The 55,406-nt window shown below is 67.5% G+C and carries 53 protein-coding genes (1 of these 53 running past the window's edge); 20 read left to right on the top strand and 33 right to left on the bottom strand.

Annotated features, from left to right (window positions below; all coding sequences use genetic code 11):
• Positions 1-877 carry the 3' portion of a flagellar biosynthesis protein FlgL gene (locus AC07O0_RS29050; RefSeq protein WP_494628155.1) on the top strand. It extends 638 nt beyond the left edge of the window, so 877 of the gene's 1,515 nt are visible here — the last part of the coding sequence; the start codon falls outside the window, past its left edge; the stop codon is at positions 875-877.
• 86 nt (positions 878-963) lie between these two features.
• On the opposite strand, the gene flaF is transcribed toward AC07O0_RS29050, so the two are convergent.
• The 8 genes from flaF to AC07O0_RS29010 all read right to left on the bottom strand — a co-directional run bounded on the left by flaF (position 964) and on the right by AC07O0_RS29010 (position 7,870).
• Positions 964-1,335: a flagellar biosynthesis regulator FlaF gene (flaF, locus tag AC07O0_RS29045; RefSeq protein WP_494628153.1), complete on the bottom strand. Its 372-nt coding sequence runs from the start codon at positions 1,333-1,335 to the stop codon at positions 964-966.
• Complete coding sequence (gene flbT, locus AC07O0_RS29040; protein WP_152012853.1) at positions 1,319-1,711, bottom strand: flagellar biosynthesis repressor FlbT; 393 nt, start codon at positions 1,709-1,711, stop codon at positions 1,319-1,321. The genes flaF and flbT overlap by 17 nt, the downstream gene beginning before the upstream one ends.
• 35 nt (positions 1,712-1,746) lie before the next feature.
• Positions 1,747-3,180 carry a flagellin N-terminal helical domain-containing protein gene (locus AC07O0_RS29035; protein ID WP_494628151.1) on the bottom strand — a complete coding sequence of 478 codons (1,434 nt, stop codon included), beginning with the start codon at positions 3,178-3,180 and terminating at the stop codon, positions 1,747-1,749.
• Between the two features lie 189 nt (positions 3,181-3,369).
• Positions 3,370-4,809 (bottom strand): flagellin N-terminal helical domain-containing protein, encoded by a 1,440-nt coding sequence (locus tag AC07O0_RS29030; RefSeq protein ID WP_494628149.1) that lies wholly within the window; start codon positions 4,807-4,809, stop codon positions 3,370-3,372.
• A 263-nt stretch (positions 4,810-5,072) separates the two neighbouring features.
• Complete coding sequence (locus AC07O0_RS29025) at positions 5,073-5,543, bottom strand: hypothetical protein (protein WP_494628147.1); 471 nt, start codon at positions 5,541-5,543, stop codon at positions 5,073-5,075.
• 242 nt (positions 5,544-5,785) lie between these two features.
• A complete protein-coding gene (locus AC07O0_RS29020; RefSeq protein WP_494628146.1) occupies positions 5,786-6,274 on the bottom strand; it encodes a hypothetical protein in 489 nt (162 codons plus the stop codon).
• On the bottom strand, positions 6,267-6,617 hold the full coding sequence (locus AC07O0_RS29015; RefSeq protein WP_494628144.1) for a rod-binding protein: 351 nt from the start codon (positions 6,615-6,617) through the stop codon (positions 6,267-6,269). The genes AC07O0_RS29020 and AC07O0_RS29015 overlap by 8 nt, the downstream gene beginning before the upstream one ends.
• Positions 6,617-7,870 (bottom strand): flagellar basal body P-ring protein FlgI, encoded by a 1,254-nt coding sequence (locus tag AC07O0_RS29010; RefSeq protein ID WP_494628142.1) that lies wholly within the window; start codon positions 7,868-7,870, stop codon positions 6,617-6,619. The genes AC07O0_RS29015 and AC07O0_RS29010 overlap by 1 nt, the downstream gene beginning before the upstream one ends.
• 256 nt (positions 7,871-8,126) lie before the next feature.
• Between AC07O0_RS29010 and AC07O0_RS29005 the strand changes: the two genes are divergently transcribed.
• Positions 8,127-8,534 (top strand): flagellar assembly protein FliX, encoded by a 408-nt coding sequence (locus AC07O0_RS29005; protein ID WP_494628140.1) that lies wholly within the window; start codon positions 8,127-8,129, stop codon positions 8,532-8,534.
• Positions 8,535-8,624: 90 nt separating this feature from the next.
• Entirely contained in the window at positions 8,625-9,536 is a 912-nt protein-coding gene (locus AC07O0_RS29000; protein WP_494628138.1) for an alpha/beta hydrolase, read from the top strand.
• A 22-nt stretch (positions 9,537-9,558) separates the two neighbouring features.
• On the opposite strand, the gene AC07O0_RS28995 is transcribed toward AC07O0_RS29000, so the two are convergent.
• The gene (locus AC07O0_RS28995) at positions 9,559-10,104 is read right to left on the bottom strand and encodes a 2,4'-dihydroxyacetophenone dioxygenase family protein (RefSeq protein WP_436148046.1); all 546 of its coding nucleotides are present in this window, start codon (positions 10,102-10,104) and stop codon (positions 9,559-9,561) included.
• A gap of 87 nt (positions 10,105-10,191) precedes the next feature.
• Positions 10,192-10,911: an SDR family NAD(P)-dependent oxidoreductase gene (locus tag AC07O0_RS28990; protein WP_494628135.1), complete on the bottom strand. Its 720-nt coding sequence runs from the start codon at positions 10,909-10,911 to the stop codon at positions 10,192-10,194.
• Between the two features lie 216 nt (positions 10,912-11,127).
• Here AC07O0_RS28990 and AC07O0_RS28985 point away from each other — a divergent pair, with 216 nt between their 5' ends.
• Positions 11,128-12,342, top strand: a complete 1,215-nt coding sequence (locus AC07O0_RS28985) for an NADP-dependent isocitrate dehydrogenase (RefSeq protein ID WP_494628133.1) — start codon at positions 11,128-11,130, stop codon at positions 12,340-12,342.
• 114 nt (positions 12,343-12,456) lie between these two features.
• On the opposite strand, the gene AC07O0_RS28980 is transcribed toward AC07O0_RS28985, so the two are convergent.
• On the bottom strand, positions 12,457-16,722 hold the full coding sequence (locus tag AC07O0_RS28980) for an autotransporter domain-containing protein (protein ID WP_494628131.1): 4,266 nt from the start codon (positions 16,720-16,722) through the stop codon (positions 12,457-12,459).
• Between the two features lie 148 nt (positions 16,723-16,870).
• Here AC07O0_RS28980 and AC07O0_RS28975 point away from each other — a divergent pair, with 148 nt between their 5' ends.
• The gene (locus AC07O0_RS28975) at positions 16,871-17,332 is read left to right on the top strand and encodes a GFA family protein (protein WP_494628129.1); all 462 of its coding nucleotides are present in this window, start codon (positions 16,871-16,873) and stop codon (positions 17,330-17,332) included.
• 3 nt (positions 17,333-17,335) lie between these two features.
• Here the strand turns inward: AC07O0_RS28975 and AC07O0_RS28970 are convergent, their stop codons facing one another.
• The 4 genes from AC07O0_RS28970 to recA form a co-directional block, all read right to left on the bottom strand.
• Positions 17,336-17,965 (bottom strand): hypothetical protein, encoded by a 630-nt coding sequence (locus tag AC07O0_RS28970; protein WP_494628127.1) that lies wholly within the window; start codon positions 17,963-17,965, stop codon positions 17,336-17,338.
• Positions 17,965-19,122, bottom strand: a complete 1,158-nt coding sequence (locus AC07O0_RS28965; protein WP_494628125.1) for a cyclic nucleotide-gated ion channel — start codon at positions 19,120-19,122, stop codon at positions 17,965-17,967. The genes AC07O0_RS28970 and AC07O0_RS28965 overlap by 1 nt, the downstream gene beginning before the upstream one ends.
• A 7-nt stretch (positions 19,123-19,129) precedes the next feature.
• Positions 19,130-21,781 (bottom strand): alanine--tRNA ligase, encoded by a 2,652-nt coding sequence (gene alaS / locus AC07O0_RS28960; RefSeq protein WP_494628123.1) that lies wholly within the window; start codon positions 21,779-21,781, stop codon positions 19,130-19,132.
• A 195-nt stretch (positions 21,782-21,976) separates the two neighbouring features.
• Positions 21,977-23,062 (bottom strand): recombinase RecA, encoded by a 1,086-nt coding sequence (gene recA, locus AC07O0_RS28955; RefSeq protein WP_454024207.1) that lies wholly within the window; start codon positions 23,060-23,062, stop codon positions 21,977-21,979.
• 170 nt (positions 23,063-23,232) lie between these two features.
• Between recA and AC07O0_RS28950 the strand changes: the two genes are divergently transcribed.
• From AC07O0_RS28950 to AC07O0_RS28930, 5 genes are all read left to right on the top strand, one after another.
• Positions 23,233-23,763: a hypothetical protein gene (locus tag AC07O0_RS28950; protein WP_494628121.1), complete on the top strand. Its 531-nt coding sequence runs from the start codon at positions 23,233-23,235 to the stop codon at positions 23,761-23,763.
• Positions 23,764-23,992: 229 nt separating this feature from the next.
• Positions 23,993-24,322: a PadR family transcriptional regulator gene (locus AC07O0_RS28945; protein WP_494628119.1), complete on the top strand. Its 330-nt coding sequence runs from the start codon at positions 23,993-23,995 to the stop codon at positions 24,320-24,322.
• Positions 24,323-24,324: 2 nt separating this feature from the next.
• A complete protein-coding gene (locus AC07O0_RS28940; RefSeq protein WP_494628117.1) occupies positions 24,325-24,708 on the top strand; it encodes a DUF1048 domain-containing protein in 384 nt (127 codons plus the stop codon).
• Positions 24,705-25,502 carry an ABC transporter ATP-binding protein gene (locus tag AC07O0_RS28935; protein WP_494628115.1) on the top strand — a complete coding sequence of 266 codons (798 nt, stop codon included), beginning with the start codon at positions 24,705-24,707 and terminating at the stop codon, positions 25,500-25,502. Before AC07O0_RS28940 ends, AC07O0_RS28935 begins: the two co-directional genes overlap by 4 nt.
• Before the next feature lie 9 nt (positions 25,503-25,511).
• The gene (locus tag AC07O0_RS28930; RefSeq protein WP_494628114.1) at positions 25,512-26,273 is read left to right on the top strand and encodes an ABC transporter permease; all 762 of its coding nucleotides are present in this window, start codon (positions 25,512-25,514) and stop codon (positions 26,271-26,273) included.
• A 27-nt stretch (positions 26,274-26,300) separates the two neighbouring features.
• On the opposite strand, the gene AC07O0_RS28925 is transcribed toward AC07O0_RS28930, so the two are convergent.
• On the bottom strand, positions 26,301-26,765 hold the full coding sequence (locus AC07O0_RS28925; RefSeq protein WP_494628112.1) for a hypothetical protein: 465 nt from the start codon (positions 26,763-26,765) through the stop codon (positions 26,301-26,303).
• Between the two features lie 31 nt (positions 26,766-26,796).
• Positions 26,797-27,384: a TetR/AcrR family transcriptional regulator gene (locus AC07O0_RS28920; protein WP_494628111.1), complete on the bottom strand. Its 588-nt coding sequence runs from the start codon at positions 27,382-27,384 to the stop codon at positions 26,797-26,799.
• A gap of 86 nt (positions 27,385-27,470) precedes the next feature.
• Between AC07O0_RS28920 and AC07O0_RS28915 the strand changes: the two genes are divergently transcribed.
• Entirely contained in the window at positions 27,471-28,292 is an 822-nt protein-coding gene (locus AC07O0_RS28915; RefSeq protein WP_494628109.1) for a crotonase/enoyl-CoA hydratase family protein, read from the top strand.
• Between the two features lie 12 nt (positions 28,293-28,304).
• On the top strand, positions 28,305-28,724 hold the full coding sequence (locus AC07O0_RS28910) for a DUF1330 domain-containing protein (RefSeq protein WP_494628107.1): 420 nt from the start codon (positions 28,305-28,307) through the stop codon (positions 28,722-28,724).
• A 1-nt stretch (position 28,725) separates the two neighbouring features.
• On the opposite strand, the gene AC07O0_RS28905 is transcribed toward AC07O0_RS28910, so the two are convergent.
• The 10 genes from AC07O0_RS28905 to flgB all read right to left on the bottom strand — a co-directional run bounded on the left by AC07O0_RS28905 (position 28,726) and on the right by flgB (position 39,702).
• Positions 28,726-29,199 carry an ester cyclase gene (locus AC07O0_RS28905; RefSeq protein ID WP_494628105.1) on the bottom strand — a complete coding sequence of 158 codons (474 nt, stop codon included), beginning with the start codon at positions 29,197-29,199 and terminating at the stop codon, positions 28,726-28,728.
• A 128-nt stretch (positions 29,200-29,327) separates the two neighbouring features.
• On the bottom strand, positions 29,328-32,450 hold the full coding sequence (locus AC07O0_RS28900; protein WP_494628103.1) for an efflux RND transporter permease subunit: 3,123 nt from the start codon (positions 32,448-32,450) through the stop codon (positions 29,328-29,330).
• A gap of 9 nt (positions 32,451-32,459) precedes the next feature.
• On the bottom strand, positions 32,460-33,605 hold the full coding sequence (locus AC07O0_RS28895) for an efflux RND transporter periplasmic adaptor subunit (protein ID WP_494628101.1): 1,146 nt from the start codon (positions 33,603-33,605) through the stop codon (positions 32,460-32,462).
• A 118-nt stretch (positions 33,606-33,723) separates the two neighbouring features.
• Positions 33,724-36,228 carry a cell cycle histidine kinase CckA gene (gene cckA, locus AC07O0_RS28890; RefSeq protein WP_494628099.1) on the bottom strand — a complete coding sequence of 835 codons (2,505 nt, stop codon included), beginning with the start codon at positions 36,226-36,228 and terminating at the stop codon, positions 33,724-33,726.
• Between the two features lie 85 nt (positions 36,229-36,313).
• A complete protein-coding gene (gene flhB, locus AC07O0_RS28885; protein ID WP_494628097.1) occupies positions 36,314-37,381 on the bottom strand; it encodes a flagellar biosynthesis protein FlhB in 1,068 nt (355 codons plus the stop codon).
• A 12-nt stretch (positions 37,382-37,393) separates the two neighbouring features.
• Entirely contained in the window at positions 37,394-38,152 is a 759-nt protein-coding gene (fliR, locus tag AC07O0_RS28880) for a flagellar biosynthetic protein FliR (protein WP_494628095.1), read from the bottom strand.
• Between the two features lie 77 nt (positions 38,153-38,229).
• Entirely contained in the window at positions 38,230-38,496 is a 267-nt protein-coding gene (gene fliQ, locus AC07O0_RS28875; RefSeq protein WP_057188754.1) for a flagellar biosynthesis protein FliQ, read from the bottom strand.
• A 39-nt stretch (positions 38,497-38,535) separates the two neighbouring features.
• Positions 38,536-38,868, bottom strand: a complete 333-nt coding sequence (gene fliE, locus AC07O0_RS28870; RefSeq protein ID WP_494628092.1) for a flagellar hook-basal body complex protein FliE — start codon at positions 38,866-38,868, stop codon at positions 38,536-38,538.
• Between the two features lie 28 nt (positions 38,869-38,896).
• Complete coding sequence (flgC, locus tag AC07O0_RS28865) at positions 38,897-39,307, bottom strand: flagellar basal body rod protein FlgC (RefSeq protein ID WP_494628090.1); 411 nt, start codon at positions 39,305-39,307, stop codon at positions 38,897-38,899.
• 11 nt (positions 39,308-39,318) lie between these two features.
• On the bottom strand, positions 39,319-39,702 hold the full coding sequence (gene flgB / locus AC07O0_RS28860; RefSeq protein WP_454024191.1) for a flagellar basal body rod protein FlgB: 384 nt from the start codon (positions 39,700-39,702) through the stop codon (positions 39,319-39,321).
• Positions 39,703-39,922: 220 nt separating this feature from the next.
• Here flgB and AC07O0_RS28855 point away from each other — a divergent pair, with 220 nt between their 5' ends.
• Together AC07O0_RS28855 and fliP are read left to right on the top strand one after the other, a co-directional pair.
• Entirely contained in the window at positions 39,923-41,224 is a 1,302-nt protein-coding gene (locus AC07O0_RS28855; protein ID WP_494628088.1) for a hypothetical protein, read from the top strand.
• Between the two features lie 113 nt (positions 41,225-41,337).
• Complete coding sequence (gene fliP, locus AC07O0_RS28850; RefSeq protein WP_494628086.1) at positions 41,338-42,099, top strand: flagellar type III secretion system pore protein FliP; 762 nt, start codon at positions 41,338-41,340, stop codon at positions 42,097-42,099.
• A 9-nt stretch (positions 42,100-42,108) separates the two neighbouring features.
• On the opposite strand, the gene AC07O0_RS28845 is transcribed toward fliP, so the two are convergent.
• Together AC07O0_RS28845 and AC07O0_RS28840 are read right to left on the bottom strand one after the other, a co-directional pair.
• Positions 42,109-45,513, bottom strand: coding sequence for a tetratricopeptide repeat protein (locus AC07O0_RS28845; RefSeq protein WP_494628084.1), 3,405 nt, complete (start codon positions 45,511-45,513; stop codon positions 42,109-42,111).
• Positions 45,514-45,618: 105 nt separating this feature from the next.
• Positions 45,619-46,527, bottom strand: a complete 909-nt coding sequence (locus AC07O0_RS28840; protein ID WP_494628082.1) for a LysR family transcriptional regulator — start codon at positions 46,525-46,527, stop codon at positions 45,619-45,621.
• A 143-nt stretch (positions 46,528-46,670) separates the two neighbouring features.
• On the opposite strand from AC07O0_RS28840, the gene cnbZ reads away from it, so the two are divergent.
• Both cnbZ and AC07O0_RS28830 read left to right on the top strand, forming a co-directional pair.
• Complete coding sequence (gene cnbZ / locus AC07O0_RS28835) at positions 46,671-47,420, top strand: 2-amino-5-chloromuconate deaminase CnbZ (protein WP_494628080.1); 750 nt, start codon at positions 46,671-46,673, stop codon at positions 47,418-47,420.
• A 72-nt stretch (positions 47,421-47,492) separates the two neighbouring features.
• Positions 47,493-48,458, top strand: coding sequence for a Bug family tripartite tricarboxylate transporter substrate binding protein (locus tag AC07O0_RS28830; protein ID WP_494628078.1), 966 nt, complete (start codon positions 47,493-47,495; stop codon positions 48,456-48,458).
• Positions 48,459-48,479: 21 nt separating this feature from the next.
• Here the strand turns inward: AC07O0_RS28830 and AC07O0_RS28825 are convergent, their stop codons facing one another.
• The 4 genes from AC07O0_RS28825 to fliL are packed head-to-tail and all read right to left on the bottom strand — an operon-like array spanning position 48,480 to position 51,414.
• Positions 48,480-49,277, bottom strand: coding sequence for a MotE family protein (locus tag AC07O0_RS28825; RefSeq protein ID WP_494628076.1), 798 nt, complete (start codon positions 49,275-49,277; stop codon positions 48,480-48,482).
• Positions 49,274-49,720 carry a DUF6468 domain-containing protein gene (locus tag AC07O0_RS28820; protein ID WP_494628074.1) on the bottom strand — a complete coding sequence of 149 codons (447 nt, stop codon included), beginning with the start codon at positions 49,718-49,720 and terminating at the stop codon, positions 49,274-49,276. The genes AC07O0_RS28825 and AC07O0_RS28820 overlap by 4 nt, the downstream gene beginning before the upstream one ends.
• A gap of 17 nt (positions 49,721-49,737) precedes the next feature.
• Positions 49,738-50,868 (bottom strand): flagellar motor switch protein FliM, encoded by a 1,131-nt coding sequence (gene fliM, locus AC07O0_RS28815; protein ID WP_494628072.1) that lies wholly within the window; start codon positions 50,866-50,868, stop codon positions 49,738-49,740.
• Positions 50,869-50,898: 30 nt separating this feature from the next.
• Positions 50,899-51,414, bottom strand: coding sequence for a flagellar basal body-associated protein FliL (gene fliL, locus AC07O0_RS28810; protein ID WP_494628070.1), 516 nt, complete (start codon positions 51,412-51,414; stop codon positions 50,899-50,901).
• Between the two features lie 287 nt (positions 51,415-51,701).
• Here fliL and flgF point away from each other — a divergent pair, with 287 nt between their 5' ends.
• Genes flgF through flgH form a run of 4 tightly spaced genes read left to right on the top strand, consistent with a single transcriptional unit; the run spans position 51,702 to position 55,073 of the window.
• The gene (flgF, locus tag AC07O0_RS28805; RefSeq protein ID WP_494628068.1) at positions 51,702-52,445 is read left to right on the top strand and encodes a flagellar basal-body rod protein FlgF; all 744 of its coding nucleotides are present in this window, start codon (positions 51,702-51,704) and stop codon (positions 52,443-52,445) included.
• A gap of 20 nt (positions 52,446-52,465) precedes the next feature.
• Positions 52,466-53,254: a flagellar basal-body rod protein FlgG gene (gene flgG / locus AC07O0_RS28800; RefSeq protein WP_494628066.1), complete on the top strand. Its 789-nt coding sequence runs from the start codon at positions 52,466-52,468 to the stop codon at positions 53,252-53,254.
• 14 nt (positions 53,255-53,268) lie between these two features.
• The gene (gene flgA / locus AC07O0_RS28795; RefSeq protein ID WP_494628064.1) at positions 53,269-54,300 is read left to right on the top strand and encodes a flagellar basal body P-ring formation chaperone FlgA; all 1,032 of its coding nucleotides are present in this window, start codon (positions 53,269-53,271) and stop codon (positions 54,298-54,300) included.
• A gap of 32 nt (positions 54,301-54,332) precedes the next feature.
• Positions 54,333-55,073 (top strand): flagellar basal body L-ring protein FlgH, encoded by a 741-nt coding sequence (gene flgH, locus AC07O0_RS28790; RefSeq protein WP_494628062.1) that lies wholly within the window; start codon positions 54,333-54,335, stop codon positions 55,071-55,073.
• Positions 55,074-55,406 lie beyond the last annotated feature (333 nt).

The raw sequence follows: 55,406 nt of genomic DNA, 5'->3' as shown, positions 1-55,406 counted from the left end.
CACGGCAGCGATGACCACGGCCTACAATGCCGGGCCGCCCGCCGATATCGCCGTCAACGTCGCTGCGCAGCCGCAGCCGGGAGACACGCTGAAGATCGCACTGAAGCTGCCCGACGGCACGACGGAGGAGATCACCCTGACGGCGCGTGCGGCGGGCACGACCGGCGATCCCGCCGAAGGCTTCGTCATCGGGGTCGACGCCAACGCGACCGCCGCGAACCTGCGCACGGCGATCGGCGCGGCGCTGTCGCGCGAGGCGAAGACGTCATTGTCGGGTGCTTCGGCTCAGGTGGCCGCCAAGGACTTCTTTGCCGGCAGCCCGAGCAACCCGCCGCTCCGGGTGCCTGGGCCGCCTTTCGACACCGCGACCGCCGCGCCCGCGCCCGGGACCGCCGCCAATACCGTCATCTGGTATCAGGGCGACGATGCCGCCGGCTCGGCCCGGGCGACGGCCAGCGTCCAGGTTGACCAGGGCCAGCAGGTGGCAGCCGGCGCCCGCGCCAACGAGGAGGCGTTCCGCACCGGCCTGGCGCAGTTCGCGATCATGGCGGCCGAGACCTTTCCGGCGAGCGATGCGAACTCGAAACTGCGCTACGAGGCGATGACCGAGCGGGTGCGCAGCAATATCGGTTTCCCGCCCGGTACGCAGAACCCGTCGGAGATCATTGTCGAGCTCGGCTCGGCCCAGACCGCGATGGCCCAGGCCAAGGAGCGGCACACCGCGACCAAGGACTATCTGAGCACGACGCTCGCCGGTGTGGAGGACATCACCAAGGAGGAGGTGGCGATGCAGATCCTGGCGCTGCAGACCACCTTGCAGGCGAGCTACCAGACGACCTCGATGCTGTCGCAGCTGCGCCTGACGAACTATCTCTGACGTTGCCGCTCCCGGCGGCCTCAAACGAAAACGGCCCGGAGCGATCCGGGCCGTTTCTTTTGTCCGAGATGTCGTCTGCGTCGCGCTCAGCGGCCGCGCAGGCCGGCGGCGATGTCGCGATTGATGTTGACGAGGATGCCGATCGCGGCCGGCTCCGGCGCCGCGGCGATCTGGAACGTCCGGTTGAATATGAAGTTGGCCAGGCCGAGGATGTTGCGCTTGATCTCGACCGGCAGCGGATTGTCCTCGGCGATCACCGCCGAGACCAGCAGAGTCCAGAGCTTGCGGTTATAGGCCAGGGCTGCGTCGAGATCGCCGGAACGGACGGCCCAGTCATCGACGATCATCTGGAGACGGGCGCCCGCCTTGAGCAGGAGGCCGGCTTCGAGTTCGCGCGGTGACTGGACGTTCTGTGCCGTCTTCGACGCCGCGGCGTAGGCATTAAACCCGCTTTGCATGCTCGAGCAGTTCCGCCTCGTAAGAGATCAGCTTCTTGGCAGCCTTGAGAGCTTTGTAGAGCTCACCACTTAAGATGCAGTTATTGATTTCGGACATATGCGGCAAAGCGCTCGGCGCGGCCTGCATGAAATCGCGCACGAGCTGGAAGTAGACTTCGTGCTCCGCCGTCGGGTCGCCGGCGAGGTACATCAGCTGGATCGCGAGATAGATCTTCTTGGCCGGCGTGTCGGCGCTGGCCGCTGTGAGGATGTCCTTCTCGCGCAGGATCGGCGCCTCACCCTCGATGAAGAAGCGGGTGCGCTGCTCGTCGTTGCGGATGACGACCGAGCCGATGATGATGCGCTCGTTCGGCTTGAGCTCGACCTTGAGGGCCATGTCGGTCCCGCCTTCTGGCTATAGGGGAGGGGGCGTCAGCCGAACAGGCGCAGCACGCCCTGGTCGGCCTGGTTGGCGAGCGAGAGCGCGGTCTGCGAGAGCTGCTGGCGCGTGTTGAGCGCGAGCAGGCTGGCGCCTTCCTCGTTCGGATCGGCCAGGACGAGGTTGCCGGCGCCGGTGGTCAGCACGTTGGCGAGCTCCTTGGTGAAATCCTGCCGGGTCTGAGCGACCGAGAGATTCGAACCGAAGGTCGAGGCCAGCGACTTCAGCGAAGTCAGCGCGCTGGTCAGGGAGGCGGTCGCCTTCTCCAGGTCGGCGTCGTTCTGGAAGTTGATGAAGCCGGCGAGCTGCGTGTTGACCGCCTGCGAAATGCCGAGATTGTCGGCGCTGATGGTCGAGCCCTGGATATCGAGCTTGGTCTGGTTGCGGCCAGTCTTCTCGTTGAAGACGATCGAGAGCCGATCGCCCGCCAGCAGGTTGATGCCGTTGAAGCTCGAATCCTTGGCGAGATCGTCGATCTTGTTGCGCAGGTCGTTGAACTGGTCGATCAGGTTCGAACGCACCGCCGAGGTGATGCCGGACGAAACCGCGCCGGTGGTGCGATCGGCTCCTGCAAGACCGAACAGGGTGTTCTGCGCGCCGGTGCTGGCAGCCGTCCTGGCAGCGGCGAGGGCAACCTCGGCATCGGTTTGAGGAGGGGCCGCGACGCCGCCGGCGATGCCGATGCCGACGCTCAGCGTATCCGAGCCATTGCCCTTGACATTGAGCTGGCCCTTTTCATCGACGAAGGCGCTGGCGAAGCCGGAGCTGTTGATCGCGTTGACGACGTCGCGAACGGTGGTGTTCGTGGTGACGTCGAGCGTGACCTCCGACATGTTGGCAGGAACGGTCGGATCACCCTTGCCGATCTGGATGACCATCTTGTTGGAGGTGTTGGCAGTCGCTCCGCCGCGGGTGTCGAAGCCGAGGTCACCAGCCGAGCCGGCCGTTGCCGCGGTAGCGGTGTTGGCGGTGTAGGTAACCGGAGGACCGGCATTGACGATGCCGTCTTCGCCGATCCGCTTGTCGAGCGCGATGTCCTTCAGGCTCTTGCTGGTGACGACGGCTTCACCGGCCGAGGAGAGCTTGGTCCCTGTGCTGGTGATGGTCGGGCGGTTCTGCGCGGCGTCGGCCTGGGCCTGTTTCACCGTCGACTGCAGCGAGCCGACCAGCTTGGTGATGCCGTCGATGCCCTTGGAGGCAGCCTGGATGGTCTGGATGCCGTTCGAGATGCCGTCGAGCAGATTGGTGAGCTGGCTCGAACGATCGGTCAGAGAAGCGGCGGTGAAGAAGTTCACCGGATTGTCGATCGCGGAGTTGACCTTGCGGCCGGTGGCGAGACGGTTCTGGATCACGCCCTGCTGGGCTGTGGTCTGCTGGAGGGTCAGCAGGTTGTTGCGGACGCCGTTCGACAGGATCGTGTTGGCCATTTCAGGTCCCTCTGACAGCGCGATTCGGCGCTCAACCAGCTTGCTCTGGGCCGACAATCCTTTGTTAAGGCTAATAAACGGTTAATCGCGCCGCCGGGCGCAAACGAAAAGCGGCGGAGCCTTTCGGCTCCGCCGCTCTTTTGCTTCGTCCCGCGTTCTGCGGGGTGATCCGCTCCTGCGGACCGAAGATCAGCCGAGGAGACGCAGGACGCCCTGGTCGGCCTGGTTGGCGAGGGAGAGCGCCTGCTGCGAGAGCTGCTGACGGGTCTGCAGCGCGAGCAGGGAGGCGGCTTCCTGGTTGAGGTCGGCGTTGACGAGGCTGTCGGCGCCGGTGGTCAGGACGTTCGCCATGTCCTTGGTGAAGTCCTGGCGGGTCTGGACGACCGAGAGGTTGGCGCCGAGGCTCGAGGAGAGCGACTTCAACGAGGTCAGGGCGCCGGTGAGCGACTTGGTGGCGTCTTCCAGATCGGCATCGTTCTGGAAGTTGATCGAGCCGGTGAGCTGGGTGTTGCCAGCCTTGGTGATGCCGAGGTTGTCCGAGGTCAGGTTGGTGCCCTGAACCTCGACCTTGGTCTGGTTCTTGCCGGTCTTCTCGTTGAAGACGACCGACAGACGGTCACCGCCGAGCAGGTTGAGGCCGTTGAAGCCGGAATCCTTGGCGAGATCGTCGATCTTGCCACGCAGATCGTTGTACTGGTCGATCAGGTTCGAACGCACCGAAGAGGTGATGCCGGACGAAACCGTGCCGGTGGTGCGATCAGCCGCTACAAGACCGAACAGGGTGTTCTGTGCGCCGGTGCCGGCAGCGGTCCTAGCGGCGGCGAGGGCGACATCGGCAGCCGTTTGGCCCGCAGGAGGCGCGACCCCGCCGTCGCCGGCGATGCCGATGCCGACGCTCAGCGTCTCCGAGCCGTTGCCCTTGACGTTGAGCTGGCCCTTTTCATCGACGAAGGCGCTGGCGAAGCCGGAGCTGTTGATCGCGTTGACGACATCGCGAACGGTGGTGTTCGTGGTGACGTCGAGCGTGATCTCCGACATGTTGGCAGGAACGGTGGGATCACCCTTGCCGATCTGGATGACCATCTTGTTGGCGGTGTTGGCAGTCGCTTGGCCGCGGGTGTCGTAGCCGAGGTCACCAGACGAGCCGGCCGTGGCCGCGGTGGCGGCGTTGGGGGTGTAGACAGCAGGAGGACCGACATCGTTGACGCCGTCTTCGCCGATCTTCTTGTCGAGCGCGATATCCTTCAGGCTCTTGCTGGTGGCGACGGCTTCACCGGCCGAGGCAAGCTTGGTGCCCGTGCTGGCGATGGCCGGCCTGTTCTGGGCCGCGTCGGCCTGGGCCTGCTTGATCGTCGACTGCAGCGAACCGACGAGCTTGGTGATGCCGTCGATGCCCTTGGAGGCAGCCTGAATGGTCTGGATGCCGTTCGAGATGCCGTCGAGCAGGCCGGTGAGCTGGCTCGAACGATCATTCAGCGAAGCGGCGGTGAAGAAGTTGACCGGGCTATCGATCGCGCTGTTGACCTTCTTGCCGGTGGCAAGACGGTTCTGGATCTGAGCGGATTGAGCGGCGGTCGACTGCAGCGTCGAGAGGTTGTTCCGGACGCCGGCAGAGAGAGAAACGGCCATGATAAAATACCCTTCTGGTATGGTGCCTTCTGGCATCGTGACCGTTCTGGCCGCGACCCGAGGACCATCGGGCCCGATCTCGTAACAAGGCGTAAATTCGGCCTCGCGAATTGCTCGCGAATTGGGCAAAGCCGCGGCGTGGTTAACGAGTGTAAAATGCTCGCATCTGGCCGAGGCCACTGCGTTTTGAGGATCGGCCTACGAACGAAAAACGCCGCCGGCGGATGCCGGCGGCGTCGAAGGTGGGGGAAGCTGGCGCTCTCTCAGGCGAGGCGCTCGACCTCATGGCTGCGGGGCGCGTCCGCCTCGCGGCTGCGTTCGAGGATCTCGCGCGACCAGATGCGCAGTTTCAACAGCGTCTCGTCGGGGAGTTGCTCGACCACCTCGCCGGTGTCGCGGTTGGTCTTGCGCAGGATGACGCTGCGCGTCTTCGGGTCGATGTCGAGGCGCCGCTCGATCACGTCGCGCAATTCCTGCTGGCGGCGCTGCTCGTCGAAGCGACGCTGTTGGGCAGTGTCGTCCTGTGCGCTCTGCTGGCGCTGCGCATCGGAACGGCGCTCCTCAGCACGGGCGCGGATGTCGAGCTGAACCGGCTCGCCAGCCGCGATCGAGCGCACGGTCTTCTCCGGAGGGAGCTCGACCGGCGTGGCGCCGTTCTGGACGGAAATATCGGTGCGAATCGTCGCCTGGACGGCACCGGTCGCGAACGTCTTGGGTGTCGCGCCGAAATCCATTCTGGACTCCTCTCGCAAAGGCGGACTTCTTCCAAGCATGAGACGATGGGGCAGAGAGTTGAATCCGCCGTTACGGAAATTGGTAAATTGCAGTGCATTCGGCGGATTTTCCGTATCCGCAAAGCGTTAATGCGCGATCTGCCGCGTCGCCGCGCAGATTAACCATGGTGTTGTCTGTTCTCGACAAGCCTTGAGTTGGCTATGCCGTAGCTGCCGCGATGCCGTTCTTGGCTGTGTGATTCCTACAGGCTCTTCGAAATCACCAGTGGCCCGGCATTCGGTCGAGCGAAGACTCCGGCGCCGACCGTTGCGGTCGGGCCGTAGCCCGGCGCCTTGTTCTGACGGTTCGCGTCGGCAGCCAGGTCGCGCATGATCGATTCCGAGATCGCACGCGCCGTCGCCAGCACGGTCTGGTTGAGATCGATCAGATCCTGGAAGGCGAGATGAGCGCTCTTCAGGCGCTTGACCTTCTCCGGAGCAAAGCGGGCGAGCGCCACGGCGTTCAGCTTGATCTGCTCGACGCCCTTCATATAGGTGCCGGCGAGCTCGGCCTTGCGCGCCTCGCGCTCCATCGCGTCCTTGAGGCGCCCGGCCTTGACCAGCCCGGTCTCCTCGCCGACGACATGGGAGAGGGCGCCGAGCGTCTCCATCACGGTCTCGATCAGGGTTTCGGCCTCCGCCGCGCTCGAGACGCGCGGACGCTCGTCGACGACGCGCATCGGCTCAAACATTGCCGACCCCCGCAGAGGCCTTCGCCTGGACCTGGATCAGGTCGCGCATGATCTGATCGGAGAGGCCCACGCCACCGGACTTCTGAATCTGCTTGGCGTATTCCTGCGTCAGCATCGAGCGCCAGACGTCGCCGCCGACACCGTTCTCGCCGAGCGGCCCTTCGGTCCCGTTCGAGCTCATCACGCTCTGGGTGAAGTTCTCGAGGAAAACGGCCTCGAAATCGTCGGCGGTCTTCTTCGCCTTGTTCTGCGAGGAGCTGAGCGCGTCGGCGACGCCGCCGGCCAGATTGACGGCGGCGCCGATGGCGAGCTTGGCGGCGGGGGCGGCGAGGATGGCACTCATTACATCACCTCGATGTCGGCTTGCAGCGCGCCGGCTGCCTTGATGGCTTGCAGGATGGAGAGCAGGTCGCGTGGGCCAAGGCCGAGTGCGTTGAGTCCGTCGACCAGCTCACGCAGCGTCACGCTCTCCTTGACCAGAGCGAGCTTGTTGGTGCCCTCGGTGTCGACCTTGACGTTGCTGCGCGGGACGACGACCGTCCGGCCCTGGCCGAATTCGTTCGGCTGGCTGACCTGCGGCTCCTCGGAGATCGTCACCGTCAGGTTGCCCTGGGCGACGGCGACGGTGGAGACGCGCACGTCCTTGCCCATCACGATGATGCCGGAGCGTTCGTCGATGACGACGCGGGCGCCCTGATCGGGCTCGACCCGGAGCTGCTCGATATCGGTGAGCAGGCGGATCATGTTGCCCTGGAAACGCGGCGGGATCTGCAGCACCACGGTCGACGGATCGGTCGGCTCGGCCGAGTCGCCGCCGATGAAGTCGTTGATCGCGGCGGCGATGCGGCGGGCGGTGGTGAGATCGGGGTTGCGCAGCGACAGGCGCAGCGTCTTCAGCTTGTTGAGGGCGAAATCGATCTCGCGTTCGACCAGGCCGCCATTGGCGATGCGCCCGACGGTCGGCACGCCGCGAGTGATCTTGGCGGCCTCGGCCTCGGCCGAGAAGCCGGCGATCGCGACCGGGCCTTGAGAGACCGCATAGACCTCGCCATCGGCGCCGAGCAGCGGGGTGGCGAGCAAGGTGCCGCCCTGCAGCGACTTGGCATCGCCCAGCGCCGAGACGGTGACGTCGAGCCGCGTGCCCTGGACGGCGAAGGGCGGCAGGTTGGCGGTGATCATCACCGCGGCGACGTTGGCCGTACGCATGCTGGCGCCGCGGGTGTTGACGCCGAGGCGCTCCAGCATCGCCTGCAGGGACTGCTTGGTGAAGGGTGCGTTGTTGAGCGTGTCGCCGGTGCCATTGAGGCCGACGACGATGCCGTAGCCGAGGATCTGGTTGCTGCGCACGCCCTCGACCGAGGCGAGGTCCTTGATGCGTGAGAGCGCGGTTCCCATGCCGCCGCTGCCGGCGAAGGCGGTGCGGGAGACGCCGGCCTCGGCCGCGCCGCTGCGCGCCGGGCCGTTGTTGGCACCGTTGTTGCCGCCAACCCGACCCGGACCGGGCGCCGGGGCGAGGTCGGCCGCCATGGCGGCGCCGGCCAGCAGCAAGGCTGCGAGCGGCGTCAGCAGATGGCGGAGACGAAAGAGGCGGGGCATGGCACACCGGTGAATCTGATCTCGCCAGCCTGTTGCGAAGACCGTGCCAGTTCGGGAGAAAGCGAAAACGCTTTTTAATCAGGATTTTAGAGATCTCTGGCCTGATCGGGGAGGGCTGGCCGGTCGGCATAAAGCTGCCGCCCCCGGCAAATCCTGCCGAGCGATTTACCGCTCGTTAACCACGTTGCCGGCACAAGGAAGCTAAGTCGGGCAGCGTCTATGCAGCGCCTTTTCAGGCCGACCTTGCGAGAGCGTGATGATCCGCATCGACCAGCGCAGCCCGATCGCCTCGACGACCTCGACCAGTCGTAGCGGCTCGACGACCGGCTCCTCCTTCCGCCTGCCGGCGCGCGAGAGCGCGGGGGCGGCGCAGGGCGCGGCCGTCAGCCATGCCGGCTCGCTCGATGGTTTGCTCGCGGTCCAGGTCGAGGAGGACGGGCAGGAGCGCAAGCGGCGCCAGGCCCGGCGCGGCCATGACCTGCTCGATGGACTCGACAGGCTCAAGGCCGCCCTGCTCACCGGACGTGTCGCACCGGCCGAGCTCGAGCGGCTGAAGGCGATGCTGTCGGCACGGCGCGAGGCGACCGACGATCCGCGCCTCGACGAAGTGCTGGCCCATATCGAATTGCGAGCCGCAGTCGAGCTGGCGAAGCTCGGGCGCTGAAGTCGGCCCGCTCCGCCTTCAAAAAAGCCGAAACGCAGTCATGCATCTCCGCGTTTGCCGGGGCGTTCCAGCACGTCGGAGTTGCAGCCTATGGATATCGTCTGGATCGGCCCGCGCGCGGCCCGCCTCGTATTGATGGCGTGGCCGGGACTGCTTCTGGCTGCCTTGGTGCTCAGCCCTGCTCAGGCGCAGGGCAGAGGGGCCGAGCGCTTCGAAAACGCCGGCCCCTATGAGGCTACCACGCTCGAAAAGCCGCTGTGCTGCGACAGCAAGGGCAATTCCGTCGAGGTCTACCTGCCGCGCGCGAAACGTGCCGGCGAGATCTTCCCGGTCGTGACCTGGGGCAACGGGACCTGGGCGAAGCCGGACAAGTACACCTTTCTGCTGCGGCATCTGGCGTCCTGGGGGATGATCGTCGTCGCGACGCGGGATTCCAGCGTCGGCACCGGCGAAACGTTGCTCGATGCCGTCGCACTGCTGGAACGGAGCGAGCTGGCTGCGCAGGCGGATCGCAGGCGCGTCGCTGCGATCGGGCATTCACAGGGCGCCTCGGGCGCTTTCAACGCGGCGGCGGCCCGCTCCTCCGGGATCGGCACCGCTGTCCTGATCGACCTGCCCGGACGCCGCCTGTGCAACCGGGAGCATTGTGCGGCGATCCCCACGGGGCTGCGGGAGAAGCAGTCGGTCCTGTTCCTCTCCGGCGAGCGCGATCCGCTGTCGTCGCCCGAGATGATCGACGGCTATTTCAGCGAGGTACCGGCCGGGCGCCTGCGCGCCAAGGCTGCGGTGGCCGGCGCCGATCACAACGATATCCAGGGGCAGCCGGGTTGCCAGCCCTTCGCCATCGGCTGCCGGACCGGCATCGGCGCCTTCCTGCCCTATGTCACCGCCTGGCTGCGTTGGCAGCTCGCCGGCGACAAGGCCGCAGCGGGCGCCTTTGCCGGAAAAGGCGCGCCGTTCATGCGCGATCCGCAGCTGATCAACGCAGTCATCGACCGCTAGTGCAGCCTCGTGTCTACGCTAATCAGCGGATGAACTGATCGGCGTACTCTGCGCCGAGCCCGTTCGTCGCGTAGTGCGCCCGGCATTTGTCGAGCCGGGTGAAGACGTCGTCATAGCCGAGGCATTTGCCGTCGGGGTCGACATAGATCATCGCGCCGTTGACCTGGAACATCGTGATCATCTCCTCGACATCGGGATCGACCACCAGCGTATGGGTCTCGCCGGGCGCCTCGTAGACATAGGATCCTTCCGTCGCGACCCAGTCATGTTCGAGATAGCGCCATTTGCCCTTCAGCACATAGCCGTGCACCGGCTGGGGGTGGCGATGGCGCGAGAGCACGCCGGCGCGGCGCACGCGCAGGAGGTTCATCCAGTAGCCGCGCGTCACCGAGAGGCACAAAGGCCGGAACCAGACATTGTCGTCGACCGGCACCCAGACGCGCTCATCCTCCGGGATGACGTTGGGCACGATCAGCTCGGGCGGGGAGTCCTTCGGCTGCGGATGCCGATAAGGGGTCCAGCGCTCTTCGGTGCTGACCTGGACGGGGACAGGGCTGACCTTGTTCATCGCATTTCCTCCGCTTGAGCTTTTGATTCAGCTGGCTTGGTGGCCGATTCAGGAAACGCCGCCATATCGCTGATGTTTCGAGGTCTTTCAGACAGCGAGGTAGCCGCCGTCGACCGGCAGGATCGCGCCGGTGATGAAGCGGGCCGCATCCGAGAGCAGGAACAGGACCGCGCCGCCGACATCGCCCGGCTCGCCCCAGCGGTTCATCGGCGTGCGCGACAGGATTGGGGCGGAGCGGGCCGTATCCTCGACGAGGGGCCTGGTCAATTCGGTCGCGATCCAGCCCGGTGCGACCGCGTTGACGCGGATGCCGTCCGGCGCCCAGGCGGCGGCGAGCGACTTGGTCAATTGCCCGACGCCGCCCTTCGAGGCGGAGTACCCCGGCGCATAGGCCGAGCCGTGGAACGTCAGCATCGAGGCGGTGTTGACGATCGCGCCCTTGGCTTGGGCGAGCTTCTCCTTGGCGGCGAGGCACATGCGCATCGAGCCGGTGAGATTGACCTCGATCGTGAGCCGGAAGGCCTCGATCTCGAATTCCTTGCCACCGCGCTGGATCATGCCGGCGCAGTTGACGAGGGCGTCGATGCGCTCGCAAGCAGCGATGATTGCCGCGACCCCGGCATCGCTGGTGACGTCGAGCCTGGCATGACGGATCGCGGCATGGGCCGGCTTGGCGGCGACCTCGTCGTCGGTGAGGCCGGTGGCGAGGACCTGGTAACCGGCCTGAGCCAACGCGAGCGCGGCACCGGCGCCGATGCCGCGGGTGCCACCGGTGACGAGGGCGAGGGGGGAGAAGGAGCTTGTCATGGCTCCAATCTAAATCGGTTCGCAGCGTTGCCAACTGCGTTGGCCGGCGGGGCGCCCTGCATTGACACGCTCACCGCTGCGGCAGCCACCAGCCCGTTGCCCAAAAGGCCGGCTTCCCCCTGGCTGCGTAACCCGCTAGGAAGCGCGCGGGCGGCTGCGGCGAAGTCGTTGCAGCCCGGAAACGTTCCAGACTGGCCAGAGCAGGGGTCGCATCACATGAGCAAGATCAAGGTCGCCAACCCGATCGTCGACATGGACGGCGACGAGATGACCCGCATCATCTGGCAGCACATCAAGGACAAGCTGATCTTCCCCTATCTCGACCTCGAGCTCGACTATTTCGACCTCTCGGTCCAGAACCGCGACGCGACCGACGATCAGGTCACGATCGACGCCGCCAACGCCACCAAGAAGCACGGCGTCGCGGTCAAGTGCGCCACCATCACGCCGGATGAGGCGCGCGTGAAGGAGTTCAACCTCAAGTCGATGTGGAAGAGCCCGAACGGCACGATCCGCAACATCCTCGGCGGCGTGATCTTCCGCGAGCCGATCATCTGCAAGAACGTGCCGCGCCTGGTTCCCGGCTGGACCCAGCCGATCGTCATCGGCCGCCATGCCTATGGCGACCAGTACCGCGCCACCGACTTCAAGTTCCCCGGCAAGGGCACGCTCTCGATCAAGTTCGTCGGCGAGGACGGCAACGTCATCGAGAAGGAGGTCTTCAAGGCCCCCGAGGCCGGCGTCGCCATGGCGATGTACAATCTCGACGACTCGATCCGCGATTTCGCCCGCGCTTCGCTGAACTACGGCCTGATGCGCAAGTATCCGGTCTATCTCTCGACCAAGAACACCATTCTCAAGACCTATGACGGGCGCTTCAAGGACATCTTCCAGGAGATCTTCGACGCCGAGTTCAAGGCGGAGTTCGACAAGCTCGGCATCACCTATGAGCACCGCCTGATCGACGACATGGTCGCTTCGGCTATGAAGTGGTCGGGCGGCTATGTCTGGGCCTGCAAGAACTACGACGGCGACGTGCAGTCGGACACGGTGGCGCAGGGCTTCGGCTCGCTCGGCCTGATGACCTCGGTGCTGATGACGCCGGACGGCAAGACCGTCGAGGCCGAGGCCGCTCACGGCACGGTGACCCGCCATTACCGCGAACACCAGAAGGGTAAGGAGACCTCGACCAACTCGATCGCCTCGATCTTCGCCTGGACCCGCGGCCTGTCGCATCGCGCCAAGCTCGACAACAATGCCGAACTCGCCAAGTTCGCGCAGCTGCTGGAGAAGGTCACGGTCGACACCGTCGAGGCCGGCGACATGACCAAGGACCTGGCGCTGCTGGTCGGCCCCGACCAGAAGTTCCTCTCGACCACCGGCTTCCTCGACAAGGTCAGCGACAACCTTCGCAAGGCGATGGCCGCGTAAGCGGCCCGAAGCCTCGTTCGGAAAACAGAAGCCCGGCCAGATTGGCCGGGCTTTTTTCTTGCGTTGCAGGTGCAGGGAGCCGGGGCTGCTCCCCGAGTCCGGCCGGCCTCCTCCTCAGAACCTCATCTCGACCCTGCCCTTGAGGGCGTGGTCTCTGGAGCGCTCGCCTATTGCCGCGGAGTAGGTCAAGCCGAGCGCGGTGGCCTGCGAGACGCGCCAGTCGAGCCCGGCCTCGGCGGTGAGGGCGTTGCGGTCGATCGGGGCGGCGAAGACCACCGCGGGGCTGGCGCCGAGGGCGAAGGCGGTGCGGGCCTGCGGGGTGAGCTCGCCAAAACCATGGCGCCAGCCGAGCATGGCCCGGGCGAACAGCGGCATCGTCCCGATTTGCGCCTCGGCGCGCAGGCCGAGCGTGGTGAAGCCGAGCGTCTGGTCGGAGGAGAGGACACGCAGTGCCGCGGCCCCGCCCTGCTCGCTGCCGGCATCGGTGCTGACGCGGATGAGCGCGAGCTGGGCGAAGGGCTCGAGTGCAAAGCCGCTGAAGGCAAAGCCATAGCCGAGCTCGGCGAAACCCTGCAAAACCTGCCCCGGACGCTGCAGGCGGAGCAGATCGCCGAAGCCGCGGATCGCGACCTGGCGGCGGATGTCGCTCTCCGACCAGGAATAGGCGGCGCCGGCGTCGAAGCGCAGGCTGCCGAAGCGGGCGCCGGCATAGAGCGCGGCATGGCCGCTTTCGAGCTTGCCCGAGGACAGGCGCGCATCGAGATCGAAGCGCGACTGGCTGTAGCCACCGGCGACGCCGACCTTCAGCGACGAGCTCGGCGCATCGTAGAGCATCAGGTCGGCGCCGAGCAGGGCGCCGCCGCTGCGGCGGCTCAGGCTCGCGGCATTGCCGTCGGCATCGCTGGTGCCGGCGCTGCCGAAAGCCTCGCCCCAGAAGGCATAGCGCGGCTGCGGCAGCGGAGCGGACATCGTGATCGCACCCTTCCTGCCCGGCAGGTCGGCGCTGAACGAGGCGGCGACCTGCCCCGTAGCCTGTGTCAGCAGCGGGCCGCGCAGATGGCCGAGAATGGTGTCGCGCACCAGCCGGCTCTCGTCGATCATCACGCTGACCGCCTGGGCATGGGCCTCGCCCGAGAGCAGGTCGAAGCCGGCTCTAGCCTCGGCCGCCGTCGCCGAGATCAGTGCGTCATAGACCGGGTTGCCAGCGCCGAGCGCCTCGGCCGCATTGGCGATGAAGCCCTGGTTGCGGGTCTGGGCGATGTAGTTGCCGCCCGTGCTGCCACCCGGGGTCGTGCCGCCGCCGCCCGGGGTCGTGCCGCCGCCGGTGTCCCCACCGCCCGGGCCGAAGCCGGTGTTGTTGCGCGTCATGGTCAGCGTCACGCTGGTGCCGCCATAGCTCAGCGACGGCGTCAGGAAGGCGAGATTCGAGCTGACGCTGGTGAAGGTGCCGGTGACGCCGCCCGAGGCGGTGAGGATGGTATAGCTGGTCGCGGCCGCGTAGTTGCCGGTCTCGGCCAGGACTTGCACCGTGCCGCCGGTGATGCTGGCGTTGCCGGACGCCACGATCCTGTCGCTCTGCCCGGCGGCGTTGACCTCGACCTGATAGGTCGAGCCGCTGGCGAAGGCGACGTTGCCCGAGACATTCAGGGTCCCGATCGAGTTGCCGGGCGCGATGGTAGCTCCGGCGCCGGCAGTCACGCCGCCAATCGTCCCGGAGCCGCCGAGCGTGCCGCCGTCCAGCGTCACCGTGCTCGCCAGCGAGCCGTTCACGACGAGCTTGCCGCCGGAGACTTTGGTGCTGCCCGTGTAGGTGTTGCTGCCCGTGAGCGTCAGCGTGCCCGTGCCGGTCTTGGTGACGCCGCCGGTGCCGGTGATCTTGCCGGAGAAGGTGGTCGAGCTGTTGTTCGCGCCAGCCGTCAGCGTGCCCGAGCCGAGTGTGACCGTGCCGACGCCGGCGAGCGAGCCGATCGTCTGATTGAGGTTGGCGAGATCGAGCGTCGTGCCACTCGCGACCGTGAAGGTCGAATTGGCGGAGAATGCGTTGGTCGCGCCCGCCCGCAGCGTTCCCTCGGACACCGTGGTCGCGCCGGAATAGCTGCTGGCGCCCTTGAGCACCAATGTGCCGGCGCCGGTTTTCGCGAGCGAGCCCGTCCCCGAGAGGGACTGGCTGACGATGAAGCTGTTGCCAGCCTCGACGATCTCGAAGCCGCCGCCATTGCTGCCGAGGATGATGTTGCGGGTGAGCCCGTTCAGCGCCGTCCCGGTCACCTGCAGCACGCCGCCGTCCAGCGTCAGAGCCCCCGAGCTGCTGCCGAGATTGCTGTCCTTGGAGATGCTGATCGCGCCGCCGGCGATCGTCGTGCCGCCGCTATAGGTGTTCTCCTGCGTCAGGGTGAGTGTCCCCGTGCCGACCTTCCGCAGGCTGCCGGCGTCATAGATCATGCCGGAGAATGTGGTCGAGGCATTGGTCGCGCCGGTCTCCAGCGTCGAGCCGCTCTCGATCCGCAGCTGCCCGTCGCCCGCGATCGAACCCGCCGTCACCGTCCCGAGCGTGTCGTTCACGTGGAGCAGCGCGCCAATGCCGACCGTGTAGTCGGATGCCGCCGACATCGCGCCGGAACCGCCGATGTAGAGCGTCCCGGCCGACACCGTGGTCGCGCCCGAATAGGTGTTCGTGCCGGCCAGCGTCAGCGTGCCGCTGCCGGTCTTGGTCAGCCCGCCCGTCCCCGAGATCGTGCCCAAGAACGTCGTCGAGGTATTGTTGCCGCCCGCGGTCAGCGTAGCGGAGCCGAGCGTGACCGCGCCGGCACCGGCGAGCGAGCCGATCGTCTGGTCGAAGCCGGCGAGGTCGAGCGTCGCGCCCGACATGATCGTGACCGCGGAGCCCGCCGAGAACGCATTCGTCTGCCCGGCGCGCAGGATGCCGTTCGAGACCGTCGTCGTGCCGGTATAGGTGTTGGTGCCGGACAGGACGAGCGTGCCCGCGCCAGCCTTGGTAAACTTGCCCGAGCCGGAGAAGGACTGCGTCACGGTGAAAGTATTGGCGGCCTCGACGATATTGAAGCCGCCGCCATTGCTGCCGAGGACGATATTGCGTGTCAGCCCGGTCAGCGTCGTGCCGGTCACCTCCAGCATGCCGCCGTCCAGCGTCAGCGTGCCGGAGGTCGCGCCGAGATTGCCCTCCGCGCTGATGCTGATCGCCCCGTTCGAGATCGTCGTCCCGCCGGTATAGGTGTTTTCGCCGGTCAGCGTCAGCACGCCCTCGCCGGTCTTGACCACGCTGCCGCCGCCGCTGACGACGCTGCTGATCGTCGCGTCGATCCACTGCTCGAAGGTCAGCGTGCCGGTATCGATGACGATGCCGCCATTGATCGTGGCCGAGGCGGATCCGATGGTCAGTTTGTTGCTGCCGCCGGTGAAGTGGATCGCCGCGGCGCGCGTCGTGCCATCGCCGGAGAGGCCGCCCTCGATCGTGCCGTTATTGGTGATGATCAGGTCGGCGCCGACGATGGCCTCGCCGCCCGCAGCGCCGACGCCCATGGCTTCCGCGCCGGGGGCAGGGGTACAACAATAGGAAGACGGCAAATTCGAGCCGCCGCGCCCGCCATCGCCACCACGGATCGTGCCGTTGACGGTCAGCGTCGTCGTCGCGCCGCCATTGGTGAAGACCAGGCCGGCGCCGCCGACGCCGGCGGCGCCGGCGGAGCCAGTTCCGTCCGACACATATGAGCCGCCGTTGCCGCCCTTGCCGCCCTGGATCGTGCCGTCGATGGTCAGGTTCTGCGCGGCGCTGCCATCGGTGAAGAGCAGGCCGGTGCCGCCCGAGCCGCCCGAGCCGCCGTAATCATAGAAAGAGCCGCCACCATGGCCGCCGTTGCCAGCGGTGATCGTTCCGGAAATCGTTCCCGTCGCGCCCGCGCCCGTGACCACAGCGCCGTAGCCGCCGGCGCCGCCGCCGCCGCCGGAGAAAAGATAGCCGGAATTGCCGTCGCCGCCATTGCTGCCGGTGCTGGCGCCGACCGGCAGCGTAGCGCCGACGCTACCATGCACGCCGCCATCACCGCCCCGGCCTTCGCCGGCGCTGCCGTTGCCGGCGACCCCCCCGGCTCCACCAAGGCCTGCGCCGGCACCGCCGCCGCCGCCGCCGGCGGTGGCGTGTCCTGTCTGGCCCCTGGTGCCCGCGCCACCGGCGCCCGTCGGGTTGTCGATGCCCCCCGCGCCGCCGGTGCCGGGATAACCGCTTCGGTCGCCGCCACGGCCGCCTTCGGCGAGCGCAGGGCCGGCGGACAGGAGCAGCACGAGCGCCGTGCCCGCGAGCAGGTGCGAGGCGAGCCGCGTACGAGATGTCCCGCTGTTCGCAGGAGTGATGACCGATATCATGAGAGTGCCCAGCCCAACCGCTGCGGCAGGCTTATGCGGGTGCGGGCAGGAGGCAATGAACAGCCGTTCACAACCCGCCAAATTGTATCTGTGTGGCAGATTTGCTGCGGTTTGGCAGAATCAACGCAGCCATGGGGCGGGAGCCGATATGAGCGAGACGGCAACAACTCTCACCGGCGGCTGCCAATGCGGCGCGGTGCGCTACCGCCTGCTGAAGCCGCCGCGCAAGGTCTCGGTCTGCTTCTGCCGGATGTGCCAGAAGGCGGTCGGCAACTATTTCGGCGCCTTCGCCTCCTCGCGCGTCGCCGACGTGGTCTGGACACGCGGGACGCCTGCCGTCTTCCGCTCGTCGGAGGTCGCCGAGCGCGGCTTCTGCCGCGATTGCGGCACGCCGCTGAGCTTCAGCTATCCCGGCATGGGCACACTCTCGCTCACCGCCGGCAGCCTCGACGATGCGGCCGCCTTCCCGCCGAGCCATGCCTATGGCGTCGAGGGCAGGGCGCCCTGGTTCGACGAACTCTGCCGGCTCGAGGGCACGCGCACCGAGGACGACATCCCGGCGGACGAACTATCGGCCTATCGCTCGCGCCAGCATCCCGATCATGACTGAGTGCTACTCCACCACGACCTCGCGTCGCGCCAGCACGCGCGGACCGGTGAGGGGAGCGTCCATCACATAGCGCAGTTCGTAGGTGCCGGGCTCGGCCGGGGCCTCCAGCGTGCTCTCGACATTCTCGGCCGGAAAGAAGTTCGGTCCCTGCGCCTCTGGCGGCGCCTCCGGCTTGACCAGGACGACGCGGTCGCGATCGCCATTGGGGCCGATGCCGCGCACGGGGAGGGGATTGCCGCGCGCGACGCGGGCGGGGGCGGCGAGCGTTGCAGCTGGCGCCGTCGTCGCCAGGGGCTGGCGCAGCAGGACGACCGGCTTGCCGTCGACCTCGCCGAGCAGGCGCCATTCATAGGTACCGACCTCTCCCGGCGCCGGCAGCGACAGAACCGTCGCCTGGCCGAGCGGTGAGGCGACGATCGCCGCTTCCGGCGGGTCGGCCGAGCGGCTGATGGCGAGGCGGGCATTGGCCGGGGCGCGGCTGATGAAGGCGGTCGCCATCGCACCGGCCATCAGGGTGCGCGGCGCAGACAGGCTCGGGCCCTGTGGCGGGCGCTGCTGTGGCCGCGGCTGCTGTGCCACGACGGGGCTGCCTGCGCCAAGGAGCAGGGTGAGGGTGGTGCGACGGGTCGGCATCATACTGCGGCTAGTCGATGAAGATGGGAGGCCAGCTCCGGGTGGCGCAGCATGAGCAGGCGAAAATCGGCAGGATCAAGGACGAGGAGCTTGGTCGCGACAGTGGCGCGCGCCGCGATGCCGCCCTCGGCCGCCGCAAGCTCAGTCAGGCAGAGCTCGCCGAAATAGCAGCCTTCGTCGAGCCGCCGGCTGCCATCGGGCTCGATGAGCTCGACTTCGCCGCTGGCGACGAAATAGAGCGAGTGGGCCGGCTCGTGCGGGCGCAGCACGACGCCGCCGCCACGCACGGTCTTGGCCCGCAGGGCATGCATGATCTCGGCGATTTCGGCGGCGTTGAGTCCGCTGAACAGCGGCACGCGCGCCAGCATGCTCCAGGTGACGACGAATTCGCGGCGGTGGATCTCCTGGGAGAAGGCGGTGGCGATGATGCCGACCGGCAGCGCCAGCATGACGAGCCCCATCACCGCGGTCAGCGACGCCACGACCTTGCCGAGCGGGCTGACGGGATAAGCATCGCCATAGCCGACCGTGGTCAGCGTCACGATCGCCCACCACATCGCATCGGGGATGGTGCCGAACTTGTCGGGCTGGACATCGTGCTCGACGAAATGCATCGCCGTCGCCGAGAGCAGCATGACGCCGATCAGGATGACGACGCAGGCGGCGAGCGCCTTGCGTTCGGCATGCAGCGCTGCGCCGAGCGAGGCCATGCCCGGCGAATAGCGGCCGAGCTTGAAGAAGCGCAGCAGCCTGAAGAGCAGCAGGATCTTGAGATCGCTGTAGCCGAGCAGGGCTGCATAGAGCGGCACGGTGGCGAGAAAGTCGAGCAGTGCCGGCGGCGACAGCGCATAGGCGCGCCGCGCCGCCCAATCGCTCATGCCGCGATAGCGCGCATGCTCGGGCGCGGTCCAGAGCCGGACGGCGTATTCGAGCGTGAACAGAACCGTCGAGACGAGCTCGATCCAGTGGAAGAGCCGGCCATAGGACGCCGCGAGGCTGGGCACCGATTCCAGCACCAGCGCGGTGACGTTGATCAGGATCAGCGCCACCAGCCCGCCATGGACGAGCCTGGCCGAGAGATCATCGCCCGCGCCACGATCGATGATCAGATGCGCCCGCCGCCGCCAGCTCAAGCCAGGCTGCGGGGCGGGCGTCATGTGAGCGTCAGCCCATCGCTGCGGCGACGGCTGCGAGCGCGGCTTCAGCCTGCGCGCCGTCCGGGCCGCCGGCCTGGGCCATGTCGCGGCGGCCGCCGCCGCCCTTGCCGCCGAGGCTTTCGGACGCCGCTCGTACCAGCGCGACCGCATCGAAGCGCTCGGTCAGATCGGGCGTGACGCCGACGACGACGCCGGCTTTGCCGTCCTCGGCGACGCCGACGATGGCGACGACGCCCGAGCCGACGCGACCTTTCGCCTCGTCGGCCAGGCTCTTCAGATCCTTCATCTCGACGCCGGTGACGGCGCGGGCCAGCAGCTTGACGCCGGCGACCTCGCGGATCGGATCGCTGGCCTCGCCGCCGCCGCCCATGGCGAGCTTCTTGCGCGCTTCGCTGAGCTCGCGCTCGAGCTTGCGACGTTCCTCGACAAGCGTCGCGACGCGGGCCGGCAATTCGGCGATCGGCGCCTTCAGCACGCCCGCCATCTCGTCAAGCGCGAGGCTCTCCTCGCGCAGATGACGGCGCGCCGCCTCGCCGGTGAGGGCCTCGAGCCGACGCACGCCGGCCGCAACTCCGGCCTCGGAGAGGACGGCGACGAGGCCGATATCGCCGGTGCGGCTGGCATGGGTGCCGCCGCAAAGCTCGACCGAGAAGGTCTTCGGCGTGTCGGAATCCCGGTCGGTGCCCATCGAGACCACGCGGACCTCGTCGCCGTATTTCTCGCCGAACAGCGCGCGCGCGCCGGAGGCGATCGCGTCATCGACCGACATCAGCTTGGTGGTGATCGGCTCGTTCTGCAGGACCAGCCGGTTCGCCATCTCCTCGACCCTGGCCAGCTCCTCGCGCGAGATCGGCTTGGGATGGCTGAAGTCGAAGCGCAGGCGTTCGGGTGCGACCTGCGAGCCTTTTTGCGCGACATGGTCGCCGAGCACGCGGCGCAGCGCCTCGTGCAGGAGATGGGTGGCCGAATGGTTGCCGCGGATCGCGCGGCGCCGGGCATGGTCGACCGTGAGCTCGGCCGGCTTGCCGAGCTCGATCGCGCCGGAGACGACCGTGACTTGATGGGCGAAGACGTCGCCGAGCTTCTTCTGGACGTCGGTGACCTCGGCCTTGAAGCCGTTGCCGACCAGCGTGCCGGTGTCGCCGACCTGGCCGCCGGATTCGCCGTAGAACGGCGTCTGGTTGAGGATGACGATGCCGCTCTCGCCTTCCTTCAGCGTCGCGACCTCGGCATTGTCTTTGACCAGCGCGGTGACCACGCCCTCGGCGCTCTCGGTGTCGTAGCCGAGGAACTCGGTCGCACCGAGCCGCTCGCGCAGCGGGAACCAGAGCGTCTCGGTCGCGGCCTCGCCGGTGCCGGCCCAGGCGGCGCGCGCCTTGGCCTTCTGTTGCGCCATCGCCGCGTCGAAGCCCTCGATGTCGACGCCGACGCCGCGGGCGCGCAGCGCGTCCTGGGTCAGGTCGAGCGGGAAGCCATAGGTGTCGTAGAGCGTGAAGGCGACATCGCCCTTCAGCTTGTCGCCGGAGTTCAGGCCCAGCGATTCCTGGTCGAGGATGGAGAGCCCGCGCGCCAGCGTGGTGCGGAAGCGGGTCTCCTCCAGCTTCAGCGTCTCGCTGATCAGTGCCTCGGCCCGGATCAGCTCGGGATAGGCCTGGCCCATCTCGCGCACCAGCGCCGGCACGAGCTTGTGCATCAGCGGATCCTTGGCGCCGAGCAGCTGCGCATGGCGCATGCCGCGGCGCATGATCCGGCGCAGCACATAGCCGCGGCCCTCGTTCGAGGGCAGCACACCATCGGCGATCAGGAAGGCGGAGCAGCGCAGATGATCGGCGATGACGCGGTGGCTCGCGCTCATCGGCCCGTCGGAGGGGACATTGGTCAGATCGGCGATGGCGCGGATCAGGGTCGCGAACAGGTCGATCGAATAATTGTCATGCGTGCCCTGGAGCACGGCGGCGATGCGCTCGAGGCCCATGCCGGTATCGATCGAGGGGCGGGGCAGGTTGGTGCGAATGCCGCCAGCCGCTTCCTCATACTGCATGAAGACGAGGTTCCAGATCTCGATGAAGCGGTCGCCATCCTCGTCGGGCGAGCCCGGAGGGCCGCCGGGGATGTGATCGCCATGGTCGTAGAAGATCTCGGAGCAGGGGCCGCAGGGGCCGACATCGCCCATGCGCCAGAAATTGTCGGAGGTCGCGATCCGGATGATGCGCGAATCCGGCAAGCCGGCGATCTTCTTCCAGAGGGCATGCGCCTCGTCATCCTCGGAATAGACCGTGACGGTCAGCTTCTCCTTGGGCAGGCCGAATTCGCGCGTGACCAGGGTCCAAGCGTGATGGATCGCCTGCTCCTTGAAATAGTCGCCGAAGGAGAAATTCCCCAACATCTCGAAGAAGGTGTGGTGGCGGGCGGTGTAGCCGACATTGTCGAGGTCGTTGTGCTTGCCGCCGGCGCGCACGCATTTCTGCGCGGTGGTGGCGCGGGCGTAAGGCCGCTTCTCCTGGCCGGTGAAGACGTTCTTGAACTGCACCATGCCGGAATTGGCGAACATCAAGGTCGGGTCGTTGCGCGGCACGAGCGGGCTCGACGGCACCACCTCGTGGCCGTTCGCCTTGAAGTAATCGAGGAAGGTCGACCTGATCTCGTTGACGCCGCTCATCGCAATCTTGGCTCTGGTTCAAGCATGGGCCAGCAAGCGCCGGCAGGGCTGAAAGGGTTCTAGTCAGCGCACTTATGCCTGTCCAGAAAGGGCCTGCATAGTTCGCAGGCGCGGCAAGCTGCTGACCGCAAAACGGAAACGGGCGACCCGAAGGCCGCCCGTCGATCTAGTGGCTGAATGCCAGCGTTTGAAGGCTCAGGCCTCGCCCTCGTCGAGGTCCTCGGCGGTCGGGTCGGCGTTCTCCAGGATGCGCTCGGCGACCAGGCCGGAATTCTGGCGGATGGTCGTCTCGATCTTCGCGGCGACGTCGGGATTGGCCTTGAGGAAGGTCTTGGCGTTCTCGCGGCCCTGGCCGAGGCGCTGGCTGTCGAAGGAGAACCAGGCGCCGGACTTCTCGACGATGCCGGCCTTGACGCCGAGATCGACCAGCTCGCCGGCTTTCGAGATGCCTTCGCCGAACATGATGTCGAACTCGACCTGCTTGAAGGGCGGGGCGACCTTGTTCTTGACGACCTTGACGCGGACCTGGTTGCCGGTCGCCTCGTCGCGTTCCTTCAGCGTCGAGACGCGGCGGATGTCGAGGCGGACCGAGGCATAGAACTTCAGCGCATTGCCGCCGGTGGTGGTCTCGGGGCTGCCGTACATCACGCCGATCTTCATGCGGATCTGGTTGATGAAGATCACCATGCAGTTCGAGCGCGAGATCGAGGCGGTGAGCTTGCGCAGCGCCTGGCTCATCAGGCGCGCCTGCAGGCCAGGCTGGTTGTCGCCCATCTCGCCCTCGATCTCGGCACGAGGCGTCAGCGCGGCGACGGAGTCGATGACCAGCACGTCGATGGCGCCGGAGCGGACCAGCGTGTCGGTGATCTCGAGCGCCTGCTCACCGGTGTCGGGCTGCGAGATCAGGAGGTCGTCGAGATTGACGCCGAGCTTGCGGGCATAGACTGGATCGAGCGCGTGCTCGGCGTCGACGAAGGCGCAGACGCCGCCCTTCTTCTGCGATTCCGCAATGGTATGGAGCGCGAGCGTGGTCTTGCCGGAGGATTCAGGTCCATAGATCTCGATGACACGCCCCCTCGGCAAGCCGCCGACGCCGAGCGCGATGTCGAGGCCGAGCGAACCGGTCGAGACCGTCTCGATCTCGATCGCCTGCTGGTTCTTGCCCAGGCGCATGATCGAGCCCTTGCCGAAAGCCCGTTCGATCTGCGAGAGCGCCGCATCGAGCGCCTTGGCCTTGTCCATCGAAGAGCCTTCCACGAGCCTGAGATTTGCCTGATTCACGACGTGCGCTCCTTATGGCAGGGGCGCGACCACATCTCAATCCGCGCCATGGAAATGACTATGATCATGGTTTGTTCTCTCTCGCAAGTTCTTTTTTTGTTCTTGTTCCGGCGCGCGCCGGTTGTGCTAGGACAGCGTGAAAGCAGCCTGCTGCCGGAGACTGCGGCGTGATGCGCAAACCCCTGATCAACCTCCTCCTCATCCCACTCGATCTCGTCGTCGGGCTCGCCATCCTGCTCGACGAAATGCTGCGGCCGCTCTACCGGCCGCTGATCGCGTGGTTCTCCTCGCTCAGACTGGTGGCGCGGCTCGAAGCGGCGATTGGGCGGCTGCCGCCCTATGGTGCGCTGGTCGTGCTTGCGATCCCCTTCGCCATCGTCGAGCCGCTGAAGCTGCTCGGCCTGCTGTTCCTGGCGCGCGGAGCGCTCACCGCCGGCATCGTCGCGACGGCGATCGGCCACCTCGCCGGCTTCCTCTTGGTCGAGCGCGTCTATCATGCCGGGCGCGCACAACTCCTCACCATTCCCTGGTTCGCACGGATCATGGGCTGGATCGATGCGATCCGGCAGGTTGTGATCGGGCGGATCAAGGCGAGTGCGGCCTGGCAGAGAGCGGTCACGCTCGGGCAGGCGGGGCGAGAGCGTTTGCGTGGCATACGGCTCTGGTGGCGCCGTGTGCGGCAGGGCTCGGGCGGAGCCTGACTCCGGTCGACCCCGCTGTTTCGGGGGCGCGAAACGCAACGCGCTTAGAGATCTTCGATGGGCCAGGGCCGTTTTGGAGCCGTTGCTGGCCCGGCGCTTCTCTATCGTTTGAGCTGTCGGGTGGCAGGGGGCTGGCAACTCCCGCCGCGCGATGCCGCTTGCATCGCCTGCTATTCACTGTTACTAAGTACTGGTAGTCAGTGACAATGAGTAGCTTGAAGGGCGCTCCATGGGCAAGCAGATGACGGAAATGCTCAAGGGCACGCTGGAGGGCATCGTTCTCGCGATCCTCTCGATGCGTGCCGCCTATGGCTACGAGATCACGGCGTGGCTGCGCGACCAGGGCTTCTCCGACATCGCAGAAGGCACTGTCTACGCGCTGCTCGTCAGGGTCGAGCAGCGCGGTCTCGTCGACGTCGTGAAGATCCCGTCCGAGAAAGGGCCACCGCGCAAGGTGTACTCCCTCAATGATCAGGGACGGGAATATCTCGAAGAGTTCTGGAGGACTTGGGGTTTCCTCTCGGAGCGGCTCAGCCGGCTCAACGAAGGAGAAAGATAATCATGTCCATTGCAAAGCTCGCCGCCAAGGTGATCGGCGAAAAACGGCGCTGGCGCGAATACAAGGCGCGCGTCCGCAAGCTTCCCGAGCCGTATCGCGGGGCAGTCGAAGCGTTCGAGCGGTATCTGATGTACGCTGGGGGCGTGGTGGACGGCGACAGTGCGGCTTCGCTGTTCGAGAACCTCGCCGACCTCTTCGAACAGAGTGCGGCGGATGGAACGCCAATACGTGACATTGTCGGGGAAGACCCCCTGGAGTTCATCGAGGCGTTCATCCGCAACTACCCGGAGGGGGACTGGCGAAATCGCGAACGGCAGCGGTTGATCCGCGCCATCGATGTCACTGCGGCGACAAATCGGAACGATACCAAACAGGTATCCAGATGAGGGCCAATCAGGGTCGAAGCCCCGCAATTCATGTGCAGGGCCTGCAGAAGTCTTACAAGCAGCTGAGCGTGCTGCGCAGCGTGGACTTCGAGGTGGAGCGCGGCAGTATATTCGCACTGCTCGGCTCGAACGGGGCCGGCAAGACTACGATCGTGAAGATTCTGTCCACGCTGCTCAAGGCCGACGCAGGGACCGCCAGCGTCAACGGCTTCGACGTTGCCGTGCAGCCGGCGAACGTAAGGGAGTCCATCAGCCTCACCGGACAGTTCGCAGCTGTCGACGAGATGCTCAGCGGGCGGGAGAACCTCGTGCTGGTCGCCAGATTGCGGCATCTCAAGGCTCCGGGCGTAACCGCGGACGGCCTGCTCGAGCGCTTCTCGCTGACCGACGCGGCCGCTCGGAAGGTGTCGACCTATTCGGGCGGCATGCGGCGGCGCCTCGACATCGCCATGAGCCTCATCGGGAATCCGCCGGTCATCTTCCTGGACGAGCCGACGACCGGGCTCGACCCCCAAGCGCGCATCGAGGTGTGGCAGGCCGTCAAAGAGCTGGCCGAGCACGGCACGACGGTGCTGCTCACGACGCAATATCTGGACGAGGCCGAACAGCTCGCCGACCGGATCGCGATCCTCCACGAGGGGCGGATCGTCGTGAACGGCACCCTTGCCGAGCTCAGGCAGCTGCTCCCGCCCGCCAGGGTCGAATATGTCGAGAAGCAGCCGACCCTCGAGGATGTCTTCCTCGCCATGGTCGGCGGGGCGGGGAACGACCGCAGCGTCGGCATGGATCGGTAAGGACTAATCATGACCACGTATTTCTTTAGCGATACCGCCGTCCTGCTGGGACGATCGCTGCGCCACATCACGCGCAGCGTCGACACCATCATCACGACAGCGATCATGCCGATCGGGATCATGCTGCTGTTCGTCTACGTGCTCGGCGGCGCGATCAATTCCGGGGCGAATTCGTATATGAGCTACATGCTGCCCGGCATTCTGCTCATCACGATTGGCTCGGGCATCGCCTATACTGCGTTCCGGCTCTTCCTGGACATGAACAGCGGCATCTTCGAGCGGTTTCAGTCCATGCCGATCGCACGATCATCCGTGCTGTGGGCGCATGTGCTGACCTCGCTGGTCGCCAATCTGAGCTCACTCGCGGTCGTCGTGCTCTTCGCCCTCCTGATGGGATTCCGCTCAGGGGCGGGTGTGCCAGCTTGGCTCGCGATCGTCGGTATCCTGACCCTGTTCATCCTCGCTCTGACGTGGATCGCCGTCATCGCCGGCCTCTCCGCGAAGTCCGTGGAGGGTGCGAGCGCGTTCTCCTACCCACTCATCTTCCTGCCGTTCATCAGCTCGGCGTTCGTGCCCACCGATACCATGCCCGGACCGGTGCGCGCCTTCGCCGAGCACCAGCCGGTGACGTCCATCGTCAACGCCATCCGCAACCTGTTCGCACAGCAGCCGGTCGGCGCCGACATCTGGATCGCGCTTGCCTGGTGTGTCGGCATCCTCATCGTCGCTTACATCTTCGCCATGGTCACCTATCGCCGCAGGATCTCCTAGGTCTCGCATCGGAAGACAGCGCGATTTTCAATCCTCCGGGTCGGCTTGCCAGGCGGCGGCAAGCCGCTCCAGCTCCAGCGTGTAGCAATACAGCGCGAAGACGATCGCAAGAAGCAGGCCGGAGCGCCAGATCAGGGTGAAGCCGTCGCCGAGCTTCGTCATTTCCGGCAGATGGCGCAGGAAATAGATCGAGGCCAGCGCGCCGCCGACGATCGCGCCGAGGCGGGCGGCGAACGCCAGGAGATGCCCGAGAGGCAGGCTGCGGAAGCCCTGCGGCACGGGCAGGCGGTAGAGCCGCGTCCAGTAGCAGATCTGACCGAGCAGCGCCGCCCCGCAGATCTGCGCCATGATCTCAGTCGGCAAGGTCTGCTGCTGGCCGATCCGCTCGACCAGAACGCGGAAGGCGACATGGATGTGAAAGAGGATCACCAGCGCGCAGATGGTCTGCACGAGCAGCAGCAGCGTGTAGGCGAGAACCGGCCGTTGCGTCATGGGCGCAGGATAGAAGGGCGCCCGGCGCCGATCAAACGCGGGGGCCTGGGCACGCTCCGGCGGCCAGGGTGGCGGCGGCGCGGCCGGCGGCCTCGACATAGGCCGGGTCGCGGTGGACGAGCATAACCGAGAAGGCGCCGTCCATCAGCAGCACGATTTGGCGGGCGAGCTCGTCCGGTGCCGCGACGCCATGGCTGGCGCATTCGCCGGCGAGCCAGCGCTCGAAGCCGGCCTTGTGGCGCGCGCCGATCCTGATGGCGGGGTGGCCGGGCAGGTTGGCGAGTTCGGCGGCAGTGCGCAGGAAACCGCAGCCCTTCCAGCGCGGATGCCGGGCCGAGCGGGCGAGGTTCTGGAAAATCGCCTCGATCTTCTGCGGCAGCCCGCCCTCGGCCTTGTCGAACCAGCCGGCCATCAGCTTGAGATTGGGCTGGTCACGCGCCTCGAGATAGGCGGCGACAAGCTCGTCCTTGCTCTCGAAATGATAATAGAGCGTGCGCTTGGTGACGCCCGCCTTCTCGGCCACGGCATCGACGCTGACGGCGCGGATGCCCTCGCCATAGAAGAGCTTGCTGGCGGCCTCGATAATGCGCTTGCGGGTCGGGCTGTCGGGTTCGGCCATGGCTCATGTATACCGTATAGGTAGTATACATCGTCAAGCCTCGAGCCCAGCCTTCCGCCACCTGAAACCGGAAGGACGCCAAGGCGATGCCCGACAATGATCCGATCCTGATTCAACAGCGCGAGGCGGTCGCGACGCTGACGCTGAACAGGCCCGATAAGCTCAATGCGCTGAGCTATGGGCTGATCGACCGCCTGCTCGAAGTTCTCGACGCGATCGAGGTCGACACGTCGATCCGGGCGGTCATCCTGACCGGCGCGGGCGAGCGCGCCTTTTCGGCTGGCGGCGACATCCATGAGTTCTCGCGGAGCGTCGCGGCCGGGCCGGAACAGGCGGTGCGCGATTTCGTCCGCCGCGGCCAAAAGCTGACGGCGCGGCTGGAAGCCTTCGGCAAGCCGGTGATCGCGGCGGTGAACGGGCTCGCCTATGGCGGCGGCTGCGAGGTGACAGAGGCGGTGCCGCTCGCCATCGCCAGCGAGCGGGCGATGTTCGCCAAGCCGGAGATCCATCTCGGCATGCCGCCGACCTTCGGCGGGACGCAGCGCCTGCCGCGCCTCGCCGGCCGCAAGCGCGCCATGGAGCTGCTGCTGACCGGCGACCCCTTCACGCCGCAGCGGGCGCTGGAGATGGGGCTGATCAACGCGGTGGTGCCGCATGAGGAATTGCTGCCGGCGGCGAACGCGCTGGCGGCGCGCATCCTGCGGCATTCGCCTCTGGCGGCGGCGAGCATCCTCACGGCTGTGACGCGCGGCATCAACGCCAGCATCGCCGAGGGATTGCTGATCGAAAGCGAGCAGTTCGCCCGCGTCGTGCCCACGGCCGATCTGCGCGAGGGACTGGATGCCTGGATGGCGCGGCGGCAGCCGGCGTATTCCGGCGACTGGTCGCTGGTCGCCAAGGCTGGTTGAGGGGAGCGGGGGATGAGCGACCATGCGAGCTTTAGCCGCGAGGCTTTCGCCGCCTTCCGCGCCGATGACCGGCCGGGGCCGGTGCAGATGCTGAACCTGATCAGGCTCAATGCCGAGGCGCAGTATCCGGACGGACCGCGTGGCGGCGGCCGCGAGGCGTTTGCGGCCTATGGCCGGATCAGCGCGCCGGTGCTGGCGCGGCTCGGCGGGCGGATCCTCTGGCGCGGCGGCTTCGAGCAGATGCTGATCGGCCCGAGGGGCGAGCGCTGGGACATCTGCTTCATCGCCGAATACCCCAGCGTCGAGGCCTTCGCCGCGATGTTTCGCGATCCGATCTATCGCGAGGCGATGGTGCACCGGCAGGCGGCGGTGAAGGATTGCCGCCTGATCCGGCTGACGGCGCAGGAAGCGGGGGCGCCGTTCGCGGGGTAGTTCAGCCCTGTTTCAGGCGCCCGATCAGGCCATGGATGTCGCCGAGCACGAAAAGGTCGCGCACGAGGCCGTCCTCGAAGGTGAAGGCCGGTGCGCCATGCCACCAGACATGGCAGCCGCTCGGCGGCACCCCGAACATCTCTCGACGATGGAAACCGTGGAAGCGCAGGCGCCCGAATACGCGGTTGCCTTCCTCGACCAGCGCCAGGATGTCGGAGGTGTAGTCGCCGAGCGAGCCGGTGACCCAGTCGACATAACCGGCGAACTCGCGGTGGCCGCGCAGGACCGGGCCGAGCGAGCCGCGAAAGGTGAAGTCCTCGTGGAAGATCCGCGGAATCAGCGACTTGTCGGCGTGATCCCACATCTCCTTGTAGAAGACCCTGACGATCTCCTTCTGCGGCGAGAGCGTGACGCCGTCGAAGGCGAGTGCGGGTTCGTCCTGTGGCGCGTCTCGCCCTTGCGGCATTTCCGTCATGCTCGCCCTCCCACGCGGCTGCAGGCCATCAAAGCCAAGCTTACGCAAACTCCGCCGAAGACGCGTCGGAGGGGACAGCAAATCTCGCAAAGCGCCAGTGGGAAACTGCCCATGCCGGGCAGGGCTGATCATCCCGCCGCGTGGGGCGATTCCATCGGTGCGGCCGCAGCCGCCCCCTTGCGGCCCAGCCGCCGCGAGAGCCCTTCCATGAAGAGGAAGATCACCGGGGTTATGAACAGGGTCAGCACCTGCGAGACGATCAGCCCGCCGACCACGGCGAGGCCGAGCGGCTGGCGCAGTTCCGCGCTGGCGCCGGCGCCGATCGCGATCGGCAGGGCGCCAAGGATCGCCGCCAGCGTCGTCATGATGATCGGCCGGAAACGGCGAAGGCACGCTTCGCGGATCGCCGTGTCGGGCGGTTCGCCGGCGCGCTGCAGTTCGAGCGCGACGTCGATCATCATGATTGCGTTCTTCTTGACGATACCGATCAGCATCAAAAGCCCGATCACGGCGATGACCGAGAGGTCGAGCCCGAAGAGCTTCAGCGTCAGCAGCGCGCCGAGCGCTGCCGCCGGCAGGCCGGTCAGGATGGTCAGCGGGTGGATGAAGCTCTCATAGAGGATGCCGAGCACGATATAGATCGTCAGCACCGCGCCGGCGATCAGCAGGCCCTGGTTGCCGAGCGACTGCTCGAAGGTCTTGGCGACGCCGGCGAAGCTGGTGCCGATCTGCGGGGGCAGGCCGAGCTCGGCCTTGATCGCGTCGATGCGCTGCACCGCTTCGCCGAGCGCCTTGCCGGCCGGCAGGTTGAAGGAGAGCGTGACCGCCGGGAGCTGGCCGAGCTGGTTGACGGTGAGCGGGCCGGCCTTGCGCTCGATCCGGGCGAAGGTGCCGAGCGGGACGAGCGCACCCGAGGAGGAGCGGAAGCGGACCTGGTCGAGCCGGTCGTTCGACCATTGGATGTCGGGATTGAACTCGATGATGACCTGGTAGCTGTCGCTGGTGGTGTAGATCGTCGAGATCTGGCGCACGCCGAAGCCGGAATAGAGGCTGGAGCGCAGCACGTCGGCGCTAATGCCGAGCGACTGCGCCTTGGCCCGGTCGACGACGAGATTGGCGAGCAGGGCCTTGTTCTGCAGGTCGGTGGTGACGTCGACGAAGAGCGGGTCGTGCTGCAGCGCGTCGAGCATCTTGCCGGACCAGTCGGACAAGGCGGCCTGGTCGATCGACTGCATCACGAACTGGTACTGGCTCTTCGAGGAGCGCGCACCGATGTTGAGGTTCTGCACCGGCGACATGTAGGTCGCGATGCCCGGAATGGCGGCGAGCTCACGGCGCAGCTCCGCCAGCATCTCCTGCAGAGGCGGGCGCTGGTCCTTCGGCTTCAGCTCGACGAAGAGCCGCCCGGCATTGAGGCTGCTCGACTGGCCGCCGGAGCCGATGGTCGAGGCGACATGGGTGACATAGGGCGAGCGCCGGAAGACCTCCTCGACCTTCTGCTGCAGCGCTGACATGGCGTCGAAAGAGATGTCCTGGCGCGCCTCGGTCGCGACCTGGAGCTGGCCGATATCCTCCTGCGGGAAGAAGCCCTTGGGGATGGTCACAACCAGCCAGGCGCTGGCGGCGACGCTGGCGACGAAGATCATCAGCACGGTGCGGCGGTATTTCAGGCTGAGGTCGAGCCCGAAGCGATAGGCGCCGAGCACGGCGTCGAAGCCGCGTTCGAGGAAGGCGAGCCGGTCCTTCTTTCCGGGCTCCGCATGACCTGCGGCACTGGCGCCGAGTCGCGCGCACATCATCGGCGTCAGCGTCAGCGAGACGAAGGCCGAGGCGAGGATGGCGACGGTGACGACGACCGCGAACTCGTTGAAGACGCGCCCGATCACGCCGCCCATCAGCAGCACGGGGATGAACACCGCAACCAGCGAGAGCGAGATCGAGATGATGGTGAAGCCGATCTCGCTCGAGCCCTTCAGCGCCGCGTCGAAGGCGGAAAGCCCATCCTCCTCCATATGGCGGACGATGTTCTCGAGCATCACGATCGCATCGTCGACGACGAGGCCGACCGCGAGCGTCAGGCCGAGCAGCGAGATATTGTCGATCGAGAAGTCGAGCAGATACATCGCGCCCAGCGTGGCGATCAGCGAGATCGGCACCGCCACCGCCGGGATCAGTGTCGCGGTGAAGCGGCGCAGGAACAGGAATATCACCGCGACGACCAGCACGATGGTTAGCCCGAGGGTGAACTGCACATCCTCGACCGCCTGGCGGATCGAGGCGGAGCGATCGTTGAGCAGGCCGAGCGTCGTCGCCGGCGGCAGCAGCGACTGCATCTGGCCGATCGCCGTCTTGACGCGGTCGACGACCTCGACGGTGTTGGCGTCGGGCTGGCGGAAGACCGCGACGACGAGGGCACGCGAGCCGTCATACCAGCTGGCGAGCTGCAGATTTTCGACGGAGTCGATCACCTTGGCGACATCGCCGAGCCGGACCGGCCGGCCGTCGCGGGTGGCGATGATGATATCGGCGAAATGGCCGGCATCGGCGAGCTGGGTCTGCGCTTCAAGAGTCAATTGCTGGGGGCCGGACTGCATGGTGCCGACCGGCGTGTTGACGTTGGCAGCGGTGATCGCCAGCTGCAGTTCGTTGATGCCGATGCCGCGGGCGGCGAGCGCAGTCGGATCGACCTGGATGCGCACCGCATATTTCTGGCTGCCGAAGATCTGGACCTGCGCCACGCCTTCCACAGTGGAGAGCGTCGGCGAGAGCACCTGCTGGACGAAGGCGTCGATCTTGGAGAGCGGGGTGACCTCGCTCTTTAGCGCCAGCAGCAGGATCGGGGCGTCGGCGGGATTGAACTTGCGGTAGCTCGGCGGTGTCGTCATGTCGACCGGGAGCTGGCGCTGGGTGCGGGCGATCGCGGCCTGGACGTCGGCCGCCGCCGCATCGATGTCGCGGTCGAGCGCGAACTGGATCGCGATCGAGGTCGAGCCGAGCGCGTTGGTGGTCGCGATCGAATCGATGCCTGCGATGGTGGCGAACTGCTTGATCAGCGGCGTCGCCACCGAGGTCGCCATGATCTCGGGGGAGGCGCCCGGCAATTGCGCGGAGACGTTGACGACCGGAAATTCGGCCCGGGGCAGCGCCGCGACCGGCAAGGAGCGCCAGGCGAACAGGCCGCCGAGGATGAGCGCGCACGACATCAGGATCGTCGCGACGGGATGACGGATGCAGAAGGCCGAGACCGACATGGCGCGCCCTCACGGCTTGGCGGGTTGCGGGGCGGTCAGCCTGATCCGGGCGCCTGGCGCGAGCCGTGACTGGCCCTCGGTCACGACCTTCTCGTCCTGCGCCAGGCCCGACGCGATCGCCACGACGCCGTTCTCATTGGAGGCGACCTTGACCGGCCGCGCCTCGACGGTGTCGTCGGCTTTGGCGACATAGACGAACGGGCCCTTCTGGCCCTCCTGCAAGGCGACCGAGGGCACCGTGACGCTGCCGGGCAGCATGCCGAGCTGGACGACGACGTCGACATATTGCCCTGGCCAGAGCCGGTGCGGCACGTTCGTGAACAGCGCTTTCACGCTGACGGTGCCGGAGGGGATGTCAACGGCGGAATCGATGAAGGAGAGATCGCCGGTGGCAAGCTCTTCGCGCGTGCCGGAGGCGTAGGCGGTGACCTTGGCCGGCGTCGAAGCCTTGGCCGCCTCCTGCAGCAAGGTCAGGTCGCGCTCGGGCAAAGTGAAGGTGACGCGGATCGGGGCGAGCTCGGTCACCGTCAGGAGATTGCTGCTGGCGTCGTTGGCGCGCACCGCATTGCCGGGCGTCGCCGTGATCGCGCCGAGCCGTCCGGAGATCGGGGCGGTGATCGTGGTGTAGCTAAGCCGGACGCGGTCGAGCGCCAAGGTCGCCTCGTCCGCCTTGACGGCGGCGGTGGCGACGGCCTCGTCGGCGGTCGCCTGGTCGAGCGCCTGCTGCGTGCCGGCGCCCTTGTCGACCAGGCTCTTCTGGCGGGCGAGATCGGCGCGCTTTTGCGCCACCGTCGCCTTGTCGCGTTCGACATTGGCCTCGTCGCGGGCGACCTGGGCCTTGAGCTCGCGATCGTCGAGGGTAAAGAGCAGGTCGCCCTGCTTGACCTCCTGGCCTTCCTTGACGTGCTGGTCGGCGATGACGCCGTCGAGACGGGACTTGACCGCGACGATGGCGACCGGCTCGGCGAAGCCGATCGAGCGGCGCGTCACGGGCACATCGGCGCGGCCGGCGAGCACGGTCGTGACCGGGCTTGCGATGGGGCCGGCGCGGCGCTCGGCATGGGCCTGCTGCGGGCCGTCCTGCGGCCTGACCAGGCGATAGGTGGCAAAGACTGCGACAGCCACCAGAAGGGCTATGATCGCGTAACGTTTCATTGGTCACCACGGCGCAGCGCTGTCGACGTGGCGTCACTCTAGCTCGTGCCGGTCGCGGCGGCCTGTCCGCAACATGAACTCTTCGTAATGCTGGCGGGCGCCGGGCTTCCCGGCGCGTTCAGGCCATCGCGGCCTTCACCGTCTCGACGAGCTGCTTCATCGTGAACGGCTTGGGCAGGAAGTGGAAATCCTCACCCTCAGGCAGGTTCTTGCGGAAGGCCTCCTCGGCATAGCCGGAGACGAAGACGACCTTGGTTGCCGGGCTGCGCTTGCGCAATTCGCCGAGCAGGGTCGGGCCGTCCATCTCGGGCATGACCACGTCGGAGATGACGAGGTCGATCTTGCCCTCGTGCTTCTGGAACTGGTCGAGAGCTTCCACACCCGAGGCGGCCTCGTGGACGGTGTAGCCGCGCGAGACCAGCATGCGGGCGTTGAGGGCGCGCACCGCATCCTCGTCCTCGACCAGGAGGATGACGCCGGCGCCGGTGTGGTCGGCGGCCGCCTTCTTCGGCGCCTCCCTGGCGGCGGCCTCGGCGGCGATGTCCTCCTCGGTCGGGATGTAGCGCGGCAGGAAGATGCGGAAATTGGTGCCGCGGCCGACGACCGAGTCGCAGAAGACGAAGCCGCCGGTCTGCTTGACGATGCCATAGACCATGGAGAGGCCAAGGCCCGTGCCCTTGCCGACCTCCTTGGTGGTGAAAAACGGCTCGAAGATCTTCTCCAGATGCTCGGCCGGGATGCCGGTGCCGCTGTCCTCGACTTCGAGCAGGACATAGTCGGCGGCGGGCAGGCTGGCATAGCCGAGCTCGCCGGCCTCGGCCGCAGGCATGTTGCGGGTGCGCACCTGCAGCTTGCCGCCGCTCGGCATGGCGTCGCGGGCGTTGACGGCGAGGTTGACCACCACCTGCTCGAGCTGGCCGAGATCGGCCTTGACCGGCCAGAGGTCGCGGCCCTGGCGGACATCGAGGGCGATCTTGTCGGCGACGACGCGCTTCAGCATCAGCGAGAGATCGGAGAGCACGTCGCCGAGCGCCAGCACCTGCGGGCGCAGGGTCTGCCGGCGCGAGAAGGCGAGCAATTGCCGGACCAGCGAGGCCGCCCGGTAGGCGTTCTGCTTGATCTGCATGATGTCCGGGAAGGACGGATCGGTCGGCTTGTGGCTGGCGAGCAGGAATTCCGAGGCGTTGATGATGACCTGCAGCACGTTGTTGAAGTCGTGCGCGATGCCGCCGGCGAGCTGGCCGACCGCCTGCATCTTGCCGGCCTGGTCCATATTGTCCTTGAGCTTGCGCTCGGCGGTGGTCTCGAGCGCATAGACGATGGCGCGCTCGCCATCGGCGTCTTCGCTCGCTGGAACCGGCGAGAGATAGAGCCTTGCCGAGCGGCCATCCTCGCCCGACAGCGCCACGTCGAGCGGCGCGATCTCGCCCTTGCCGGCGAGCGCAGCGTCGAAGGCCTCGGCGAGTGCGCCGTTGCCGTTGACCAGCTCCTGGATCGTCGCCGGCTGCGCGCCGCCCTGCGTCAGGCGGGCGAAGGACGCGTTCGAGCGCAGGATCGCGCCATGGCGATCGACGGTCGCGATCGCCATCGGCGTCGCATGGAAGAAGCGGGCGAAGCGCGCCTCGGCGTCGGTATGACGGTCGGCGCCGGCCTCGCCGGTGGCGCGGTTGAGGACGAGGGTGCGCGAGGCACCGGCGCGCCCGTCCTGGCCGAAGGCGACCTGGTGATGCAGCCGGACCGGTAGCGACTGGCCGTTGCGGCGGCGCAGATCGACATCGAGCACCTCGATGCGGACATCGCCGGGCTGGCCGCGAATGGCCTGGATCAGCGCCGCGGCATTGGGCGAGGCGATGTCCTCGAGCTGCAGGCCGCCGGAGCCGAAGCGGGCGAGGTCGTAGTCGAGCCAGCCGGCGAGCGTCGCGTTGAGGTAGGGCACCTCGCTGTCGGCATCGATCGAGAGGAAGCCGGCTGGAGCGTGGTCGAGATAATCGATCGCGTGCTGCAGCTCCTGGAAGGCGTTCTCCTGGCGCTCGCGCTCGGGGGTGACGTCGGCGACGCTCCACAAGCAGGCCGGGCGGCCGGCGCGGGTGATCGGCGAGACGCGCACCCGGTACCAGCCGACGGCGCCGCGCTCGTTCAGGGCCGGCTCGAGCCTGATCTCCTCCGAGAGCCGGCGGCCGGCGCGGGCGGCGGTGGCGAGGCGGTAGATCGCCTCGGAGACCTCGGCGCGGCCCTTGAACAGGCGCTCGACCGGCGCGATCTCGCTGGCGTTGCGGGCTCCGGCGAAAGCGAGATAGGCCTCGTTGGCGTAGACGATGCGGTTTTCGGCCTCGGTGACGACGACGCCGTCCTCGGCGCTGTCGACGATCGCCTTGGTCAGATCGTTGCGCGCCGAGCGCCCGGCGAACTGGATCAGCCCGATCGCGAAGGCGAACAGGCAGAACACGCCGACGACCGAGAGCAAGGCGAGCAGGCCGAGGATCAGCGGCTGCGCCCATTCATTGGCGATGAAGCCGAGCGCGATCGCGGCGCCGACCAGGAGGCCGGCGACCAGAAGGATGATGCCGACATGGCCGGGCCGGTCGGAACGGTCGATCGCGCTCGATGCCGTGCTTGCGCTCATTGCAGCGGGTCCGTTTCCTTCAATCGCCCGTCAGCGGTGGGTCGAGGGCCGGCAATACCCTAGAGACGTCTGCCCGGCCAGCGAGTTAGGCGCGCCGGCGCTTCAGGCGCAAGACGTATCCGATGACTTCCGCCACCGCCTGATAGTGTTCGACAGGAATTTCGTCGTCGATCTCGACGGTGGCGTAGAGCGCGCGCGCCAGAGGCGGGTTCTCGACGATCGGGATGCTGTGTTCGCCGGCGACCTCGCGGATCTTGAGCGCGATCGCGTCGACGCCCTTGGCGAGGCAGAGCGGCGCGCCCTGGCCCGACTCGTATTGCAGGGCGACGGCGTAGTGGGTCGGGTTGGTGATGATCACCGTCGCCTTGGGCACCTGCGCCATCATGCGCGAGCGGGCGCGCTGGGCGCGCAATTGCCGGAGCTTGGCCTTCACCTCGGGATTGCCCTCGGTGTTCTTGTACTCGTCCTTGAGCTCCTGCTTGGTCATGCGCTGGCGCTGATACCAGGTGAAGCGCTGGTAGCCGAAATCGCCGATGGCGATGACCGCGAAGATCGCGAGCACACCGGCCATCAGCTTGATCGTCAACACGAGCACAGCCGGCAGCAAAGCGTGCACATCCATCTGGGCGAAGCCCTGCAGGCGGTCGCGCTCGCCCCAGAGCACGATCCAGACGCCGACGCCGACCACCAGGATCTTGGCCAGGCCCTTGGCGAAGTTGACCCAAGCCTCCTTGCCGAAGATGCGCTTGGCCCCGGCCATCGGCGAGATCCGGTCGAATTTCGGCATCATCGGCTCGGTGGTCCAGAGCGGCTTGTGCTGGATCAGCGCGCCGGCGAGCGCGGCGATGAGGATGAAGCCGAGCGGCAGGGCCATGATGGCAAAGCCGGTCATCACGCCCTTGCTGGTGACGTGGAAGAGGGCGCCGGCGTCGTCCGAGACCTGGTGGGCGTTCATCAGGAAGGAGCGCAGCGAAAGCGCGGCATCGCGGGCCGAGCTGCCGGCCGCGACCAGGAGCGCCAAGGTGAAGCCGCAAAGCACGAAGAATGTGCCGATCTCCTGCGATCTCGCGACGTCGCCTTTCTCGACGGCTTCGTCGAGCTTTCGCTGGGTCGGTTCTTCTGTGCGATCTTCGTTCTCGACGTCTCCCGCCATCGCCCTGTTCCCTTACAGACCGATGAACTGGCGCAGGAAAGCGCCGAGATCGTCGAGGAAGACGCCCATCATCACCCCGACCGCGGCGAGCAGCACCAGCATGCCGCCGAGGATCGAGGCGGGGACCGCAAGGAAGAAGACCTGGAGCTGTGGCATCAGCCGCGCCAGCACACCGAGGCCGAGGTTGAACAGTAGGCCGAAGACGATGAACGGCGCCGAGATCTGCACCGCCAGCGAGAAGCCCTGCGCCATCGCCTTGACCGCGAGGGCCATCACGTCGCCGACGTCGGGAAAGCCGCCGGGCGGCAGCAGACGATAGCTCTCATGGATGGCAGCGAGCGCGAGATGGTGCAGGTCCGCCGCCAGGATCAGCGTGATGCCGAGCATCGACAGGAAGTTGGCGATCGAGGGGTTCTGCAGGCCGCCGGTCGGATCGACGGTGACAGCGAAGCCCAACCCCATGGTCTGGGCGACGATGAAGCCGGCCGTCTGCAGGGCGCCCATCAGCAGGCGCGCGCTGGCGCCGATGACGAGGCCGATCAGGATCTCGCCGATCAGCAGCCCGCCCAGCGCTGCCGGGGTCTGCGGGATCGTGATCGCACCGCGCGCCATCGGCAGGATCACCAGCGCGACGAAGAAGGCGAGGGAGAGCCGGCCGCGCGAGAGGATGAGCCGCTCGCCGATGCCAGGCATCAGCATCACCAGCGTGCCGACGCGCGCGAAGACCAGCACGAACAGCGCGCTGATCTCGGGCAGGATGGCGATCTGCATCGGGCGGACCCGGCTCCAGCGCCAGCAAGACGCGCCGGCCGGACTCCGCAGCAAGGAGGCGCTGGCTGGCGCTAGATTCATTCGCCCGTGGCGATTCGGACGGCGACCCTGCCCATATAACCTGCCAGGGCGTCGCCCATGAACGGCAAAAATAGCAAGAGGGCTGCGAAAACCGCGATGATCTTCGGGACATAGACCAGGGTCTGTTCCTGGATCTGCGTCAGTGCCTGGATCAGCGAGACGACGAGGCCGACCACGAGCGCGATCAGCATCAGCGGTGCGCCGGCCTTGAGGAAGACGACGATTCCGTCACGGGCGACGTCGAGGATGGCTGCGGAGGTCATGGGCTCTGATCCGGTCGGCGCTGGGTGAAACGGCGGTCGTCAGACCGGCATCCGCATGATTTCCTCATAGGCGGCGATGACGCGGTCGCGCACCGCCACCAGCGTCTCGATCGCGGCCTCGCTCTCGGCCACGGCCGTGACCACGTCGACGACGTCCGAGCGGCCGGCGGCGACATTGCCCGCCTGGATGTCGGCCTGGCGGGCGCTCTGCGCGGTCGATTCCAGCGCCTTGCTGACGAGCGACGAGAAGTCGGGCAGACCGGCGCCGGCGCCCTCGGGCCCGCCGACCGAGGCCGGCTTCTTCAGCAGGGCGCTCGCGCCCATCCCCTGCATCGAGGCATAGGCGCCGGCGGCGAAACTCGAGGTGGTCATGACGATGGCTCCGCTTCAGCCGGCCGAGTCAGGCGCGCAGGATGTCGATGGTGCGCTGGATCATCCGGCGCGTGGACGAGATGACGTTGAGATTGGCCTCGTAGCTGCGCTGGGCCTCGCGCATGTCCATCGTCTCGATCAGCGAGTTGACATTGGGCATGCGGACCTGGCCGCTGGCATCGGCCGCCGGATGGCCGGGATCGTACTTCGTCTTGAAATCGCTGCGGTCGCGGCTGACGCGGCCGAGCTCGACGACCTGGGCGTCGAGCTCGCGGTCGAGCTTGCCCTGGAAGCTCACGATCTTGCGGCGATAGGGGTCGACGCCAGCGCGATCGGGCGAGGAATCGGCGTTGGCAAGGTTCTCGGCGATGACGCGCATGCGGCCGGCCTGGCCCTTCAGGCCGGAGGCGGCGACGGCGAGGCTCTTGAGCAGATCCATGATGCGGCTCCTTACCGGCCTTTGCCGATCGCGATCTTCATCAGCCCGAGGCTCTTGCTGTAGAGCGAGGCGGCGAGCTGGTAGTCCGACTGGTTCTGCGCGACCTTCATCATCTCGTCCTCGAGATTGACGCTGTTGGCGCTCGGCGTGGTCTCGAAGCGCTTGGGATCGCGCGGATCGAAGCCGCTGCGCTGGCCGGAGAGGCCGAGATGCAGCGGCGAGGTCTGCGCCAGCGTCATAGCGCCGCCGGCCGGGGAGGGCGCGCGCAGGTCATGCGGCTTGAAACGGGGCGTATCGGCGTTCGAGACGTTCTCGGCGAGCAGCTTCTGGCGCGCCTGATGCCATTGCATCCGCGTCTTTAGCGCTCCCATCAGACCAAGGCCGTTGTTAGCCATGCTGCCAATCTCCCGTCGGCTCCTGCCGAAGTGGGAAATTATTGCCGGGTGCATGGTTAATGTGCGGTTAACCCGGTGCGATCTGCAGGTTCATGTTAACCATCTGCTAACCATGTTTCTCGAACTGGCGACGCTTATGATATAGCCAGCTCCGTCTATCCGTCTGATCGCCCTTACAAAGAGCGGTCGGCGGCTGTCGCGTCGCTTCATGAGGCAGACCTTGCAGACTCTGTTTGGCTTCGAACTTTCCTCCGGCCTGCGTTGGATCATCGCCTTCGCAGTGGTGCTGCTCCTGGTCGCGCTGCTGGGCTTCTTTCTGCGGCGGATGAGCGGCGGTCGGCTGAAGTTCAAGGGCCAGGGTGGGGGCCGCACCCGCCAGCCGCGCCTCGGCGTGGTCGATGTCTACGATCTCGACCGCCAGCGCCAGCTGATCCTGGTGCGGCGCGACAATGTCGAGCATCTCGTCATGATCGGCGGCGCGTCCGACGTCGTCGTCGAAACCAATATCGTGCGCAGCGGCGGACGCGTCGCGGTTTCCACGCCGAGCGAGGCCATGGCGGAGCGGCCGCTGGCGCTCGAGCCCGAGCCGCGCCCGCAGCCCATCGAGGAGCCGCGCCCGCTACCACCTTCGCCGGTGCCGGCCCCGGCCGTTCCGGTCGATCCCGTGCCGCCGCTGCGTCCCCTGACGCCGCCGCCGGTGCGCCCGACCGCGCAGCCTCAGCCGCCGCGGCCTGCGCCGGCTCCGGTTCCTGCTGCAGTGGCGGCGGGGGCAGCCGGGATCGGTGCGACCCTGGCTCGGGATCCGGCTCCGGCGGCCAGCGCCAGCGAGCTCGGCGACATGGCCCGCCAGCTCGAAGAGGCGCTGAAGCGTCCGTTCTCGGCCGTGCGCCCGGGGACTGGCAGCACACGCACCGAGGCCGAAATCCCGGCGCCGAAGCCTGCGGTTCCGCCGCCGGTGCCTGCTGCACCGCCGGCTTCCCCGCCAATCGCCGCCAAACCGCAGGCCCCGGCAGCCCCTGCGCCTGCACGGCCGGCACTCGACATGGAGGCGGAGCTCGAAATGGCGCTGGGGCTGAAGCCCGCGCCGGCCCGGCCTGCCGCTGCGGCGGAAGCCCCGTTGGTCGCCCCGCCGGTCTTCGCCCCGCCGAAGGCGCCAGTCATCGAGCCTGCGAAGGCGGAGGAGAAGAAGCCCGTACCGGTGAAGGAGCAGGCGCCGCCGGCCCCGGCTGCGGATCAGGGCAAGTCCGCCAAGTTCGCGCCGATTTTGGACGACGTGCTCGACGACGAGCCGGATTCCGTCAAGGCCGAGGCGCCGGTCAAGGGCGAGGACAAGTCGCCCGAAGCCAAGCCGGCCGGAGCCAAGCCCGCAGAGGCCAAGCCTGCTGAGACAAAGCCTGCCGAGACCAAGCCGGCCGAGCCGAAGCCGGCGGCCAAGCCGCCGGAGGATGATCCGTTCTCGGTCGATGCGATCGAGGCCGAATTCGCCCGCCTGCTCGGGCGCGATCCCAAGCCGAAGGGCTGAGCCACCCCGCGGCCGCCAAGGCGGCAGGGGATAGCGCGGGAAATGCGCTTCGTGCGTCCCGGTACCTTGAACTAGCGTTCCCCGAGCCCGCGCCTTGATTCGGGCCGGGACGGATGATGGGCACGCGGACACCCACGGGACGGAGATTGCGCTGGCTGGCGGTGTCCGCCGCTGCGCTTGGCGTGCTCGGGATCGCCGCTGCGGCGCAGGCCCAGACGCTGTCGCTCGATCTCGGCCAGGGCGGTGTCACCGAGCGGGCGCTGCAACTGATCGCCACGATCACGGTGCTGTCGCTGGCGCCGTCGATCCTGATCATGGTGACCTCGTTCACCCGGATCGTGGTGGTGCTGTCGCTGCTGCGTTCGGCGATCGGCACCCAGACCGCGCCGCCCAATGCGGTGATCATCGGGCTCTCCCTGTTCCTGACCGGCTTCGTGATGGCGCCGACCCTGAAGGAGGCCTATCGCGTTGCCGGCGCGCCGGTAATCGCCGGCCAGATGCAGCCGCAGGAAGCGTTCGAGCGCGGCATCGTGCCGTTCCGCGAATTCATGCTGAAGCATGTGCGCGAGAAGGATCTGGCGCTGTTCATGGAGATGTCGCGCGAACCCAGGCCGGAGCGGCCGCAGGACATCCAGATCCAGGTCCTGGTGCCTGCCTTCATGATCTCGGAGCTCAGGCGAGCCTTCGAGATCGGCTTCCTCCTGTTCGTGCCGTTCCTGATCATCGACCTGGTGGTCGCCTCGATCCTGATGTCGGTCGGCATGATGATGCTGCCGCCGGTGACCGTGGCGCTGCCGTTCAAGCTGATCTTCTTCGTGCTGGTCGACGGCTGGGGTCTGGTCGCCGGCTCGCTGGTCAAGAGCTATGGCAGTTGAGGGACGGGCTCAGCCCTGACCTGGCTTCGAGCCGGCATTGGCGGCGTCGGCTTCGGCAGGCTTCCGCCTCTCGCGCACGGCGCTGGAATAAGCCGGGTAGCGCTTGCGGTATTCCTTGAGGAAGTCGGTCATGGTGTCGGAGCCGGCGGCCGAGCGCGCGGCGTCGCGGATGTCGGCGGCGCTGGCCCGGCTCGCGCCGGTGACGAAGCCGAACAGCCTTGCATCCGCGCCCTGCGCCATCTTGGCGGCGAATTTGGTGCGCAACCGGTCGAGCGAGAGCGCCTCGTTCGACATGACATAAGCGATCGCCGTGCGCATCACGTCGCCGCGCTCGCCGTCGCCGAGCGGTGCCTGACCGCGCCAGCTTTCGCCGAGGATGCGTTCGAGCGCCTCGCCCGCCTCGCGCCAGCGCCGGCCGCTCCAGAGGATGTCGGCGTTGAGCCGGTCGACCTCGGGCCCGCTTTCGCCTTCGAGCAGGTCGAGCGCCTGATCGGTGCGCGACAGGTCGGACAGGGCCTTGGCCTCGAGCAGCAGGCGGGCGCGCTTGACGTCGGCGGGTAGCTCGGCGAGCCGGGTCGAGACGAGCGCCTGCAATGCCTGCGCCGGCTTGCCGTTCATCAGCCGGATCATCGCGAGCCGCGTCGCCACGGTGGAACGCGCCGCGCCGGTCAGGCGCCGGTCCATCTGGTATTGCAGGATCTCGCTAGCCTGGTCGAGGAGATCGAGCTCCACCAGCCGGTCGGCGAGGAGGCGGGTGATCTCGTCGCCGCGCCGGCCGATCGGCAGAAACTCCTTGAAATCGTAGAAGAGCGCCAGAGCTTCGAGCCTCGGCAGCTTCTCGAGATCGGGGTCGCTGAACAGCGCCTCGAAGCGCTGGGCGGTCTCGTCGTGCAGGAGCCGCGTCGCCGGGTGCTCCGGGAAGACCTCGTTGGCGCGTCGCGCCGTCTGGAAGGCGTCGCGCCAGCGCTGCTGCTCGACATAGAGGCGGCCGAGTTCGGCCAGCGCCTCGATCTCGACCTCACCGCCGCGCCAGATCGCCGAGACGGTTTCGAGCCGGGCGATGGCCTCGTCGGCAGGGAAATCTGCACGCTTCTCGGCGCGGGAGAGCTTGACGGCGCGCAACTGCGCTTCCGCTGCGATCGGCCGGGTCTTAGCCTCGAAGAGTGGCTTGTAGCCGTTGAGCGCCGCTTCCGGCCGGCCGCTGACATCGTCGAGCCTGGCGCGCAGCAGCGCGACTGCCTCTGGATTCACCAGCTCCTCAGGCATGTCGGCGAGCCGCCCGATCTGCTTCTCCGCCACCGTCGCCTCGCCGGTGGCGAGCGCTGCCCGCACCATCGCCGGACGAAACTCGGCCTGGAGATCGGCGGGGTAGCGGTCGAGGATGTCCTCGGCCCGGCGGAAGCCGGCGAGCGCCTGAGCGTTGCGGCCGAGCCGCTGCTCCGAGAGGGCGCGCCAGAGCCCGGTCTCGGCCTCGTCGCGAATGGGGGCCGCGTCGAAGGCCTTCAGCGCCTCGGCGCTGCGATGCATGCGGGTGGCGATCAGGCCACGCAGGAAGAGCGCATCGCGATTGCCGCGCATCGCAGCGTCGTCGGCGAGCAACGCATTCAGTGGCCCGGCCGCTTCCGGCATCATGCCGTTGGCGGCAAGGAAGCGCGCCAGCGCCAGACGCGTCTCGGATTTGCGTCCCCGCGAAGCGCCGGCGACCTCGCGCAGCAGGGCGGCAGCGCGGTCGCGGATGTCCGCGGTGTGCAGCGCGGACCAGGCTTCGCTGTCGAGCAGCGGCTGGGGCGCAGCCGGAGCGTTCTTCTTCTCCGCCTCGCTCTCCTTGCTGGCGTCGAGGCTGACGATCAGACCGTTCTGGCGACCGATCCGGACGGCGTCGGTGTCGGCGCGTACGGCAAGATCGTCCGCAACGGCACTGACGACGACGCCATGGGCGCTTTGCGGCAGGCCGAACTCGATGAAGCGATAAGGCTTCGGGACGGCGCGCGTCGGCCCGAGTGCGGTCGCGACCGCGATCATCGGGCCGCCCTCGCTGTTCTCCAGCCAGTGCACGCCGGTCAGCCCTGGAACCGGGACGGCGACGATGGTCTGGCCGCGCTCGTCGGCGTCGCGGCGGGGCGCGAGCGCGCCGGCCGGCTTGCCCGCCTTGTCGCCGAAGGTCAGCGACCACTGCGGCCCGTCGTCGGAGAGCCGCACGATCTGCTGACGCCGTGTCTTCAGCCGCACGAGCGTGACCTTGGTCTCGCGGGTGACGGTTATGTCCTCGACTAGCGTCGGCAGCATGCCCTTGAGCTTGTCGGGATCGAGCGTGTCGCGCGTATCGAAGACGAGTGTGACCCGTCCGGGCTCGGCGAAGGCGGCCGCGCCTGTCGGCCGTGAGAAGCGGAAGTCGATGCGGCCGCCGTCGCCGTCCGCCGCGGAGGCGACCTCGACATCCCGAGGCGGCGCATCGGCGACCACGGCCGCCGGCCTGGCCTGGGCCGGACTCTGCGGAGCGTCGGTTTTCGGAGCAGGGGATGGCGGCACTGCGGCCGGCTTCTGCTCGGCTGCCTTGGTGTCCGCCGGCTTGGCTTCGGCCGGTGCGGCCACCTGCAGATCGGCGAGCGAGAGCGGGATGGCGGCGCCGACATGCGGCAGGTCGACGGTCCAGCCGGCCTCGTCGCGGAAACTGCGGAGTTGGCGGTCCTTCGGCACGGTGAAGACGAGCTGCGTCCGGTCGTCGCCGATGGTCGCCTGCTCCAGCGTGAAATCGGCCGGCAACAGGCTGCGGATCTGCGACGGCGTCACCGCCAGAGCCTGGTCGAAGCTCAGCGTCAGCTTGCCGTCGTCCAGAGCGGGCGTCAGCATGGCCTCCGGCGGCGCCGAGAACATCAGGCGATCGAGCGTGGGCAGGCGGGCGCTGCGGAAGCCGAGCGGCTTCGGCGTGGGCGCCGGCATGCGCGCGATCTCGCGGGCGCGCGCCTCGGCGAGGCGCAGGCGCTGGGTCAGCTCGGCGAGGACCTCGGGCGGCAGGCCCGGCAGCTGGCCGGTCCAGTTCTCGGGCAAAAGGTCGACGAAAGCCTTGTCGCCGGCCTCGAGCAGGTTGGCGCGATAGGGGCGGGCGAGCGCCAGGCGCAGGCCGCGCTCGTCCGGGTCGATCCGCACCACGGAGATGTAGCTCGGCAGCTCGGCGGCGAGCCGGCTCGGGTCGAGCTTCACCGGCTGGCTGAAGCCGATGATGACGACGCCGTTGGCGACGCGCACTCGCGTCGTCACCGGCTCGTCGAAGGCGAAGGCGAGGCGGCCGAAACCGGCGCGCATGGCTTCGCCGCGCAAGGTCGCGGTGGCCGCCACTGCCGGCGTGACGAAGCCGGCAGCAAGGCTCAGTGCCGCCAGGCCGATGCCGAAGCTCAGGGACCGCAGAATACGCACGACCGCTACTCAACTCGACGCGATTGGCGGAGCGGCGACAGGCTGCTCCAACCTGCGCGGAGGCTAGCCCGTCAAGGATAACGGGGAGTTAAGGGGCCCTCCTGACTACGCGTGCCCGGCGGCGTATTTCCTTGCGCTCCGAGCCAGATGCCGCGACAGCGCCCGCGCCGCCGGGGACAGGCTGCGCCCCTTGCGCACGCAGATCTTGAGGCAGGCCTTGCGCAGGTTGCGACCCTGCAGCGGAACGGCCACCAGACGCCCTTCGGTGACATCCAGCCGCGTCGCGCAGCGGGTCAGGACGCTGACGCCGAGGCCCGCCCGAGCGAAAGAGCGCAGCGATGCGATCGAATTCGTGACCAGCGCCGGCTTGAGCTCGATCCCGCTCGCCGCGACCATGTCGTCGACGAGACGGCGCAGGCCGAAGGTCCGGTCGGGGAGGGCAAGGCGCATCTCGCCGATCTCGGCGATCCTCACCGACGGGCGCCCGGCGACGGCATCGCCCGGATGCGCGGCGAGGACGAGCGCGTCGGCGATCTCCGCGAGCGAGAGGACGCTACGATGGAGGATCGGGTTGAAGGCCACGATCACATCGGCCTCGTCGTCGAGCAGGCGCTGCACAAGCTGGTCCGAGCTCGCGACCATGATGTCGAAGCTCACTGAAGGGTGGGCGGCCGAGAACTCGGCAAGGGCCGGGTAGACGAAATCGTCCATCGCGCCCTCGACCGTCCAGACGCGCACATGCCCGCGCTTCATGCCTTGCAGCTCGTCGATCGCGGCACGCGCCGTCTGGACGCTGTCGAGGATGGTGCGCGCCGTCTCGAGCACCGCCGCCCCCGCGGTGGTCAGCCTCATGCCGCGCGCCCGGCGCTCGAACAGGGCTGTGCCGTACTCGTCCTCGAGGCTGGCGACCTGGCGGCTGATCGCCGATGGCGCGACGCGTAGCGCATCGGCCGCCTCGCGGACGGAGCCGTGATCGGCGACCAGGGCGAAATATCTGTAGCGGGTGAGCGACATGGCCGGAATCCCGCATCTGAAACGAGAGCGCGGAGAATAGGAGAGCGTTGCCGGATCGGCAACGAACTCTCTGCGAATGCATGCTGGCTGGCCGGCTGACCCGGCCTCTACGACTTAGGAAAACCAGGCGAGGATCCGACCCGATGTACTCAACCCGAACCAGCCAGGACGGCAGCTACCGGTTCATCCCGGCCGTCTACCAGTATTCCGGCGGGGTCGCGGCCGAGCCGGGCTTCCGGATCGAGCGGGCGCAATTGGCGACCCCGGTGCCGATGGATCGTGGCCTTGCGCTCATCGAGGCGCATCTGAAGCAGGCGGGTAGGCCGCTCACCGCGCTCTGCGCCTGCGAATTGCGCTCGCCCGAGCCTTTCTCGGAAGGCGGGTTCGACGCCTTCAACCGGCTCTATGCCTCCAGGCTCGACCAATGGGGTGTCCTGCAGGGGCAGGTGAATCCGGTTGCCCGGACAAATATCTGCCCGGAGATCGGCAAGCCGGACACCGTCTCACTGCACGCCTTCAGCTACACGGTTCCGGATACCTCGGCCCGGCCGAGCTTCGTGGTGGCCGGCAGCGGCGAGGCCCCCGAAGGCGGCGCGAGCTACGCGCAGGGCACGATCCGGCCGGGCGATGCCTCGCCCGAGGGCGTTCGGGCCAAGGCCGAATGGGTGATGGGCGAGATGGGCCGCCGGCTCGCGGGGCTGGGCCATGGCTGGAGCGATGCCACGGTCACGAACATCTACACGGTGCGCGACATTCATCCGCTGCTGGCGGAGGTCCTCGGGCCCGTCACCAGGCTCGGCCGCGCCGTGACCTGGCACTTCTCCCGGCCGCCCGTGGCGGTGCTCGACTACGAGATGGATGTGCGCGGCCTGCCGCGGGAGATCGTGATCTGAGGCGTCGGCCTGATCGCTGCGAGCGACAGGTGTGTTGCCGGAAATCGAACGGTACGGTGGTGGAGGATCCCGATGTTGCTTGATCGACGTGCGCTTCTCCTGGCGGGGCTGACCCTGCCGACGCTGGCAAGGGCGCAAGCGCCCTGGAAGCCGGAGCGCCCGGTACGCCTGATCCTGCCGTTCACGCCGGGCACGTCGATGGATCCAGTGGCGCGGCTGGCGCAGGAGAGCCTCAAGGAGACGCTCGGCCAGACCGTCGTGGTCGAGAACATCGCCGGGGCCGCCACCGTCATCGCCGGGGCCGAGACGCTGAAGTCGCCGCCCGACGGCCATACTATGCTGATGATCGCCAACAGCTTCGCGGCGAACGTCACATTGCGGGCGCGGACCGCCGATTGGCAGCGCGCCTTCGCCCCGGTCGTGCAGGCGACCGTGGTGCCGCACGTCCTCGTGGCAGCGCCGTCGCTGAAGACCGACTGGCTGGGTTTCCTCAAGCGCCTGCGCGAGAGCGCCGCCTCGATGACCTATGGCTCTCCGGGCATCGGTACCTCGCCGCATCTGGGCGCCGAGCATTTCCTGCGACTGGCCGGCGGCAAGGCGGTCCACGCGCCATACAACGGCACCGCGCAGCTCTTCGTCGACCTGTATGCCGGGCGGATCGATTTCGCGCTGAGCAACCTGCCCGACGTCGTCCAGCCGATCGAGGAGGGCAAGCTGCTCGCGCTCGCGGTTACCGCCGACAAGCGGGTGCGGGAGTTGCCGAGTGTCCCGACCTTTGCCGAGCTCGGCCTGCCGGATCTTCTCTCGGACAGCTGGTTCGGCATCATGGTGCGGCGCGACACGCCGGCGCCGGCCCGCGAGGCGCTGGAGCGTGCCTGGCTCGCGGCCCTGGCGCGCCCGGATGTGCGCGAACGCCTGCAGGCCTTGAGCTTCACGGTGCTGGCGCGGCCGGGCGTGGAGTTCGAAAAGGTGATCGAGCGCTATGTCGCGACCTATGCGACGATCATCAAGGAGAACGGCATCGCCGTTCAGCAGTGATCGCCGGGTCAGCAGCCGCGCTCAGCGCCGCGGCGCGGGCTCGATTGCCGGCAACTCGGTACCCGCCGGCGTCGGGGCTGGTGCGCGTTCGGTGGCGACCGCCGGGCGTCCGCGCAGCGAGAGCGCGACGGTGAGCCGCTCGGCCGCTTCCGGCGACATGGCGGCGAGCACGTCCGACATCTTGCGCGGGTTCATCTGCTGGACGACCGGGACGAGGATGTCGAGCGCCAGCCGGTCAAAGACGCGGGCGGCGTCCTTCGGCTTCATCGTCTCGTACATGATCACCAGGTTCTTGACCGCCTGACTGGCCTCGGCCTCCTGCTTGCGGGGGCCCTCGACCTTCTCCTCGAGCGCCTTCAGGTCGTCGACGCGGTCGCCGAGCTTCTTCTCGGCCGTGTCGAGCAGCTTCTCGCGCATGTCGAGCTCGCGCATGCGGGCGTCGATCTCCTCGCGGCGCTGGCCGAGGCGCTCGAGCAGCGCCTTCTCGGCCGGCGAGATCGGCTGGGCGGTGCCGTTCATCAGGCCGGCCTTGTTGTTCGGAGCTGCGTCGCGCTTGGCCTGTTCCTCGGGCGGGAGCTTCGGTGCCGGCGGATCGATCGTCCCGGTGGTTTCCGGGTCCATGAAGACGTCGGGCTGATGGGCCTTGGCGATGATCTTGGCGAGGCCCCAGACCTCCTTCTCCGGCTTCGCGGTGAACACCTGGGGGCTGGCGGGGATCTTGCCCGGGCTGGGCTCCGCCGACCAGCCAAGCAGCTTCAGCGCCAGGAGGCCCATGGCGCCGAGGATGACTGCCGGGATGAGGCGGGGCGTCTGGATCACGCAGCCTGGCCTTCGAGCCGGCGGGTGGCGCGGGCACGGATGGCGGCGGCGGCATCGGCGGCGCTCGCCATGCGCGAGAGAGCAGGCTTCTCAGGTGTGGGCTCAGGCTTGGGGACGACCAGGCTGGCGGCGCTGACGATCTGGCCGATCCGTTCCATCACGGTCTGGCCGGCCTCGATCTGCTGGGCGAGATCGGCGGCATAGCGCTCGGCGGTCTGCAGGCGCTCGGCGAGGGTGCGGTCGCAGTCGCCGAGCGTCAGCTTCAGGCCGGCGATGGCGCGCTCTGCCGTGTCGGTGGCGGAGATCAGGGCGCCGATGGTCTGGCGCATCGCGCTCTCATCGGCCTTCAGCCGCTCGATGCGCTTGGACAGCACGAAGCAGGTGATGATGGTGGCGACCAGCAGGCAGGCGACCAGTGCATCGGCGATCAGGGTGATGGTCATGGGGCGGGTCTCCCTGCTCAGGACGCCGGATTGAGATGGCTGGTGTCGAAGGCGGCCATGGTCGTCTTGGAGCGCCGCAGCGGGCTGACGACCTGGACGGCGATCTTGTCGTCGACCCGGCCGATCCGGCCCTCGCTGACGATGAACTCACCGCAGCGCAGGGAGGCGACCGAGTCGGGGCGCGCGTCGAACATCAGCGTGTCGCCGATCTCGAGCTTCATCACCCGCTTCAGCGGCATGGTGCATTCGTGCAGCACGCACTTCACGGCGACGTCCGCCTGCCAGACCTCGGTGGCGAGATGGTTCTCCCAGATCGGGTCGCGCCCGAGCTTCTCACCCATGAAGCTCTCGAGGAGCAGTTCACGGATCGGCTCGATGGTGGCGTAAGGCAGGAGCAGATGGAGAGAGCCGCCGCGGCCTTCCATGTCGAAGCGCAGCTCGACGCGGATCGCGGCATTGGCCGGGCGCGAGATCGAGACGAAGCGCGGATTGGACTCGATCCGGTCAACCTTGAAGTTCACCGGCGAGAGCGGCCGGAAGGCAGCTTCGGCATCGCCGAGCACGACGCCGATCACGCGGCGCAGCAGGCTCATCTCGATCGAGGTGAAGGGGCGCCCGTCGACCCGCGCCGCGGCCTGGCCGCGCTTGCCGCCGAGCATGGTGTCGAGCACCGAATAGGTGAGGGCGGACTCGATGGTGACGAGTCCGAAATTGTCCCATTCCTCGGCCTTGAACACGGCGAGCATCGCCGGCAACGAAATCGAGTTGATGTAGTCGCCGAAGCGCACCGAGCGGATGCCCTCCAGCGTCACCTCGACATTGTCGCTGAACAGGTTGCGCAGGCTGGTGGAGAGAAGGCGGACCAGACGCTCGAAGATGATCTCGAGCATTGGCAGGCGTTCATAGGTGACCGAGCCCGAATCGACGATCGCCTGGATGCCGTTGCGGCCGCCCTTGCCGTCCTCTCCGATGGAGAAGCCGAGCATGGTGTCGATCTCTTCCTGATTCATCAGGCGATCGATATTGGCTTCCTGCTCGCTGCCGTCCTCCGCGATGACGTCGGACATGGTGGCCCATTCGGCCGCCATGCCCTCCGGCGTCAGCGGAACCTTGTCCTTGTCCTGGGCTTCGAGATCGTCGTTGGCCATGGCGGTCTGCTTTGCGCGATCAGGCTGCCGCTATTGCAGCAGCAGTTCCTTGAAGAGGACGGCATCGACCTTGGCCGGGTAGACCGTGACGTTGACCCGGCGCAGCAGCTCTTCCTTCAGCCGGTACATGCCGGCCGAGCCGTCGAGGTCGGACGGGCGCAATTCACGCATGAAGACCTGGAAGGCGTCCTCGACCCGCGGCAGCAGCGGCTTGACCTGGTCGGCGGTCTTGGGATCGGCGATCTCGAGCGCGACCTTGATCTTGACGATCGGCTGGCGGTCCTGCTGCGGGCCGGCGCTGATGCCGATCATCATGTCCTTCATCTCGACGAAGGTGATCAGCTTCTTGGCGGCCGCGGCGGCCTGCTCGGCGCTCACTTCCTCGACAGGCTTCTTCTTCAGGAAAAAGAACCAGCCTCCGCCGCCGAGCACGGCGACGAGCGCCACGGCGCCGCCGATCATGACGAGCTTCTTCTTGCCGGACTTCGGCGCCGCCTCGGCTCCGCCCTCGGCGGCTTCCTCGTCCTTGTTCGCCTTCTTCGCCATCTGGCCAGCCCGCGTAGAACGGGCGCCGCCCTGGCCCGTCTCTCTGCCGTTAACCCTTGCCCAATTACGGTTAACGGCCCGTTAAGGAGGCATTTTTTGCCGGGTCGTTTCTGCCGTACGGACAGGTTCGATCTGGTGATGGTGAAGGCCGTCTTTCAATCCATATCCAACGATATCAATAACTTGTCTAGATTAACCATGTTGGCACGTCGCTTGCCACCTGATCGACGTGGCCACCGCGCTGGGGAGCGTCGGGGCGGCCACGGGACAGATCGGGAGCAGGAGCCGTGGAAAACGCGCTTCTCGTCAGCCTGTCGCGCCAGATGGCTCTGGCGCGCGAGCTCGACGTCATCGCCAATAACGTCGCCAATGTCGGCACGAACGGCTTCAAGGCTCGTTCGGCCCGCTTTGCCGAATACATCTCGCCGACGGCGCGCGCCGACACCTTCCCGACGATGGATCGGCGGCTCTCCTATGTCATCGACAAGGGGACGCCGATCGATCTGTCGCAGGGCATGATCGAGCGCACCGGCAATCCGCTCGACGTCGCGCTGCAGGGCGACAACTACCTCGTCGTCCAGACCCCGCAGGGCGAGCGCTACACTCGCGCCGGCTCGCTCGAGATCAACGGGCAGGGTCAGCTCGTCACCCAGGCCGGTCAGCCGGTGATGGGCGATGGCGGGCCGATCGTCTTCGGCTCGACCGAGAGCAATGCGCGCATCGCCACCGATGGCACGGTCTCCACCGACCAGGGCCAGCGCGGCAAGCTCCGGATCGTCCGCTTCAACAATCCCGCCGCGCTCGCCAGCGACGGCACCAACTTGTTCTCGTCGACCACCGCCGCCCAGCCGGCGGGCCCGCTGGCACGGCTCGAGACCGGTGCGATCGAGCGCTCCAACGTCAAGGCCGTGGTCGAGATGACCCGGCTGGTCGAGGTCCAGCGCGCCTACCAGACCCTGTCGGCGATGATGGGCAAGACCGATGAACTGCGTGCCAAGGCGATCACCCGCCTGGCCGATCAGCAAGCCTGACGCGGAGAGGAGCCAGATCCATGCGCGCACTCTACACCGCCGCCACCGGCATGATGGCCCAGGAACTCAACGTCCAGGTCATCTCGAACAACATCGCGAACGTCCGCACCACCGGCTACAAGCGCCAGCGCGTCCATTTCCAGGACCTGCTCTACGAGCATTTCCGCCGCGCCGGCACGCAGACCTCGGACCAGAACACGCAGGTTCCGGCCGGCACCTTCGTCGGCTCCGGCGTCAAGACCTCGTCGACCGGGCGGGTGATGAGCCAGGGCAACCTGACGCCGACCGAGAAGCAGTACGACCTCGCGATCCGCGGCGAGGGCTTCTTCCGCATCCAGATGCCGGACGGGCGCACCGCCTATTCGCGCGACGGTTCCTTCGACCTCGACAATCAGGGCAGGCTGGTGACGCGCGACGGCTATGTCGTCCAGCCCGGCATCACCGTCCCGAACAACGCGACCGGCGTCTCGATCAACGCGCAGGGAACGGTCGAGGTCACGCTGCCCGGCCAAACCGCGCCGCAGCAGCTCGGCCAGATCCAGCTGACCCGCTTCATCAACAAGGTCGGCCTCGAATCGATCGGCGACAACCTCTTCCTCGAGACCGCCGGCTCCGGCCCGGCGATCGACGGGCTCGGCGGCGAGGAAGGCTTCGGCACGCTGCAGCAGAACTACCTGGAAGAAGGCAACGTCCAGGCGGTGACCGAACTGTCGTCGCTGATCGCGGCGCAGCGCGCCTACGAGATGAACTCAAAGGTGATCTCGGCCGCCGACCAGATGATGCAGTCCACCACGCAGATCATGCGCTGAGAGGGATGAGCCAGATGATCCGCTCCGTTCTCCTCGTCGCCGCCCTGACCGCGATCCCCGCCATGGCGCCGGCACAAACTGCTGCGCCGGCCGGCGAGCGCGCCCCGGCCGCCGCGCAGGCGGCCGCCGGCAAGCTCAAGCTGAAGACCGATCTCACGCTCTCGCGCGACATCGTCGGCTTCGGCGACCTGATCGCCGGCCTGTCGCCACAGGATGCGGCGCTGCCGGCCTTCCGGTCACCGGCGCTCGGCGAGACCGGCACTATCCAGGTCAGCCGTATCGTCGAGGCTGCGGTGAAGCAGGGCCTCCTGCGCGATGCGCAGGATCTCGACAGCCAGGGCGTCGCCCAGGTCGTGGTGACGCGCGCGGCGCGCCGGATCACCGGGCTCGATGTCGAGGCTGCGGTGAAATCGGCCCTGCTCGAGCGCTTCGGCTTCGATGGGCGCGCCTTCGCGCTGCTGCTCGATGGCGGCGCGCCGTCGGTCGTGGTCGAGCCCGAGCTGACGGGCGACCTCACCGCGCTCGATCTGAACTACGATGCGCGCTCCCGCCGCGTCACCGGCCGCCTGACCATGCCGGGCAGCGCCGCGACCAGGCTGAAGCCGGTGCGCGTCTCCGGGCAGCTGGTCGAGACCGCCGAGGTGGTCGTGCCGTTGCGGACGATTGCTCGCGGCGAGACGCTGACCCCCACCGACGTCACCATCGAGCGCCGGCCGCGCGATGCGCAGTTCAACGACACGCTCGGCGAGATGAAGGCAGCGGTCGGCAAGGTCGCCAAGCGGATGCTGGTGGCCGGCTCGGTGCTGCGCAGCAGCGATGTCCAGCGCGAGGAAATCGTCGGACGCGGCGAGATCGTCACCATCGTCTACGAATCGCGTGGCGTCGCGATCAGCATGCGCGGCCGGGCCAATGAGGCTGGCGCGATGGGCGATGTCATCTCGATCACCAATCCCCAGTCGAAGCGCGTGCTGCAGGGAACCGTCACCGGTCCCGGGCGCGTCAACGTCAGCCCGCACGGCGGCGGCCAGATCGCTGCTGCCCGCTGATGATCCCATTGCTCCAGTTGCGGACCATTCCCATGACCCGGACCAATCCTCTCGCCATTCCTGCCGTCCTCGGCGTGACGCTCCTGCTTGGAGCCTGCGGAGCCGCAGACAGGCTCGCCAATGTCGGCCAGGCGCCAGCGCTGTCGCCGATCGAGGACCCAACCGCGACCAAGGGCTACAAGCCCGTGCAGATGCCGATGCCGGCGGTGGAACACGCCTCCTATGCGCCGAACTCGCTCTGGCGCACCGGCTCTCGCGCCTTCTTCAAGGACCAGCGCGCCCGCCTCATCGGCGACCTCGTCACCGTCAAGGTCAAGGTCACCGACCGGGCCCAGCTCGACAACACCACCAAGCGCAGCCGCAAGAACGGCGAGGATTTCGGCGCCGAGAACGTCTTCGGCGCCGAGAGCAAATGGAAGAAGAACGCCGATCCCAGCTCGCTGCTGAAGCTCGACTCGGATTCATCGAGCGAGGGCTCGGGTTCGGTGCGCCGGGCCGAGCAGCTCGCCACGAACGTCGCCGCCGTCGTCACCCAGACCTTGCCGAACGGCAATCTGGTGATCGAAGGCAAGCAGGAGATCAGGGTCAATTTCGAGGTGCGCGAATTGATCGTCGCCGGCGTGATCCGGCCCGAGGACATCGAATCCGACAACACGATCGAATCGACCAAGATCGCCCAGGCCCGCATCGCCTATGGCGGCCGCGGCCAGATCACCGATGTGCAGCAGCCGCGCTACGGCCAGCAGGTGATGGATATCCTGCTGCCGTTCTGACCCCACCGTTCCCAGTTTCCGGCGCGACGGCGACGCTCCCCACGTTCCAAGCCTTCGCGCCGGGCCGGCGGTCTCTCCCGAGCCGCCGCTCCTCCCGGCCGCCCGCCACGCTCCCCAGCTATCCAAGGCTGGCGGCCAGAAGCCCCGCGCCCTCCCGCGCGGGGCTTTTCCTTGGCGACGATATCGGTGGCTTTGAATGTCCGAGATGAGTCGGAAGCGGACAGTCACTCAAATCGAACTTGACGGCCCTCAGAAGCGCATCTCGACCCTGCCCTTGAGGGCGTGGTCTCTGGCGCGCTCGCCGATGGCGGCGGAGTAGGTCAGGCCGAGCGC

The sequence above is a fragment of the Allobosea sp. GW821-FHT10B12 genome, assembly GCF_059415545.1.
Note: the sequence above shows the minus strand (reverse complement) of the source record. Positions and strands in the feature narration are given on the sequence as shown.

Excerpts from the sequence above, each read along its gene's own strand:
- flaF (WP_494628153.1), bottom strand. The coding sequence starts at position 1,335 with ATGCAAAGCGGGTTTAATGCCTACGCCGCGGCGTCGAAGACGGCACAG.
- flbT (WP_152012853.1), bottom strand. The coding sequence starts at position 1,711 with ATGGCCCTCAAGGTCGAGCTCAAGCCGAACGAGCGCATCATCATCGGC.
- AC07O0_RS29035 (WP_494628151.1), bottom strand. The coding sequence starts at position 3,180 with ATGGCCAACACGATCCTGTCGAACGGCGTCCGCAACAACCTGCTGACC.
- AC07O0_RS29030 (WP_494628149.1), bottom strand. The coding sequence starts at position 4,809 with ATGGCCGTTTCTCTCTCTGCCGGCGTCCGGAACAACCTCTCGACGCTG.
- AC07O0_RS29025 (WP_494628147.1), bottom strand. The coding sequence starts at position 5,543 with ATGGATTTCGGCGCGACACCCAAGACGTTCGCGACCGGTGCCGTCCAG.
- AC07O0_RS29020 (WP_494628146.1), bottom strand. The coding sequence starts at position 6,274 with ATGTTTGAGCCGATGCGCGTCGTCGACGAGCGTCCGCGCGTCTCGAGC.
- AC07O0_RS29015 (WP_494628144.1), bottom strand. The coding sequence starts at position 6,617 with ATGAGTGCCATCCTCGCCGCCCCCGCCGCCAAGCTCGCCATCGGCGCC.
- AC07O0_RS29010 (WP_494628142.1), bottom strand. The coding sequence starts at position 7,870 with ATGCCCCGCCTCTTTCGTCTCCGCCATCTGCTGACGCCGCTCGCAGCC.
- AC07O0_RS29005 (WP_494628140.1), top strand. The coding sequence starts at position 8,127 with ATGATCCGCATCGACCAGCGCAGCCCGATCGCCTCGACGACCTCGACC.
- AC07O0_RS29000 (WP_494628138.1), top strand. The coding sequence starts at position 8,625 with ATGGATATCGTCTGGATCGGCCCGCGCGCGGCCCGCCTCGTATTGATG.
- AC07O0_RS28995 (WP_436148046.1), bottom strand. The coding sequence starts at position 10,104 with ATGAACAAGGTCAGCCCTGTCCCCGTCCAGGTCAGCACCGAAGAGCGC.
- AC07O0_RS28990 (WP_494628135.1), bottom strand. The coding sequence starts at position 10,911 with ATGACAAGCTCCTTCTCCCCCCTCGCCCTCGTCACCGGTGGCACCCGC.
- AC07O0_RS28985 (WP_494628133.1), top strand. The coding sequence starts at position 11,128 with ATGAGCAAGATCAAGGTCGCCAACCCGATCGTCGACATGGACGGCGAC.
- AC07O0_RS28980 (WP_494628131.1), bottom strand. The coding sequence starts at position 16,722 with ATGATATCGGTCATCACTCCTGCGAACAGCGGGACATCTCGTACGCGG.
- AC07O0_RS28975 (WP_494628129.1), top strand. The coding sequence starts at position 16,871 with ATGAGCGAGACGGCAACAACTCTCACCGGCGGCTGCCAATGCGGCGCG.
- AC07O0_RS28970 (WP_494628127.1), bottom strand. The coding sequence starts at position 17,965 with ATGCCGACCCGTCGCACCACCCTCACCCTGCTCCTTGGCGCAGGCAGC.
- AC07O0_RS28965 (WP_494628125.1), bottom strand. The coding sequence starts at position 19,122 with ATGACGCCCGCCCCGCAGCCTGGCTTGAGCTGGCGGCGGCGGGCGCAT.
- alaS (WP_494628123.1), bottom strand. The coding sequence starts at position 21,781 with ATGAGCGGCGTCAACGAGATCAGGTCGACCTTCCTCGATTACTTCAAG.
- AC07O0_RS28950 (WP_494628121.1), top strand. The coding sequence starts at position 23,233 with ATGCGCAAACCCCTGATCAACCTCCTCCTCATCCCACTCGATCTCGTC.
- AC07O0_RS28945 (WP_494628119.1), top strand. The coding sequence starts at position 23,993 with ATGGGCAAGCAGATGACGGAAATGCTCAAGGGCACGCTGGAGGGCATC.
- AC07O0_RS28940 (WP_494628117.1), top strand. The coding sequence starts at position 24,325 with ATGTCCATTGCAAAGCTCGCCGCCAAGGTGATCGGCGAAAAACGGCGC.
- AC07O0_RS28935 (WP_494628115.1), top strand. The coding sequence starts at position 24,705 with ATGAGGGCCAATCAGGGTCGAAGCCCCGCAATTCATGTGCAGGGCCTG.
- AC07O0_RS28930 (WP_494628114.1), top strand. The coding sequence starts at position 25,512 with ATGACCACGTATTTCTTTAGCGATACCGCCGTCCTGCTGGGACGATCG.
- AC07O0_RS28925 (WP_494628112.1), bottom strand. The coding sequence starts at position 26,765 with ATGACGCAACGGCCGGTTCTCGCCTACACGCTGCTGCTGCTCGTGCAG.
- AC07O0_RS28920 (WP_494628111.1), bottom strand. The coding sequence starts at position 27,384 with ATGGCCGAACCCGACAGCCCGACCCGCAAGCGCATTATCGAGGCCGCC.
- AC07O0_RS28915 (WP_494628109.1), top strand. The coding sequence starts at position 27,471 with ATGCCCGACAATGATCCGATCCTGATTCAACAGCGCGAGGCGGTCGCG.
- AC07O0_RS28910 (WP_494628107.1), top strand. The coding sequence starts at position 28,305 with ATGAGCGACCATGCGAGCTTTAGCCGCGAGGCTTTCGCCGCCTTCCGC.
- AC07O0_RS28905 (WP_494628105.1), bottom strand. The coding sequence starts at position 29,199 with ATGACGGAAATGCCGCAAGGGCGAGACGCGCCACAGGACGAACCCGCA.
- AC07O0_RS28900 (WP_494628103.1), bottom strand. The coding sequence starts at position 32,450 with ATGTCGGTCTCGGCCTTCTGCATCCGTCATCCCGTCGCGACGATCCTG.
- AC07O0_RS28895 (WP_494628101.1), bottom strand. The coding sequence starts at position 33,605 with ATGAAACGTTACGCGATCATAGCCCTTCTGGTGGCTGTCGCAGTCTTT.
- cckA (WP_494628099.1), bottom strand. The coding sequence starts at position 36,228 with ATGAGCGCAAGCACGGCATCGAGCGCGATCGACCGTTCCGACCGGCCC.
- flhB (WP_494628097.1), bottom strand. The coding sequence starts at position 37,381 with ATGGCGGGAGACGTCGAGAACGAAGATCGCACAGAAGAACCGACCCAG.
- fliR (WP_494628095.1), bottom strand. The coding sequence starts at position 38,152 with ATGCAGATCGCCATCCTGCCCGAGATCAGCGCGCTGTTCGTGCTGGTC.
- fliQ (WP_057188754.1), bottom strand. The coding sequence starts at position 38,496 with ATGACCTCCGCAGCCATCCTCGACGTCGCCCGTGACGGAATCGTCGTC.
- fliE (WP_494628092.1), bottom strand. The coding sequence starts at position 38,868 with ATGACCACCTCGAGTTTCGCCGCCGGCGCCTATGCCTCGATGCAGGGG.
- flgC (WP_494628090.1), bottom strand. The coding sequence starts at position 39,307 with ATGGATCTGCTCAAGAGCCTCGCCGTCGCCGCCTCCGGCCTGAAGGGC.
- flgB (WP_454024191.1), bottom strand. The coding sequence starts at position 39,702 with ATGGCTAACAACGGCCTTGGTCTGATGGGAGCGCTAAAGACGCGGATG.
- fliP (WP_494628086.1), top strand. The coding sequence starts at position 41,338 with ATGATGGGCACGCGGACACCCACGGGACGGAGATTGCGCTGGCTGGCG.
- AC07O0_RS28840 (WP_494628082.1), bottom strand. The coding sequence starts at position 46,527 with ATGTCGCTCACCCGCTACAGATATTTCGCCCTGGTCGCCGATCACGGC.
- cnbZ (WP_494628080.1), top strand. The coding sequence starts at position 46,671 with ATGTACTCAACCCGAACCAGCCAGGACGGCAGCTACCGGTTCATCCCG.
- AC07O0_RS28830 (WP_494628078.1), top strand. The coding sequence starts at position 47,493 with ATGTTGCTTGATCGACGTGCGCTTCTCCTGGCGGGGCTGACCCTGCCG.
- AC07O0_RS28820 (WP_494628074.1), bottom strand. The coding sequence starts at position 49,720 with ATGACCATCACCCTGATCGCCGATGCACTGGTCGCCTGCCTGCTGGTC.
- fliM (WP_494628072.1), bottom strand. The coding sequence starts at position 50,868 with ATGGCCAACGACGATCTCGAAGCCCAGGACAAGGACAAGGTTCCGCTG.
- fliL (WP_494628070.1), bottom strand. The coding sequence starts at position 51,414 with ATGGCGAAGAAGGCGAACAAGGACGAGGAAGCCGCCGAGGGCGGAGCC.
- flgG (WP_494628066.1), top strand. The coding sequence starts at position 52,466 with ATGCGCGCACTCTACACCGCCGCCACCGGCATGATGGCCCAGGAACTC.
- flgA (WP_494628064.1), top strand. The coding sequence starts at position 53,269 with ATGATCCGCTCCGTTCTCCTCGTCGCCGCCCTGACCGCGATCCCCGCC.
- flgH (WP_494628062.1), top strand. The coding sequence starts at position 54,333 with ATGACCCGGACCAATCCTCTCGCCATTCCTGCCGTCCTCGGCGTGACG.